Here is a 55,543-nt window from a genome sequence, read left to right as displayed (position 1 = left end):
CGCGCCCGGCCCAGGGCGGTGAGCTGCTGCGGCAGGTCGGGCGACTCGGCGCCGACCACCGCCACGTTCGTCACGTGCACCGGCCGGCGGGCGGCCTCGGAGATGGCGATCGCGATCTGCGCGGCGGGGGTGTCCCGGTCGCGGTAGACGCCGTAGCCGGCCGCGGTCGAGTCGCCGAGCATCGCCATCCGGATCGGCGGGCGGCTGCGACTCACGCCGGCGGCGGCCCAGGTGGTGTCGTGGGAGACGGGCGGCGGGTCGGTGGCGACCGGGATGCGGCGCTTGGCGAGGCGCGTCTCGGCCCACATGACGGTGGCGAGCGCGCCGGTGCTCGCGATCGTGGCCGCACCCAGGCCGCCGCTCACGTAGAGCGCGACCCTCCGGAGTCGGTCGTCAGGCCTCACGTCGACCGAGGCTAGCGTGTCGCCCATGCGCTACAGCGAATCTCTGGTCGAGCTGATCGGCAACACCCCGCTGGTCCGACTCCGACATGTCACCGGCCTCGGCGACGACGGCCCCCTCGTGCTCGCCAAGGTCGAGTACTTCAACCCCGGAGGGTCGGTGAAGGACCGCATCGCGGTCAACATGATCGACGCCGCCGAGAAGTCCGGCGAACTCGAGCCGGGCGGGACGATCGTCGAGCCCACCTCGGGCAACACCGGCGTCGGCCTCGCCATCGTCGCCCAGCAACGCGGCTACCACTGCGTCTTCGTCTGCCCGGACAAGGTGAGCAAGGACAAGATCGACACCCTGCGGGCGTACGGCGCCGAGGTCGTCGTCTGCCCGACGGCCGTCGCGCCCGAGGACCCGCGCTCCTACTACTCGGTCTCCGACCGGCTCGCCCGCGAGCGACCGGGTGGCTGGAAGCCCAACCAGTACGCCAACGTGAACAACCCGCGCTCGCACTACGAGACCACCGGCCCGGAGATCTGGGCGCAGACCGACGGGCGCATCACCCACTTCGTCGCCGGCGTCGGCACCGGCGGTACCATCAGCGGCACCGGCCGCTACCTCAAGGAGCACGGCCCGGTGCAGGTCATCGGCGCCGACCCGGAGGGTTCGGTCTACTCCGGCGGCACCGGGCGGCCCTACCTCGTCGAGGGTGTCGGTGAGGACTTCTGGCCCGCAACCTACGACCGGACGGTCTGCGACGAGATCATCGCCGTCTCCGACGCCGCGTCCTTCGCGATGACCCGCCGCCTGGCCCGCGAGGAGGGCCTGCTCGTCGGCGGCTCGTGCGGCATGGCCGTCGTCGCCGCGGTGGAGGTGGCGCAGCGGTGCGGTCCGGACGACGTCATCGTGGTGCTGCTGCCCGACGGCGGCCGGGGCTACCTGTCCAAGATCTTCAACGACGACTGGCTCAGCGACTACGGTTTCGCCGAGGCGAGCGGCGAGGAGACCGTCGGCGAGGTGCTGCGGGCCAAGTCGGGCGACACGCCCTCGCTCGTGCACGGCCACCCGAACGAGACGGTGCGCGAGGCGATCGACATCCTGCGCGAGTACGGCGTCTCGCAGATGCCGATCGTGAAGGCCGAGCCGCCGGTGACGGCGGGCGAGGTCGTCGGGTCGGTGTCCGAGCGGGCCCTGCTCGACGCCCTGTTCGCCGGGTCGGCCTCGCTGGCCGACGCCGTCGAGCCGCACATGTCGGCGCCGCTGCCGATCATCGGGTCGGGCGAACCGGTCGCGGCCGCGGTCGAGGCCCTCACCGACGCCGACGCGCTGCTCGTGCACATCGACGGCAAGCCGGCCGGGGTCATCACCCGCCAGGACCTGCTCGGCCACCTCGCTGCGGGTTAGCCGCTCGCCAGGGTCGGCGCCGCCCCCGCGCACACGTGGTGGTCGTGGGCGGCGTCGAGGTCGACCGGCACCAGCAGGCACAGCCCCGCGGCCGCGGTGGCGGCGTCGAGCGCGCGCTCGCACATGGCCCGCAACGGGCCGATATCGCGGACCGGCCACAGCACCTCGGCGTCGCGCCAGGCCGCGGCCCGCGCGTTCGAGATCGTCCAGTCGCCCAGGCGGTCGGTCAGCCGTCCGAACCCCGGCGCCGACGCGAGGACGGAGTCGCCCTCGACCGAGAGCCGGATCTGCGGCTCCAGACGGTCGAGCACGGCGTTGACCCGGGTGAAGTCGGCGTGGCGGGCGGCGTCGTGCGGCGAGCCGCCGAGCTCCTGCAACGTCTCGACGACCGCGAGCGGCAGGTCGTGGTTGATGTGGGCGTTCATGCCGGCGAGCGCGAACTGCAGCGGCACGACGCGGGTGTCGGCGCGGCGGCTCCAGAGGACGTCCCAGCACCGGGGGACCGCTCCACCGGACTGCGCCGCCCGCAGCGCCGCGAAGTAGTGGTTGACGAAGACGACGTCGAGGCGGCTCATGAACGCCGGGTCACCGAAGTCGGTGGCCGCGATGTCCTGACTCACCGCCTCGGTGACCGCCAGGTACATCGTATTGAACGCCGCCACCCCGTCGCCCGGCGCGAGGGCCGCCGAGATGGCGGTGAGCTGGGCGACGGCCTGCTCGACCGAGGTCACGTCGTCGCAGGGCAGCACCGGGATCGCCTCCGACGTCATCACCGACCTCCGTCCGCCGGTGGTGACGATAGCGCCGATCGGGCTCGGTAGCGTCAGGGCCATGACTGGCTTCAACACCCGCGCCATCCACGCCGGGCAGGAACCCGACCCCCGTACCGGTGCCGTCGCGGTGCCGATCTACGCCACCTCGACCTACAAGCAGGACGGTGTCGGCGGCCTGCGCGAGGGCTACGAGTACAGCCGCAGCGCCAACCCGACCCGGACCGCGCTGGAGGAGGCGCTCGCCGCGCTGGAGAACGGCGTGCGCGGGCTCGCCTTCGCCAGCGGGCTGGCGGCCGAGGACACGCTGCTGCGGACGGTCTGCCGCCCGGGCGACCACGTGATCCTGCCGGGCGACGCGTACGGCGGCACGTTCCGGCTCGTCGCGCGGGTGCTCACGAACTGGGGGGTGGAGTACACGCCGGTGCCGCTGGCCGACCTGGACGCGGTGCGGGCGGCGATCCGGCCGAGCACGAAGGTCATCTGGTGCGAGACGCCGACCAACCCGCTGCTCGGCATCGCCGACATCGAGGCGCTGGCCGGCATCGCCCACGAGGCGGGGGCGCGGCTCGTCGTCGACAACACCTTCGCCTCGCCGTACCTGCAGCAGCCGATCGCGCTCGGCGCCGACGTCGTCGTGCACTCCACGACGAAGTACCTCGGCGGGCACTCCGACGTCGTCGGCGGGGCGCTGATCGCCGCCGACGCGACGCTCGGCGACGAGCTCGCGTTCCACCAGAACGCGATGGGCGCGATCGCCGGCCCGTTCGACTCGTGGCTGGTGCTGCGTGGCATCAAGACGCTGGGTGTGCGGATGGACCGGCACTGCACCAACGCCGGGGCGGTGGTCGACTTCCTGACCGCGCACCCGGCGGTGTCGTCGGTGCTCTACCCCGGCCTGCCGTCGCACCCGAACCACGACGTCGCGGCCCGGCAGATGAGCGGCTTCGGTGGCATGGTGTCGTTCACCCTGAAGGGCGGGGAGGAGACCGCGCTGAAGGTCTGCGGGCTGGTGTCGCTGTTCACCCTCGGCGAGTCGCTCGGCGGGGTCGAGTCGCTGATCGAGCACCCCGGCCGCATGACGCACGCCAGCGTGGCCGGCTCGCCGCTCGAGGTGCCGAACGACCTGGTGCGCCTCTCGGTCGGCATCGAGGACATCGGCGACCTGATCGACGACCTCACGTCGGCCCTGGCGTAGCGCTCAGCCCGCCCGCCACTCGTCGGCGAGGATCGCGAAGACGACCTCGTCGCCCCACTCGCCCTTGAACCACTCGTTCTCGCGCAGGTGGGCCTCCTGGCGCATCCCGACGCGACGCAGCACGGCGGCCGACGCGGCGTTGCGGGCGTCGATGCGGCCGACGACGCGGTGCAGGTCGAGCCCGTCGAAGGCCAGGGTGAGCAGCGCTCGGGTGACCTCGGTGGCGTAGCCGTTGCCCTGGAACCGGGGGTTGATGACGTAGCCGACCTCGCCGCTGCGGTGCTCGGCGCTGTGGAAGAACAGGACGACGTCGCCGATGAGCTCGCCGGTGTCGGCGAGCACCACCGCCAGGTTGAAGACCTGGCCCGGCTCGTCGATGACCGACACGGCCCGCTCCAACCGCTCGATCACCTGCTCGCGGTTGCTCGGCGTGTAGGGGATGTAACGGCAGACCTCCTCGTCGGACTGGTACTCGAGGCAGGCGTCGACGTCGGCGGCCGGGTCGAGCGGGCGCAGCAACAGCCGCTCGGTGCGGATCGGGTACTCCGGATGCAGCATGGCGCCACCCTCTCACCCGGGTGCGACAGCTACGCGTCCCTCGCTGAACGACGACACCCACACCCGACCGCCGGCGACGGCGAGGTCGACGTTGGCCTGGTCGCGCAGGGCGTACGCGCGGCCGAGGGGCTGCCGCCGCAGGATCCTCGGCGCGGCCGGGTCCGCGCTCATCTCGTAGACCGTCGGCCCCTCCGTCGCCGCCACGAACAGCCGCCCGGACACCACCCGCACGGCGTCCGGCTCGCCGCTGAGGGGCAGCCGCGCCGTGATGTGCAGCGTGCCCTCGTCGACCGCGAGCAGCCGCCCGTCGGTGGTGCAGGCGACCCACACGGTCGTCCCGGCCGCGGCCAGTCCTTGCGGCCCGTCGCACAAGCGAGCCGACACGACCCGCCGTCCGGACGCCGGGTCGATGCGGTTCAGCGTGCCGTCCCGGAAGTCGCTCACGAGCACGGATCGGGTCGAGGTGGTGACGAGCCGCGGTTCGGAACCGAGGGGCTGACTCTGCATGACGCGGCCGGCGGGCGAGATGCGGGTGAGGAGCCGGGCCGCCTGCCGCACGACCCAGATCGAGCCGAAGCCGGCCGCCAGACCTTCGGGTTGCCCGGGCACCGCGACGTCGCGGACCACGCGACCGGACTCCGGATCGACGGCCCGCACGCGTCCCGCCCCGAACACGCTGACCCAGACCAGGCCGCCCGCAGCCAGCACCCGCAGTGGCGTCGGCCCCACCTGCACCGTGTGCGTGAGCCGACCGGTCGCCACGTCCCGACCGACGATCGTGCCGGTGTCGGACGATGCGGCCCACACCTGTCCGGCGGCCACGGCGAGGCCCACCGGCGCACCGACGCGGAACGAGGCAACCGCCGTCGGGGTGGGATGCGGCGGTGCGGTGCCCGACGAGCCCGCGCAGGCGGCCAGCAGCAGGATCAGCCCGGCCGCCGCGGTTCGCACCCGAGAGACGATCACACCGGCAGGTCGCGGGGTGGTGACATCGGGGCACCGGGGTTGTCACGATGCCGACGGGCGGCGGGCGCACGAGCAGGGGCGCTTCAGTACCGTCGGTACATGGAGTGCAACGCAGGAGCGATCTGGGACGAGCAGTACCTCGCCTACGACTTCGGCGACCATCCGCTCAACCCAGTGCGGCTCGATCTCACCGTGCGCATGTCGCGCGAGCTCGGGGTGCTCGAGCGCCTCGCCATCACGCCACCGGTCGCCGCCGACGAGTCGCAGCTGCTGACCATCCACACCGCCGACTACATCGCCGCGGTGCGGCGGGCGAGCGTCGACCAGACCTACGAGGGCTTCGGCCTCGGCACCACCGACGACCCGGTCTTCGCCGGCATGTACGACGCGGCCGCGCTCGTGGCCGGCGGCTCGGTGGCGGCGGCGCTGCGCATGTGGAACGGCGAGGTCGAGCACGGCGTGAACATCGCCGGTGGCCTGCACCACGCGATGCGCGACCACGCGTCGGGGTTCTGCATCTTCAACGACGCCGTGCTGGCGATCCGCGCCCTGCTCGATGCCGGGGCGGCGAAGGTGGCCTACGTCGACATCGACGTGCACCACGGCGACGGTGTGCAGGCCGCGTTCTACGACGACCCGCGGGTGATGACGATCAGCCTGCACCAGGATCCGCGCACGCTGTTCCCGGGCACCGGGATGCCGACCGAGATCGGCGCCGGCGACGCGACCGGCACGTCGATCAACGTGGCCCTGCCGCCGGGCACGGACGACGCCGGCTGGCTGCGCGCGTTCCACGCCGTCGTGCCCGGCGCGGTGCGGGCGTTCGCCCCCGACGTGCTCGTCAGCCAGTGCGGCTGCGACACCCACCACGAGGACCCGCTCGCCAACCTGGAGCTGACGATCGACGGGCAGCGCGCCGCGATCGCGGCGATGCACCAGCTCGCGCACGACGTGTGCGGCGGCAAGTGGGTGGCGTTCGGCGGGGGCGGCTACGGGCTGATCCGCTGCGTGCCCCGTACCTGGACCCATCTTCTGGCCGAGGCGAGCGGGCTCGAGATCGCCTCCGACACCCCCGTGCCCGAGGCCTGGACGACCTACCTGCGCGGCCGCGGCGTGAAGAGCGAGCTGCCGTCCCGGATGGGCGAGGGCCCGCTGCGCGAGGTGATCCCGTGGGCGCCCGGCGGCGAGGGCTGGCTCGACGGCGCCATCGGCGCGACCCGCCGGGCGGTCTTCCCGCTGCTGGGCCTCGACCCCGACGACCCGCGGGACTAGGCGCAGCGATGAGCGAAGTGCAGCCCGACGTGGTCGATCCCGAGCCGCCGAGACACTGGGAGGCCGACGTCGTCATCGCCGACGGTGGGACGGTGCACCTGCGCCCGATCCGTCCGGGCGACGCCGAGGCCCTCGTCGCCTTCCACGCCGGTCTGTCGCAGCGCACCCGCTACCTGCGCTACTTCTCGGCCTACCCGCGCATCCCGGAGAAGGACCTCGTCCGCTTCACCAACGTCGACCACCACAACCGGGTCGCGCTCGTCGCCGAGCTGGCCGGCGAGATCATCGCGGTCGGACGCTACGAGAGCGTCGAGGGCAGCGACGAGGCCGAGGTCGCCTTCGTCGTCGCCGACGCCCATCAGGGCCGCGGCATCGGGTCGGTGCTGCTCGAACACCTGGCCGCCGCGGCCCGCGAGCGGGGGCTGCGCCGCTTCACCGCCGTCGTGCTCGCCGAGAACACCGGCATGATCCGCGTCTTCCGCGATGCCGGCTACGAGACGACCCGCCACATCGAGTACGGCGAGGTGACGCTCGAGTTCGCCATCGACGAGACGTCGGTGACCGAGGCCGTCATGCGCGAGCGCGAGCAGCGCGCCGAGGCCCGCTCGATCGGCCGGCTGCTGCACCCGCGCTCCGTCGCGGTCGTCGGCGCCAGCAACGACGAGGGCAAGATCGGCAACGCGGTCTTCGTGAACCTGCTGCGCTCGAGCTTCGACGGGCCGCTCTACCCGGTGAACCCCGACGCCCGGCACGTCCACGGCGTGCGGGCTTACGCCACCGTCCACGACATCCCCGACGACATCGATCTCGTCGTCATCGCCGTGCCCGCCGCGTCGGTGCCCGAGGTCGTCGAGCAGTGCGCCGAGCGCGGCGTGCGCGGCCTCGTCGTGATCACCGGCGGCTTCGGCGAGCGGGGCAGCGCCACCGAGCGCGAGGCCGGCCAGGCGGCGCAGCGTGATCTCGTCGCCGCGGCGCGGGTGCACGGCATGCGGGTCGTGGGTCCGAACTGTCTGGGCATCGTCAACACCGACCCGGCGGTGCAGCTGAACGCCTCGCTCGCGCCGCTGCCGCCACTGGCCGGACGGGCCGGCTTCTTCTGCCAGTCCGGCGCGCTCGGCGTGGCCGTGCTCGGCGAGGCGTCACGGCGCGGGCTCGGGGTGTCGTCGTTCGTGTCGGCCGGCAACCGGGCCGACGTGTCGGGCAACGACCTGCTGCAGTTCTGGGAGACCGACCCGAACACCGATGTCGTGCTCATGTACCTGGAGAGCTTCGGCAACCCGCGCAAGTTCGCCCGGCTCGCCCGCCGGCTCGGTCGCAGCAAGCCGATCATCGCGGTCAAGAGCGGCGGCGCCGGGCCGGTCGTGCCGGGGCTCGCCTACACGTCGGTCGAGCTGCCCGAGGTGAGCGTGCGGGCGCTGTTCGAGGCGTCCGGGGTCATCCGGGTCGACACCCTGGGTGACCTGTTCGACGTCGCTCTGCTGCTCACCTCGCAACCGCTGCCGCTCGGTTCCCGGGTGGCGGTCGTCGGCAACTCCACCGCGCTCGGCGTGCTCGTCACGAACGCGCTCGATGCCGAGGGGCTGCGGCTCGCCCGCATGGACGACGTCGGGGTCGAGGGCACGCCGGCCGTGTTCGAGGCGGCCCTGCGCGAGGCGCTGGCCGACCCCGACGTGGACGCGGCGGTGGTCGTCTTCGTGCCGCCGCTGCAGCGGGAGTCGTCGGAGCTCGTCGCGGCCGCGCTGCGTACCGTCGCGGCGACGAGTGACAAGCCGGTGGTCTCGACGTTCCTCGGCTTCGAGGGCGTGCCGGCGAGCCTGGCTGCCACCGGTGACTCGGCGCCACCGCGGGGCTCGGTCCCGTCGTACGCCTCACCCGAGCGCGCGGTGCGGGCGCTCAGCCGGGCGGTGCGCTACTCGACCTGGCGCCGGCGCGCGCCGGGCGTCGTGCCGGCGCTCGACGGTGTTTCGCTGAACGGGCCCCGCGAGCTGGTCCACGACCTGCTGACCACGTCCATCGTCGGCCGCGAACTGACGTGGGAGGAGTGCCGGGTGCTGCTCGACGGTGCGGGCATCACCCTGGCCGCGACGCTGCCGCCCGAGGGCGTCGACGTCGTGCTGAGCCTGCACAGCGACCGCTCGTTCGGCGCGCTGGTCTCGTTCGGGCTGCGCGGCGTAGCGACCGAGTTGCTCGGCGACCGGGCCTACGCCGCGGTGCCGCTGACGACCGCCGACGCGACCGACCTCATCGCCGCCCCGCGCGCCGCCCCGCTGCTCGACGGCTACGGCGGCGGTGCGACGGCCGACCGCGATGCGCTGGCCGAGCTCGCGCTGCGGCTGTCGTTGCTGGCCGACGCGCTGCCCGAGATCACCGAGGCGACGCTCGGTGTGACCGGCGGCCCCGACGGCGCGGTCGTCACCTCGGCGCAGGTGTGGATCGGCCCGTCGACGGCACGCCCCGACACCGGCCCACGCCGGTTGCGGGGGATGTAGGTCAGCCGAAGAGCGGGAAGCGGTCGGCGCGGGAGCCGACCGCGGCGCGCTCGTCGTCGGTCAGCGCGGCGCGGCCCGTGCCGACGCGGGCGTAGCGGACCGCGTCCCAGTGCGCGGGCGCGGGCTCGCCGAGCAGGGCATCGAGGGTGCGACGCACCTCGTCGAGCACGGCCGGCGCGGGCGGTTCGGGCAGCGCCGGTTCGAGGTCGAGGTGGTGGATCGCCGCCTCGACGGCGAGCGTGCGCAGCAGCGCGTCGACCGTCAGCGCGTGACCCTGCGTGCACACCACGGTGTCCGGGTCGGCCCGGCCGGCGGCGACGAGCACGGCCCGCGCGGTCTCGAGGTACTGCTCGGCCGGGCCGCGCACCGACGACCAGGCGCTGGCCATGATGCGGGTGCCGCGCAGGCCCGACTGCGCGCCCGGCGTGCCGGGCTGCCACGCGCTCCAGTAGCTGACCGCGTCGGTATCGGCCGGCCCCTCCGCCGGGGTCGACAGCGCGACGAGGGCGCGCTGGCCGTCCGAGGTCAGGTGGAAGATCAGGTCACGGACGGTCCAGCCCGGCAGCCGCGTCGGCGTCCACCCCTGCGTCTCGTCGACGGTCTCGACGAAGGCGAGGAGCGGGCGGTAGGCCGCGGCGAGGAGTTCGACGGTGCGCATGCCACCGTCCTACCGCACGGGCGAACCCTGGTTACCCGACGGCCCGGGGACGAGCGAGGCCGGCCCGGTCGGGTTGGCGCTGAGTTCGGCGAGCCCCTGCAGCAGCTCCGGTGGCGGTTTCCAGTCGTAGCGCACGGCGAGCCCGTTGGTCGCCTGCAGGTTGCAGGCGGCGCCGTCGACCGTTGTGGTCACGGCCGGGAGGGGCCGACCGGCGGCGGTGACCCCGATGATCACCAGTGCGGTCCGCTGCGCGTCGGTCACCGACGGGCAGGGCAACGCCCTCGGCGTGCGGGACGCGTTCTCCAACCGGTCGGCCAGATCGGTGGCCCGCAGGCCGACGAGCGCCAGCCGGACCGGAGGCGTCGCCGCCCGCGGTGAGCCGTAGGAGCAGACCACCATCGACGACACCGGCTCGGCGAACAGCGCCGTCCTGGTCGCCGGTCCGGTCGGGAGCAGGGTGCGCGGGTACTCGACCGGGCAGGGGACCGGCAGGGGGGCGGCGACGCGGGGCTCGGCCGCGCCGCCGGCCGCGGAGGACCCGAGCGAGTCGGCCTTGGGGGCGGTGAAGGAGCTCGCGGCCTTGCCGGCCGCACTGCCGCCGGAATCGCCCCCGCCGCCGCGGAACGCGAACGCCCCGCCGGTGCCCAACGCGCCGACCACGACGACGGCGGCGGCGGCGGTCAGGATGCGCGAGCGCCGCTCGGCCCGCCGGGCCGAACCCAGCGCGACCACCCGGTCGACGTCGACACCGTCGCCCTCACCGTCGCGCAGCGCCGCCCGCAGATCGAACTCCGACGGGCTCATCGTCCTACCCCCGCTTCGACCCGCAGCCGGGCGAGCGCCCGCGAACAGGTGCTCTTGACCGTGCCCACCGGCATACCCAGGGTGCGCGCCGTGTCCTGCTCGGAGAGGTCGCAGTAGTAGCGCATCACCACCACCGCCCGCTCCCGCGGCGACAGCCCGGCGAGGATGCGGCGCAGTTCGTCCCGCAAGTCGGACTCGACGACCTCGGGGCTCGCCACCGGCGTCTCGGGCAGGGTCTCGGTCGGCCGCTCGCCCCACCACTTGCGGCGCGACTGGTCGATGTGGGCGTTGACGAGCGCCTTGCGCGCGTAGGCCAGCGGTGCGTCGATGCGTCCCCACTTGAGGTACACCTTGGTCAAAGCGGTCTGCACGAGATCCTCACCCCGATGGTGGTCACCGGTCAGCAGCCGGGCAGCGTGCAGCAGCGTGGCTCCGTTCGCCTCGACGAACGCGCGGAAGCCCGCCTCGTCACGCACTGCCGCTCCTGTCGTCCGGTCCTTGCCCCCTGGGGGACGAGGTGGGCGTCGCGCCGGGTTCCCACCGTGCCCGATCAGCGTCCCGCGCGGTCGACGCGACGGGGTCGGGCCGAACGACCCGAGCTGACCTCCGACCAGTGGGACGGCTACCAGGCCGACCGGCGCGAGCTCATGACCCACCTGGCCACGCAGCCGGCGGTGAGCGGCGACGCCGTCGGGCTCACCGGCGACATCCACGGGTCAACCCGCGGGTGGGGGCGCCACCCGCTAACCGGCCTGCTCGGTGTGGGTCGGATGCGCAGCGTGGCGCCGGCAGTGCTGCCCGGAGCACTGGGGGCAGGTGGTGCGCGCGGGGAGGGAGCAGTCGGCGGCCTCGCAGTCGCCGTACTCCGATGTCGGGCCGTACTTGGGCGCGGCATAGGTCACAGGCGGCCGCGCCGGTCGGTTGCCACTGGCCTTCATGCGTCGACTCCGGGGTTGCGCTGTGAAGCGCCACTTCTTGACGCAGGGCCAGCTTATATCGCCCGCCGGTGGCGGAACCGCCGGCGTCCCGGCTCGCCAACCCGACGGCGCGGGGGGGTGATGCGTACGGAGGGGACGCCGACCGCCCGGGCGGGTTGCCGGCGCGATCACGCCGAGGGCGTGACCTTGATGCCGCACGTGCTCGTCAGGTAACCCTCGATGGTCTGCATGGACTTCGTGAACTCGGGCGTGTTCAGGCTGGTCAGAGCCGTCGGGTCGACCTTGCGCATGTCGAAGTTGGCGGCCTGCAGGGCGGAGTAGAGCTTCTCGTCGGCGGCGACGAGGGAGGCCAGGCTGCTCTTGATCTGCGACGGTGCCGTGGCGGTGAGAGCGCGCAGTTCGGTGAGGCCCTGCTGCTCGATCTTCTGCAGCGAGCCGGGCGAGCCCACGGTGAAGGCGTTCGCCGCCTTCGTCTGGGCCGCCTGGGCGAGCGTGGCCTCCCGGCAGAAGCCGGTGCCGGCGACGGGCTGACCGCCGCCCGCGTGCACCGGGGCGGCGGAGCTGCCGGGCTTCGGCTGCGCGCCACCGGAGGAGGAGGTGCCCGACGACGCGGTCTTCGAGGTGCTGCTGCTGCACCCGGTCAGGACGAAGGCCGCGGCCAGGACCGTCGAGGTCACGGCGATCGCGGACGAGCGGAGGAGGGAGGGACGGGTACCGGGCACGGCGGACTCCTCGGGGGCGGTCGCCGGTCTGTCCGGCGTCACGGGTCAGGAGTCTGGCAGGTCACGCGCGATACATGCGCGGCCGAATGTCGCGCGTTCGACCGGTCGGCCGGGCCGGCGACACGATGACGCCCCCGGGCCCGTGGCCGTCGGCCTCAGGCGATCGCCGTCCCGGCGATGTGGGTGTTGAACGGGACGAACGGTGAATGGATCCGGTAGGGCCGCAGCTCGACGCCGGCGAAGCCGGCCGACCGGATCAGGCCGGCCAGATCCCGTTCGCAGGAGCAGCCCTCGAAGACCCACGCCCATGGGCGACGCAGGAGCCGCTGCGACCAGCGTGTCGGCGTACGTGGACGCGCGACGACGTGCTCGGCGAAGCTGAAGCGCCCGCCCGGTCGGAGGATCCGGCGGATCTCGGCGAGCACGGCGGCCGGGTCGTCGACCGTGCACAGGACCAGGCTCGAGATGACGGCGTCGCTGCTGGCATCGGGCAGATCGATGCCCTCGGCGACGACGCCACGGATCTCGAGGTCGACCTTGCGCCGGCGCGCGGCGCGGGTGAGCCGGGCGTGCATGTAGGGATTGGGCTCGATCGCGGTCAGGCGCGCGCCCGCCGGCAGGTAGCGCAGGTTCGCACCCACTCCGGCGCCGATCTCGACCACGTTCGCCGGGAGGCCGGCGAACGCCGTCGACTTCTGCTTGCGCATGTGCCAGTTGATGTAGCCGCCCATGCCGGCGAAGAAGAGCGAGTTGAACCGGCCACGACCGGGGTGCGGTGCGAACGGCTTCGGGGTGGTGGACGGCGTTGCTGTCGTGGTCATGGGTTCAGGGTGTCGGACGGTGGGCGTGCGGGCAGCCGTGGAAATACCGCACTTCACGCGCCCGCTGTCGGGTTGGTCGCGACGTACCAGGCGGCGATCTGGGCCCGGGACCGGAAGCCCAGCCGACCCCGAATGCGTTCGACGTGTGACTCGGCCGAGCGCTCGGTGATCACGAGTTCCTCGGCGATCTGCCGGTTCGACAGGCCGCGGGCCACGAGCGCCGCCACCTCCAACTGGCGCGGTGTGACCGTCGGTGGGGTCTCGCGCTCGAGCGGCGGGAGTCCGAGACCGCGCCGCATCGCGCTCAGCACCGAGTGCGCGTCGCCGACGAACGGGATGTGGGTGCGGCCGGGCAGCACCGTCAGGTCCGCGCCGCGGATGCCGCCGGCCAGCCGTTCCCCCTCGGCGAGCGGCACTGCCCGGTCGTCCTGCCGGTGGATGACCGTGGTCGGGGCGGTGATGCGTTCGAGGTCGTCGGCGACGTCGATGTCGTAGCAGGCGGTGAGCAGCCGCCGGGCCGACGCGGCGGACGTGGACTCGCGCTGGTAGCGCGCGAAGACGGCGCGGAATCCGGCGTCGGCATCGGGTGCGAAGACCTCGGTCAGCACGTCGGAGGCGAATCCCCAGTGCTGGTCGACCAGGCCGAGCACGTGTTCGCGCACGGCGGGCGCCGCGACGACGTCGCCGTCGACCCACCCGCCGTAGAGGACCAGACGCGACACCGACTCGGGATGCCGAGCGGCCCACCGCACCGCCAACGGTGCCCCGAAGGAGGCGCCGACGAGGTCGAACCGGTGGGCGCCGACGGCCGCCGCGACCGCCTCGAGGACCTCCAACTCGAGCGCGACGACGTCGGTGCGATCGCTCGTGCCGGACAGCCCGCACCCCGGCCGGTCGTAGCGCACGAGAGTGCGCCCGGTCGCCAGGCCCTCGTAGAACGCCCGCTCGGCCGGGAGCGCCCAGCCGAGCTCGAGATGCGACACCCAGCCCGGCACGTAGATCGCGACCGGACCCCGTCCGGCGACCGCGAACCGTACCGGCGTGCCGTCCGCGAGCTCGATCACGCCCAGGCGCTGCTCCACGAGCCACATTCTGGCCCGGCGGCCATACTGCAACGATGACCCGTCCCGATTTCGCGTCCTACCGGGAGTTCTTCCCGTACTACGTGGCGATGCACTCGAAGCCGCTGACGCGCCGCCTGCACTTCGGCGGCACGATCGTCGGGGCGGTGCTCGCGCTCGTCGGCCTGATCACCCGTCGTCCGAAGATGCTCGCGCTGTTCCCGCTCAGCGGGTACGGCACGGCGTGGCCGGCGCACTGGTTCGTCGAGAAGAACAACCCGGCCTCGTTCGGCAACCCGCTGTGGTCGCTGCGAGGCGACTTCGAGATGGTGCGGTACATGCTCACCGGGCGTGACGCCGAGCTGACCGTGATCGCCCGGGACTACCTGCGCGAGAACGAGTTCGCGCGGACGGCGGCCAACTACCCGCAGGTGGAGAGTCTCGTCGCGGTCTAGTGGCCTGACGCTCGGGTCGGGGCCGGCCTCGAAGATCACGTGCGCCGGCGCGCAGCCCAGCCGGTGAGCACACCACGCTGCCCGAGCCGAGGATCCAGACCGACGGCCGCAACCACAGGTCCGTCATCGCCGGTCACGCCGTGCGGGGGTTCCCGGTCGGCGCGTCCGCAGCAGGCGGCGGCGGTGTTGTCGATGCCGCAGCAGGTCGTGCCGGTCTCGCCGACCGCCGAGAAGGTCGGGCTGTCGGCGAGCACGGTGTAGATCTCCCACCGCTCGCCGTTCGGCGCGCCCTCGACCCAGAACTTGTCCTGCTTGGCGTAGCAGCAGGTGGTGCCGCGCTCGTCGATCGAGGCGAAGCCGGCCGCGGAGAGGCGGGTCTGTTCGGCGTCCACGGTGTCGACATCGGCGACCTCGACCCCGAGGTGGTTGATCGAGCCGCCCTGGCCCGGGTTCTGCAGCAGCACCAGCTTCAGTGGCGGCTCGGTGACGGCGAAGTTCGCGTACCCCGGCCGGACCTTGGCCGGTGCGGTGTCGAACAGCTTGGAGTAGAAGGCGATGGACTCGTCGAGATCGTCGACGTTGAGGGCGAGTTGCACGCGGGACATGGGGTCCTCCAAGACATAGACAACAATCAATGTGACTGGAACCAGATTGCCACACGACATCAATGGGTGTCAATATTGATGGATGTCGAAGTCCATCGCAGGTCCCGGCGGCCGAACGCCGCTGAAGTTGACGCCGTTGCAGGCGGTCGCGTGCTGCTCGCCGCTGCTGGCCGAGCCGATGTCGACCGAGCAGGCCGAGCAAGTGGCCGCGCTGCTGAAGGCGCTGTCGGACCCGGTGCGGCTGCGGATCGTGTCGCTGGTCGCCGCGCACGCCGACGGTGAAGCCTGCGTCTGCGACATCACCGAGGCGTTCGATCTGTCCCAGCCGACGATCAGCCACCACCTGAAGGTCCTGCACGAGCTGGGGCTGCTCGACCGGGACAAGCGCGGGGTCTGGGTGCACTACCGGGTCAACGCCGACGCGCTGCGGAGCCTCGGTGCCTGGATCGGTACGTTGCCGGACATCGAAGGGGCACGGCCCACGGTCGACGCCTGAGGAGGCGCCCTCACGTTCTCCGCCGCGAGCATCGACGTCGAGCCGGCTCCGATCAGGAGGCGAGGCGGGGGGCGAGGTCCGCGACCCGGCGACTGAGTTCCTCGAGTGCGGCGTCGAAGGCGGCCGGTGTGTCCGCGGGCACCGGGTCCGGGATCGACCAGTGCAGGTCCGGCAAAGCGCCGAGTTCCTCGCGCGCGTGATCGCAGACCGTGATGACGAGGTCGCCGCCCCGGGCGCCGGGTCCACCGCGGACGTCGTCGAGGTGTTGCGGTCGGACCCGCGTCAGGGGCAGCCCGTGACGGTGGGCCGTCTCGACGGCTCCGGTGCTGACCCGCCCGGCCGGATGGGTCCCGGCGGCCACGGCCGGGATCCGGCTGGCCCGCCGCCACAGCGCGCGGGCCAGCTGGGAGCGGGCCGAGGCCCGGGTGCACACGAAGACCACCCTCCCGACCTGACGTCGCGGCGCGGGCGACAGTGACAGCAGCGGGGTCGACGCCAAGCGCAGGTAGGTGCGGCGACGGTCCGCCTCGGACCGGTGGCGGGTGAGCAGGCCGGCGGACTCGAGAACCTTGAGGTGGTGGGCGAGCAGGTTGGACGGCATGCCCAGTGCCTCCTGCAGCTCGGACGGTGACGCGTCGCCGAGGGCGAGCGTGTCCGCGATGGCGAGCCGCGCCGGGTCGGACAGCGCCGCATGCAGAACGGCGCGACGACGCAACTCCTCATTCACCTCAATGTTCATTGCCTCAAGTTTGACTGAGTTACCTGACCCGGTCAAGATGACGGGGTGACTGCCGCGCAACCCGCCCCCCTGCTCCGCCGACTCCTCGCCGAGTTCCTCGGCACCGGTCTGCTGATGACCGCCGTCATCGGCTCCGGCATCGCCGTGACCCAGCTCTCCCCACACGGCGACCTCGGCCTGCAACTGTTGGAGAACGCGATCGCCACCGGTCTGGCCCTCACTGCGCTGATCCTCATGCTCGGTCCGATCTCCGGAGCGCACTTCAACCCACTGGTCTCAGCGGCCGACTGGCTGCTCGGCCGCAGCGCCGGGCACGGCCTGACCCTCACCGAAGTCGGGGCGTACACCGTTGCCCAGGTCGCCGGCGGCATCGGCGGCGCGCTGCTGTCCAACGTCATGTTCGACGTCCGGCAAGGCTTCTCCACCCACCGGCGCGCCACCGGCGCGCACTTCGTCAGCGAAATCGTCGCCACCGCGGTGCTGATCGCGCTGATCTTCGCTCTGGCCCGCACCCATCGCGGCGCCCTCGCTGCCCCCGCGGTCGGAGCCGTGGTCGCGGCCGGCTACTTCTTCACCTCGAGCACGTTCTTCGCCAACATCGCCGCCGACGTGCCCCGGATGTTCTCCGACACCTTCGCCGGAATCGCCCCCTCCTCCATCCCCGCGTTCGTCGGCGCCCAGCTCATCGGGCTGCTCGTCGGCGTCGGCACGATCCGCATCCTCTACCCCGACGTCGCCACCGCCGCCGACGACGTCGTCCCGCACCACGCCGGCACCACCCACGCCACCGAGAAAGGCACCAGCCGTGCCCGTTGAGCCCAGCGTCCTGTTCGTCTGTGTCCACAACGCCGGCCGCTCCCAGATGGCGCAGGGCTGGTTGCGCCACCTCGCCGGCGACCGGATCGAGGTCCGATCCGCCGGCTCCGCGCCGGGCGACGCGATCAACCCCGTCGCCGTGCAGGCGATGGCCGAGGTCGGCATCGACATCACCGCCGAACGGCCCAAGATCCTCACCGTCGAGGCCGTCCAGGACTCCGACGCCGTCATCACGATGGGCTGCGGCGACACCTGCCCGATCTTCCCCGGCAAGCGCTACGAGGACTGGGAGCTCACCGACCCGGCGGGCCAGGGGATCGACGTCGTCCGTCGGGTACGCGACGAGATCCGCGCGCGCGTCGAGACCCTGCTCGCCGAACTGCTCCCCGACACCGCGCCCACCGAGGCTTGAGCAGACTGGCCGGGCATCACCCCGAGACCTTCCCCGACCCGCCCACGGTGGTTGCCGGACCGCGCCACATGTGGACGTGGGGGAGACCGGTCTCGGGCTGGACGTACTCGTCGCCCTCGGTCGTGAACCCGTGCCGCTCGTAGAACGCGACCGCGGGGAGACGGGCACCGCACCACAGCAGCCGGCCGCCGCGGTCGGCGACCAGGGCGACGGCGGCGTCGAGCACGAGGCCGCCGATGCCCTGACTGCGCCGCGAGGGAGCGGTGGCCATGCCGCGCAGCTGCCACGCCGCCTCGACCGCCGGTCGCTCCGGATACGGCGCGGCCAGCACGAGGCCGGCGCCGACGACCTCGTCACCGTCGAGGGCGGCGAGGTGCACCGCGCCGGGCCGGTCGTCGCCGGGCATGCGGGCGTCGGCGGGCCAGGTCGGCCGCAGGACGGCGAGGCGGAGGGGACGCGTGGCCGCCGCGTCGACCACCGCGACGTGCACGGTCAGTGGCCGGGGCGGTAGACCATCAGGAAGATGATCACCGCGAACAGGATGCCGACGACGCCACCGGCGGCGGCGATGCGGCCGGTGAGCGCGACCACCGACTGCTCCTCGCCGATGTGCTTCGTGGCCTTGTCGAGGGTGGGCACGACGAGCCCGAGCACGAGCCCGATCGCGACGACCCAGAGCACGAGCGAGAGCCAGATCCAGAGCTGGCTGATCTGGCCGACCTTCACGCCCTTCTGGTCCGGGTCGTCCGCGCTCATGAGTCCCATGCCGACGATCACGACGAGCAGCGAGGCGTAGGAGTAGAGCTTGAGCATGCGGGCCGAGGCCGCGGTGGCCGCGCCGTCACCCCGGCGCACCCCGCGCCCGGCCGTGGTCGCCGCGGCGACGAGCGGGCCGACGGCGAAGACGGCGAACAGCAGGTGCAGCGCGAGCAGGATGTCGAACATGAGCCGAGGCTATCGGCCGCGCCTACGCAGCCGGCGGAGCCTCGTCGATGCGACGTTGCACGTCCGGATGCCAGTGACCGGCGTAGCGCTGCTGCAGCTGCCTGATCTGCCAGTCGTCGCCGGTCACCATCTGCCGGCAGCGCGAGGACGGGCAGTGGCAGCGCAGCACGAACTCCCGGTCGGTGATCGCGGTCGAGTAGTCGGCCGTGAGCTCCTCACCGGCGGCGACGTCGCGCAGCGCGACGAGCGTCGTCGCGCCGTCCCAGCCGAGGTCGGGGTCGCAGCTGTGGTTGAGCGAGCCGAAGTCGGTGACGGTGGACACCGGGGCGTCGAAGGTGACGACCACCGTGCCGGCCGCGATCCGGGCGGCGGCGAGCACGCCCTGCCCGGCGACGGACGAGATGTCGACGGCGACGTGCTCGTGCAGCGTGGCGCTCACCCGGCGCGGCGGCGTCCGCGCCGGCGGCTCAGGTAGTCCTCGACGACGTACTCGCCGAGCGAACCACGCTTGGGCTGGAAGACCCGACCGCCGTTGCGCTGACCGACCTCCTGCATGAAGGCCACGAGGCGCGGGTCGTCGTCGAGCATGAAGACGTTGATCGTCGCGCCGCGGCGGGTGCACCGCTCGACCTCGGCGAGCGTGGCCGCGATCGTCTCGCGGGTCGGCGGCCAGGCGAAGTCGGCGAAGCCGTCGGCGGCGAGGTGCGCGGTCGGCTCGCCGTCGGTGATCACCAGGATCATCGGGTCGCTGCCGCGGTGCTTGTCGAGGTGCCGACGCGCCAGCATCAGCCCGTGCTGCAGGTTGGTGCCCTGCACGCGGTCCCAGTCGTGTTCGACGAGCGCGTTCGGCGTCATCACCCGCGCGTAGTCGCTGAAGCCGATGATCTCGATGGCGTCCTGCGGGTACTTCGTGGTGACGAGCGAGTGCAGCGCCAGCGCGGTCGTCTTCGCCTCGCCCCACGTGCCGCGCAGCTCCATCGAGTACGACATGTCGACGAGCAGCGCGATCGCCGCCGACGCGCGTCGCTCGGTCTCGACGACCTCGAAGTCGTCGGCCTGCAGCCGGACGTCGGACGGATCGCGCATGACCGCGTTGCGCAGCGAGCGGACGACGTCGAGCGGCTGCTCGTCACCGAAGCGCCACTCGCGGCTGGCGCCGGTCACCTCGCCGGCCGCCCCCGCGTCACGGACGTCGTGCGTGCCGCGACCGCGCGACTCGACGAGGGCGAACACCCGCTTCAACGCCGTGCTGCCGAGCCGACGCAGCGCGCGCGGACTCAGCCGCAGGCCGTCCCCACCCTTCTGCACGTAACCCTGCTCGCGCAGCTCGCGCTCGATCCGTCGCAGCTGGGCCATGTCGTCGACGGCGGCGCGGCCGAGCGCGCGCTCGATGAGCTCCTCGTCGATGTCGTCGAGGCTGGCGCCGGGGTAGTCCTGGCCCAGCAGCTCGTCGAGCTGATCGAGGTCGGCCAGCTCGGCGATCGCGCCGGTGGCGTCGGAGTAGCCCAAGCCCTCCTCGCCGTCCATGCGGGTGCGGCCGCCCCAGCGAAGATCGGGCCGGGCCGACTGCAGGCCCTGGCGCAGCCGGTCCATCTGCTCCGCCAGCCCGGACTGCCCCATCGCCTGCGCCATCAGCCCGGCCAGCTCGTTGCGCTGCTCGGGGGTGAGCGAGTCCAGGAGCTGCTGCGCGGCCGCGGCCCGGCGGGCGAGGGAGTCGATCAGCTGGTCGAGGTTCTGCGGCTGCTCCGGGAAGAAGTCGCCGTACTCGCGCATGAACTGCTCGAAGTCGTCCTGCGTGTGCTCGCCGCGCGCATCGGCGTCGAGCATGTCGTTCAGCGCGTTCATCATGTCGCGGACGCGGGCGAGATCCTCCGGCGTCGCGTTCTGCATCGCCTCGCGCATGCCGGCGAACTGGGCGTCGAGCACCTCGCTGCGTAACAGGTCCTGGATCTGCTGGTACGCCGCCCGCGCCTCGGGCGAGCGCCACTGGAAGTCGGCGAGGTCGCGCACGGCGCGGGCGGTGTCGCGGGGCAGCGCGTCGAGCTCGGCCTCGGCCATCCGAGCGGTGTCGGACGGGTCGGGGAACAGCGCGCGGCGCTCCTCCTCGAGCGCGGTGTCGAGCAGTGCGCGCACCTGGTCGAGAGTGCCGTCGAGGCGTCCACCCCGGCGCAGCTCGCGGGCCCGTTCGCGGGCCTGGCGGCGCAGCGAGTCGAGCCCGTCGCGGCCGGTGCTGCCCCGGCGCAGCAGCCGGTTCAACGCCGAGCGGGGTGACATGCCCGAGAGCACGTCGTCACCGATCTCGTCGAGGGCCTGCCGGATGTCGTACGGCGGCTCGAGCGGATCGGGGCCGCCGTGCCAGGCGCCGTAACGAACACTCATACAAAAGCACGGTAGTCCGAAATCGCGACGAGGCGGCCGGTCAGGCCTGCCGGCTGACGAGCCGGTGCGAGACCATGTCGTCGAGGAACGCGGTGACGTCCGGCCGGCACGCGTCGGCCGCGATGTCGTGCGGGCCCACGACGCGTCGGCCGCCTGGATGTCGATTGTGACCGAGGAGGCGCGCCGGGCCCGCGAGATCCGCCGCTCCTTCGTGCAGCCGTCGGCCGAGCTGTCGTTCGCCGCCATCGCCTCGGCTCGGGCGCCACAGGCCTGGCCGGCGTCCACTGCGATCCTGTCGGTGCGCGGGCTCACCGTCCGCCCCGGCGGTCTCGACGCCGACCTGCACGAGAACGTAGAGCTCTCCGGAGGCGAGCAGCAACGGCTGAGCATCGCGCGGGCCCTGCTGCGCTCGCCCGAACTGCTGCTGCTCGACGAGGCCACGAGCGCGCTCGATCCGGACACCGAGGAGCGGGTGCTGGGCCGCCTGCTCGACGGCAGCCGGGCGGTCGTGCTGGTGACGCACCGCGTCTCGCAGTTCGCGCGGCGCCGCACCGACCTCGCGGTCCGCATCGAGGCCGGTCTGCTCCGGTCGGCCTGACCCGCGCCGTAGGGTCCGCGGCATGGGACTGGAGATCAGGTCGCTGCGCGAATCGGAACGCGACGCGGGGTGGGAGCTGCGCCGGCACGCCTTCGGGTTCCCGGCGAGCGTGACCCCGCCGGCGACGCCACCACCGGGAGTGGTGCGCATCGGCGCGTTCGACGGCGACCGGCTCGTCGGCACCCTCGCCGACCTGGCCGACGACCAGTGGTGGGACGGCGAGGTCGTCGCGTCGTCCGACATCGGCGGCGTGGCGGTGCTGCCCGAGTACCGCCGCGGGGGAGTCGGCCGGGCCATGCTGCGGCACGTGCTCGCCTCGGCCCGCGAGCGCGGCGCGGCGATCAGCACGTTGTTCCCGACCGTGGCCGCGGCCTACCGCGCGAGCGGCTGGGTGACGGTCGGCCGGCTGCGCACCGTCGACCTGCCGACCCACGCGCTGCGCGTCACGCCGGGCGACGCCGGCCTCACCCTGCGCCCGGGCACGGTGGCCGACCTGCCCGCCATCGCCGACCTCTACACCGCCGTGGCGCGCGCCCGGTGCGGACTGCTGACCCGGCAAGGCGGCCGGTTCGGCGAGCGCACCGAACTGCCCGACGACGGCCTGTCCCTCGTGTGCGACGGCGACGACGTCGTTGGCTACGCCTCGTGGGAGCACACCGGCGGCTACCACGCCGGCTCGGTGCTCACGGTGCCCGACCTGTTGGCCACCACCGACGCGGCCGCCCGCGAGCTCGCCGCGATGCTGGCCGGCTGGGCCAGCGTGGCGCCGACGCTGCGGCTGCGCCCGCTCGCGTTCGACGCGTTCAGCCGGCTGCTGCCGTGGGAGATCGGCACCGAGCACAGCGCCGAGACGCTGATGCTTCGCCCGGTCGACGTGGTCGCCGCCGTGGCGCAGCGCGGCTGGGTGACCGGACGCGAGGGCCGCGTCGTCTTCGCGCTGCACGACCCGCTCGCGCCCTGGAACACGGGAACCTGGAGCCTCGAGGTGTCCGGGGGCGGGGCGACACTCACCCCCTCGTCCGCGTCGCCGTCGCTGGAGCTCACCGTCGCCGGGTTCGGGCTGCTGTACGCCGGGGCGGCCTCGGCCGCGCTGTTGCTCCAGAGCGGCGACCTGCGGGCGCCGACGCCGGCGGACGCCCGGGCGCTGGACCTGCTGCTGCCGTCGTCGCCGGCCCAGGTGCTCGACTACTTCTGAGCCAGCCGGGCCGCCATCGCGTCCTTCAGTGCGGTCAGTCCCGAGAACGGCCGCACGAACACGGTCAACTCGACGACGCGTCCGGCGTCGTCGTAGCGCAGCACGTCGATGCCGTCGACCGCGCGGTCGCCGATGCGGGCCGCGAAGCGCAGCATCTCCTCGTCGCCCTCGACGATCTGGCCGACGTAGCGGAAGTCCTCGAACACCTCGAAGACGGTGCGCAGCAGCAGCATCGTCGCCTGGAGGCCCTCGTAGGGCTTGTGCACGGCCGGGCTGCGGAACACGACGTCGGGGTGCAGCACCGCCTCGACCGCCGCCATGTCGTGCGTTTCGACCGCTCCTCGGAATGCGCCCATGGCCGGAACCTATCGGGTGTCACGTTCTCGCGGGCTACGCCGTCCCAGCGGTAGAACGTTCACGAGAGGGGATTCGCATGCGCGTGGCAGTGGTAGGTGGGACGGGTGTCGTCGGGCGGTACGTGGTGCCGGCGCTCAGGGCGGCGGGGCACGAGCCGGTGGTGGTGGCCCGCAGTCTCGGGGTCGACGTCACCACCGGTGCCGGGCTCGACGCGGCCCTCGAGCGGGCCGATGGCGTCGTCAACGTCAGCAACGTGACCACCGCCAGCCGCAAGGCCGCCGTGGCGTTCTTCGAGGCGGCCACCACCAGCCTGCTCGACGCCGGGTTCCGGGCCGGTGTGCGGCACCACGTGATCCTCTCGATCGTCGGCATCGACCGGGTCGACCTGGGCTACTACGCGGGCAAGCGGCGCCAGGAGCAGCTGGCGCTCGACAGCGGCCGGCCGGTGACCATCCTGCGGGCCACCCAGTTCCACGAATTCGCCGAGCAGACGCTCGACCGATTCGCCAAGGGGCCGCTGGCCGTCGTCCCCCGGATGCGGACCCAGCCGGTCGCCGCGCGGGAGGTCGCCGGCGCGCTGGCGGCGCTCGTCGCCGCCGAACCGGTCGGGCTCGCGCCCGAGCTCGCCGGCCCGGAGGTGCGCGAACTGCCCGATCTGGTGCGCGCGGTGCTACAGGCCCGCGCGCGGCCCGAGCGGGTGCTCGCGTTCCGGCTGCCCGGCCGGGCGGGCCGGGCGATGGTCGATGGCGGCCTGCTGCCGAGCGGCGACGGCCCCCGCGGCACGCAGACCTTCGACCAGTGGCTGCGGGCCACTGCGCCGGCATGAGCGTGGCCCGCACCGACGAGCTCGCCCGGGCCTACGCGGCCGCCCGGCCCCGGCTGAACCGGGTCGCCTACGCCGTCCTGGGCAGCACCGGCGACGCCGAGGACGTCGTGTCCGACGGCTGGCTGCGACTCGTGCGGGCCGATGCCCGCGAGCCGATCGAGGACGTCGAGGCCTGGGCGACGGTCGCGGTGGCCCGGCTCGCGCTCGACGTGCTGCGCTCGGCCCGCGTGCGCCGCGAGACCTATGTCGGCCCGTGGCTGCCCGAGCCGGTCGTCGCCACCGGATCGGACGACCCGGCCGACCGCGTCACGCTCGACGAGTCCGTCAGCTTCGCCCTCATGGTGGTGCTCGAGACGCTGTCGCCGGCCGAGCGGACGACGTGGGTGCTGCACGACCTGTTCGGCGTCCCGTTCGCCGAGGTCGGCGAGATCGTCGGACGCTCCCCGGCGGCGGTGCGGCAGTTGGCCTCGCGGGCCCGGGCCCACGTCGCCGAGCGCTCACCCCGCCTCGACGTCGCGCCGTCGGAGCACGACGCCGCGGTCGCGGCGTTCGCCCGCGCCACTGCGACGGGGGACCTGTCGGCGTTGCTGGGCGTGCTCGACCCCGACGTCGTGTTGACGAGCGACGGCGGCGGCCACGTGACGGCGGCGCGGCGGCCGGTCGTCGGGGCCGACAAGGTGGGACGTTTCGTCCTCGGCATCGCGGCCAAGGCCGAGGAGGGCCAGCACATCGCGCCGGTCGTCGTGAACGGTCGCACCGGCCTCGGTCTGTTCGCGGGCGAGCGGCTCGCCGGCGTCGTGGCGATCACCGTTCAGCGGGCGAAGATCGTCCGGCTCGACTTCGTCGTCGCGCCCGACAAACTGCCGCGCTGAGCGCCATTGACGACACCGACCTGTGCTGTCAGCATCCGAACCAACACCGCGTTCACGTGACAGCGAGGATTCCCATGAAGCGTCGTCCCCTCATCGTGCTCGCCGGAGCGGCGGTGCTCGCCGTCACCGTGCCGATCGCCTCCTCCTCGGCTGCACGGCCGACCGTCGTCGCCGACCCGGTGGCGCACGGTCAGATCCACGCCAAGGACGCCCGGTTCGCCAAGGCGGCGCGGCCGTCCAGAACCCCGAACATGACCTATCACGGCGGCGTCATCATGCCGACCGCGACCAGCACGGCGATCTTCTGGGGCCCGAGCTGGAGCAACAGCACCTTCGTCGGCGACAAGATCACCGGACTGGACAGCTGGTACACCGGGCAGAGCGGCTCCAACTACGCCAGGACATCCGACGAGTACACCGGCAGCAACGGTCAGGTCGGCGCGACCCTCTCCCACACCGGCCACATCATCGACGCGTCGACGGCGTCGGGCGGTGGCAGCACCTCAGTGATCCTGAACGAGGTCGCTCGCGCGCTGGCGGCCAACAACCAGAAGCCGGACCCGAGCGGCAACGGCTACTACCCGGTCTACACCGACGTGAAGCGCGGCAGCGCCCAGTACTGCGCGTGGCACTCGTCCGGCACGGTCAGCGGTGTTCGCGTCGAGTTCGCCTTCTTCTTCAACCTCGACGGCGACGCCGGCTGCGACCCGCAGGACTCGAGCGGCCTGCACAGCCAGGGCCTCGCGGCGCTGGCCAACGTGACCGCGCACGAGCTCTCCGAGGCGCGGTCCGACCCGGCCAGCCCGGGTGCCTGGTACGACGGCAGCGGCGCCGAGAACGGCGACAAGTGCGCCTGGACCTTCGGCGCCCCGCTCGTTACGTTCTCGAACGGCAGCCGATGGAAACTGCAGGGCGAGTGGAGCAACGCGGCCTACACCGGCGGCACCGGCTACCCGAACTCGTCGGGCCAGAAGGGCTGCCTCAGCGGGCTCTGATCACGCCCCGTACACCGTCCGGGCGCCGTCGGTGTCCTTCGCGAGCCGGCGGTTGAGGTAGAGCCCTTCGAGGGCGAACTCGACCACCGACGCGGCGACGCCGATGGCCGCCGGCCCCTCCCCGACACCGTCGGGCTCGAGGCGGTCGAGCAGCGCCGACAGCACCGGCACCGGGCCGAGCTGGGTCAGCAGCTCCTGGGCGCCGACGGTGTCGCCGGTCGTCACGGTCAGGCCGCCGTCGAAGCGCTCCTGCAGCACCCGCAGGTCGAGCCCGGCCAAGCGGGCGCGGAACGTCTCGACGATCGCGCGGCGCAGCAGGTGCTCGAGCACCTCGAACTCGCGGCCCTCGTCGGCGTCGTCGAACTCGACCTTGCCGCGCGAGGCCGGGACGATCGCCGGCAGGTCGCAGACCCGCGCGACGGCCGCGCCCTCCCCGACGATCGCCGCGCGACGCACCGCGGCCGCGGCCACCGTCTCGACCGCGGCGATCGCGAAGCGGGCCGAGACACCGGAGCGCTGGTCGACCTGCGGCGCATCGCGCACGGCCCGGGCGAAGCGACCGATCACCTCGAGCAGGTGCGAGGGCACGAGCGGCGCCGCGAAGTCGGTGTCGTCCCAGAGGACCGCCGCCTCCTGCGCGATGAGGGCCAGCTCGTCGGTCAGCTCGAGCGGGTAGTGGGTGCGCACCTCGGCACCGAAGCGGTCCTTGAGCGGGGTGATGATGCGACCCCGGTTCGTGTAGTCCTCGGGGTTCGCGCTCGCCACGACGAGCAGGTCGAGCGGCAGCCGCAGCTGGTAGCCGCGCACCTGGATGTCGCGCTCCTCGAGCACGTTCAGCAGCGCCACCTGGATGCGCTCGGCGAGGTCGGGCAGCTCGTTGATCGCGAAGATGCCCCGGTTCGTGCGCGGCACCAGCCCGTAGTGCACCGTCTCGGGATCGCCCAGGGTGCGGCCCTGCGCCACCTTGATCGGGTCGATGTCGCCGATGAGGTCGCCGACGCTCGTGTCGGGGGTCGCCAGCTTCTCGCCGAACCGCTCGCTGCGGTGCTTCCACGCGACCGGGGTCAGCTCGCCGTCCTCGGCGACGAGGTTCTGGCAGCGCACGCAGATCGGCGAGTACGGGTGGTCGTTGATCTCGCAGCCGGCGACGACCGGGGTCCACTCGTCGAGCAGGCCGAGCAGGGTGCGGATCAGCCGGGTCTTGCCCTGCCCGCGCTCGCCGAGCAGCACGAGGTCGTGCCCGGCCAGCAGCGCCCGCTCGACCTCGGGCACGACCGTGTCGTCGAAGCCGACGATGCCGGGCAGCGACGGCTGCCCCGCGGCCAGTCGGGTGATGAGGTTCTGCCGGATCTCGGTCTTCACCGAGCGGTGGACGTGCCCGGAGGTACGGAGTTCGCCGAGGGTCGCGATCGTTGGTGCGTTCACCCCATGACGCTACGTCGGTGGCACGCCCCCCCGCCACCGGTCGCGACGGCCCGCCGTCAGAACTGCAGGTACAGGTCGGTGATGACCTGCAGCAGCGCCTTGTCCTGCGACTGCGTCGGACCGTCGAGGTACCAGACATCCCAGACGGCGACGCCGTTGTCCTGGCCGATGACGCCGAAGGCCTCGCCGGGCGGGATGGACGTCGGGCCGCGGGGCAGCCGGTAGCCCTCGCTGAGCAGGTCGTTGATGCTGCCGGTGTTGTCGGCGAGTTCGAGCCGCTTGAACTCGGCGGCGTTGGCGTAGAGGTTGCCCGTGGTGCTCCGGAAGCCGGTGGACGACTCGGCGTACCCAACCGGGCGCCCGCCGACCGTGGTGGTCGCGAGGACGCGTTCGAGCCCGAGGCACGGGTGCTGCCGCAGGAAGTCGAGGAGCGGCTTGCCGTGCGCGTGCGTGATGCACTCGGTGTCGCGCTTGCGGACCCAGACCTGCACGACGTAGGTGCGGTTGTCCGAGGTGACGGTGTGGGTCTCGATCGGGGTCGCGGGCGCCGGGATGACCGGGCTGCTCGCCGGCGGCGAGGCCGGGCCGCTGCTCGGGGGGCTCGACCCGGCCCCGCCGGACGAGGCGGGGAAGTCGGCGGTCGACCCGCCCGAGGAGCCGGTCGGGGACGCTGCCACCCCGCTGCCGCGGGTTGTCGAGCTCGCGCAGGCGGCGAGGGTCGCCGCGACGACCAGCGTGACGGCGAGCCGCAGGCGCGCGTTGGGCATGGCCGTCATGCCGATCATGATGTCGTCCCCGCGCCGCGTGCGGAAGTGGCGAACGGCCGTGCCACGCTGTATCGGTGCCCGGCCCCGACGGCGATCGTCGCCGCATCGACGACCTCGACGCCCGCCTGCTGCGCGAGCTCGACGAGGCGCCCCGCGTCGGGGTGCTCGAGCTGTCGCGCCGCCTCGGCGTGGCCCGGGCGACGGTGCAGGCCCGGCTCGACCGGCTGGTGGAGCGCGGCGTGATCGCGACGTTCGCACCGACGCTCGACCCGGTGGCCCTCGGCTACGCGGTGACGGCGTTCGCCACCCTCGAGATCCGGCAGGGTCGCGGTCAGGAGGTGTTGGGTCACCTGCGTTCGATCCCGGAGGTGCTCGAGGTGCACACGATCACCGGCCAGGGCGACATGCTGTGCCGGCTGGTGGCCCGCTCGAACGACGACCTGCAGCAGGTGCTGGACCGGGTGACGGAGTTCCCGCAGATCGTGCGGACGTCGACGGTGATCGCGCTGTCGAACCCGGTGTCGCACCGGGTCCTGCCGCTGGTCTGACCGCCGGTCCGAGCCCGGCCGGCTCAGCCCTGGAAGGGCTTGGCCGTGACGAGGGTGACCTTGACGACCTTGCCGTTCGGCGTCTCGTACTCGACGGTGTCGCCCTCGCGGGCGCCGGTGAGGGCCTTGCCGAGGGGCGAAGCGGACGAGTAGACCTCGACGCCGGCGGTCTCGGCCTCCTCGCGGGAGCCGATGAGGAAGCTCTCCTCGTCGTCGTCACCGTCGAAGCGCACCGTGACGAGCATGCCGGGGCCGGCGACGCCGTCGCTGACCGGTGCCTCACCGACCTTGGCGCTGCGCAGCAGGGTCTGCAGCTGCAGGATGCGGCCCTCCTGCTTGCCCTGCTCCTCGCGCGCCGCGTGGTAGCCGCCGTTCTCCTTGAGGTCGCCCTCCTCGCGGCGGTCGTTGATCTCCTTGGCCATCGCGGGGCGGTTGGCGATCAGGTCGTCCAGCTCGTGCGACAGGCGGTCGTGGGCGTCCTGGGTGAGCCAGGTGACGTTGGCGGCGTCGGGCGTGGACACAGCAGAACTCCAAGGGGTTGCGCGGTGAAGCGGACGTGACGAAACCACGAAGGTAACACCGCTACGGCGCGGACGGGCAACCCGAACCGGCCGCGCGGCGGCCCGCGACCGGGGTGTGACGAGCCTGCGGCAGCGCGTTGTCGCGGCGTCGGGGACAATGGAGGCCGTGCCCATCCGACCCATCCCGACGAACGAGCCGCGCCGTGCCTGAGCCGCTGCGGTTGATGGCCGTTCACGCGCACCCCGACGACGAGTCCAGCAAGGGCGCGGCCATGATGGCCCGCTATGTCGACGAGGGCGTCGACGTCCTCGTCGTCACCTGCACCGGCGGCGAGCGCGGCAGCATCCTCAACCCCGCGCTGCAGCACCGCAAGGACATCGAGGACAACATCAGCGAGATCCGGCGCGCCGAGATGGACCGCGCCCGGGCGATCCTCGGGGTCCGCCAGCACTGGCTCGGCTTCGTCGACTCCGGCCTGCCCGAGGGCGACCCGCTCCCGCCGCTGCCCGAGGGCTGCTTCGCGCTCGTTCCGCTCGAAGAGGCGACCGAGACGCTGGTGAAGGAGGTGCGCAGCTTCCGTCCGCACGTCATCACCACCTACGACGAGTTCGGCGGCTACCCGCACCCCGACCACATCCGCACCCACGAGATCTCGGTCGCCGCCTTCGACGCGGCGGCCGACCCGGACAAGTTCCCCGACGCCGGCGAGCCGTGGCAGCCGCTGAAGCTCTACTACGACGTCGGCTTCAGCGTCGAGCGCACCGAGGCGCTGCACGAGGCGATGCTGCGCCTGGGCCTCGAGTCGCCGTTCGCCGAGTGGCGCGAGCGCCGGGCCAAGTGGGGCGAGCGGCGCCAGCCCAACCTCACCACCCGCGTCCCGGTGGGCGACTGGTTCGAGCGCCGCGACGCCGCGCTGCTGGCCCACGCCACCCAGGTCGACCCGAACGGATGGTTCTTCTCGATCCCGCTCGACATCCAGCGCGAGGTCTGGCCGACCGACGACTTCGAACGCGTCCGCTCGCTCGTCGACTCCCCGCTGCCCGAGGACGACCTGTTCGCCGGCATCCGAGACCGGGTGACATCATGATCCGCGGCCTGCTGCTGGCGGCCGCGACGGCCACCCCGTCACCGTCGTCGAGCACGCCGTCGGGCGAGGGCGCCAAGGCCGGCCCGATCGGGCTGGCGGTCATCCTGCTGCTTTGCATCGCCTGCTACTTCCTGTTCAAGTCGATGTCGAAGCACCTGCGCACCGTCCGCGAGAAGTTCCCCTCGGGCGAGCACGCCGACGCGTCCACGTCGCCGCTCACGGGCCGGCCCGCACCTCCGGCGGGCGACGCCCCGCCGGCGAACCCGGCGGCTCAGCCGCCGCCGGGCGCGGCGTAGAGCGCACCCACGCGGGCCGCGGTGCGCGCGATCGCCTCGCGCAGCTCCGCCGGTTCCAGCACCTCGACGTGCTCGACGAGCTGCAACAGCGCGTGCTGGGCGTGCCGCACCGACTCGATCGGCACGGTGGCCTCGACCCAGTCGTCGGCGTCCGGGGCCGACATCGTGGCCCGGGCCCGCCGGGCCGGCACCGTCCCGATCAGGAACAGCAGTTGCCGGCCGGTCCCGGAAAGCCGCACGCGGGCGGCCTCGCGGTAGACCCGCTGCGCGTAGCCGCGCTGGTACTCGGCCCAGAACTCCTCGAGGACGAACCCGCCGGGCCGGGTGAAGGTGTCGTCGCGGACGGCCGCCGCCAGCACCCGCGACACCCGGTAGGTGCGCCGACCGGTGTCGCCGGCGGCCACGAGGTACCAGGTGCCGGCCTTGAGGACCAGGCCGAGCGGGTCGAGCACGCGCTCGTCGACGGCCCGGTTCGAGCGCTCGTACCGCACGTCGATGCGGCGCTGCGTCCACACCGCTTCGGCGACGGCGGCGAGGAACGGCGGCGCGTCGGCCTCGCGGAGCCAGCCGGGCGCGTCGAGGAAGAACCGGTCGCGGATGGTCGCCGCCCGCTCGCGCAGCTCGGGCGGCAACGCGGCCAGCAGCTTGAGCTGGGTCGCGGCCAGCACGCTGCCCAGCCCGAGATCGGCGGCGGCGCCGGGGATGCCGGACAGGAACAGTGCTTCGGCCTCGTCGGCGGTCATGCCGGTCAGCCGGGTGCGGTAGCCGTCGAGCAGCTGAACCCCGCCGGCCCGCCCGCGGGTCGTGTACAGGGGCACGCCCGCCGCGCTCAGAGCCTCGATGTCGCGGTGGACGGTGCGGACGGACACCTCGAGCTCCTCGGCCAGCTGGGCCGCGCTCACCCGTCCGCGCACGGAGAGGGTCAGCAGGATCGACAGCAGCCGGCTCGCTCGCACGGTGCCATTCTCGTCCAGAAACATGACATTCGATGTCAGGTTTTGCCGCGAGGCTGATCTCGGCAGGATGACCTTCTACGAACGGTTGGGGATGACATGGCGGTCGGCACGCTCTGGTCGGTGACGTTGGACTGCGACGAACCGGAGGCGCTCGGTGCCTTCTGGGCGGCGATGCTCGACGGCGAGGTGCGGTTCAGCAGCGAGAACTTCGTCGGGGTGGCGCTGCCCGGCGGCACCTGGATCGGTGCCTACAACGTGCCCGACTATCAGCGGCCGACGTGGCCCGAGGGCGACACCGGCAAGCAGTACCACCTCGACATCTCGGTCACCGATCTCGACGAGGCGGTCGACGCCGCGGTGGCGCTCGGCGCGACCCCGGCCGGGCACCAGCCCGAGCCCGAGCGGTGGCGCGTGCTGCTCGACCCGGCCGGGCACCCGTTCTGCGTGACGAACCAGGCGCCGGTCTGATGGTGCTCGAGGTCGGCCGCGAGCAGGTGATCGCGTACCGGATCGCGGCGCAGGGGTTGCACCGCGACGGGCGGTCGCTCGCGCGCCTGGCCGTGCTCGACATCGGCGTGCAGGAGGCGATGGGCCAGCCGGCCGGGCTCGCCTTCGCGGCCCGCCTCCCGCCGGGCACGGAGTCCCCCGAGATCGGGCCCGGCACCGACCTCGCGCTCACGTGGTCGCTGCGCGGCGCCCCGCACGTGCACCGGCGCGGCGATCTCGACGGCCTGGCCGCCGCACTGTGGCCGCTGTCCGAGGCCGACGCCGCCGGGCGGTTGAACGAGACCGGCCCGAGCGTGGCGAAGGCGGGCATCGCCGCCCTGGACCAGTTCACGACCGCGGTGAAGGAGCTGCGGGCCGTCGTCACCAAGGCGACGGCGAAGGGGGTGGCGAGCACCGAGGTGTCGAAGCGGCTCCCGGCCGCCATGCTGCGCGACTGCCGGCCGTGCCGGGCCAAGCACATCAGCGATTCGGCGATGCGGACCGCGACCCTGGCCGCCGGGCTGGAGCTCGAACCCGGCACGGCGCCGCCCGTGCTGCTGAGGCGTGCGGGCGCGAAGCTGCCGAAGCAGGTCGACCCCGAGGCGCTGGCGAAGCTGGCCCGCGGCTACCTCGAGCTGCTCGGTCCGGCCACCGACGCCGAGTTCGCCGGCTACCTCGAGGCGCGCCGGGCCGACGTCAGGGAGGTCTGGCCCGACGACCTGGAGGAGGTGTCGGTCGACGGCCGGCAGGCCTGGCTGCCGGGCGACTGCGTGGCCGCGCTGCGCCGCGCGCCCGAGCCCGATCTCGTCCGACTGCTCGGCCCGTTCGACCCGTACCTGCAGGCCCGCGACCGCGCGCTCATCGTCCCGGACAGGTCCGTCCACAAGACGCTGTGGCCGGTGCTCGGGCGCCCGGGCGTGCTGCTCGTCGAGGGCGAGGTCGCCGGGGCGTGGCGCACCCGGGCCAGCGCCAAGAAGCTGACGATCACGGTCGAGACCTTCGGCTCCGTCCCGGCCGCGGTGTGGAAACAGGTCGACGCCGAGGCCGAGCGGGTGGCCGCCGTCCGCGGCGCCGCCGACGTCGTCGTCATCGGCAGGACGTAGCCCGGGCCGGCGGACAAGTCGCGAACGTCGGTGGCGGGTCAGAAGGGGGCGCGGACGAGCAGCTCCACGTTGCGGTCGGCGAGCGAGCCGCGCTTGCCGTCGGTGGTGGTCGTCTCGGGGTCGCGTTGCGGGTCGTTGACGGCGAGCTCGCGGGAGAGCGCGGCCAGTTCGAGCGGGGCCGACGGGTTGCTCGGCCAGGTGGTCGGGGCCGCATGGTCGACGATCGTGCCGAAGATCGACAGGGTGCCGTCGCCGTTGTTCACCAGCTCGACGACGCGCGACTGCTCGGGCCAGTCGACGTGGGAGGCGGTGTTGACCTCCCAGAACCCGCCGCCGACGGCCGCACCGGTCGGCCGGGCGTGCGGCGTCACCGAGTTCACGTGCGTGTGCCCGTTGACCCAGGCGATGACGTTGGGGAAGCGCAGCAGCAGCGTGGCCACGGTGTTGCCGTCCACCCGTCCGACGCCGATGGTGTTGCCCATCGTCGCGACCGTGTGGTGGCTGAAGATCACGATCAGCTTGTCCTGACCCGAGCCGGCCACCCAGTTGCCCGACGCGTCGAGCGAGCGCGAGCTGTTGGTCGCCAGCTCCTGGGTCAGCCAGGCGAACTGCGCGGCGTCGAGCGAGCCGTCGGAGTAGCCGTTCGGGTTGACGGTGTCGAGCGAGATGCAGTGCACGCCCGCCTTCTCGAACGAGTAGTAGGCGGTGCCGGCGCTGACGTTCGCGCTCGTGTAGCCGTGCCCGACCGGGGCGCCGGTGGTGGTGAAGTGCTCCGACACGGTCTGGGTGCGGTTGAGCAGGCGGCGCCTCGCGTCGGGGGTCACCAGCTTGACCGGGGCGAGGGAGAGCAGCTGGGTCAGGGCGGCGGGGTCGCCCGCGGCGACGGCCTGCACGAGAGCGGTGACGTCGATGCCGAGCGGCAGTCCGGTCGGCTTGAGCCCCCCGGTGGCGATCGCGTTGAGGGCGGCGTTGCCCGGGACGTTGCCCTCGACGAGGCCGTCGTGGTTGCCGAAGACGCTGTACCACTCGGTACCCAGCCCGGTGGCGGTGAACGGGGCACGGCAGCGGTCGAGCAGGCCGGGCACGGTCGGGTACCCGTACTTGGCGCGGTAGTTGTCGGGCGTGCTCAGCAACGACGTGCCGTCGGGGTGCCAGTAGGCGGTGTCGAGGTCGCTCCTGCCGCCGACCCCCTCCCACGCCGAGGTGCTGCCCGAGTCGGGCCGGATCGACGCGTGGCCGTCGAGCAGGTCGATGTGCCAGCGCAGCTCGTTGTACTGGGTGTTGTCGGCGTTGTCGCCGGTGCTGATGGTGAAGTCGATCGGACGCCCGGTGACCGGGGCTCCGGACAGCGCGTTCAGGGCCTGCACCATCGCCTCGGCGACGTGCGCGGTCAGCATCTCCCACGGCCGGTAGGCCGACGAGAACGGCGCGGTGCTCGCGAGCGGGTTGCCGGGGTCGTTGAAACGGTCGAGGAACTCGACGCGGGCCGGTGACTGCGCGTCGACGATGTGCATGTCGGTCAGGTGGCTGAACGCGACGAGCGGCGTGCGGGTGCCCGAGCCGCGCGCGGCGCCGCCGAGCAGGTCGCCGCGCACGAGCGTCGGCTCGCCCGGGCCGGTGACGATCGGGCGGTAGCCACCTGCCTCGGGCGCGCCGTGCAGCAGCGTGCGGGCCAGCGTCGTGCCGCCGGGCGCGACGGGGTACGTGACGCTCGCGGCCTCGGCGGCCGGGGACCCGAGCACCGAGCCGGCGGCGGCCACGCCGGCGGCGGCCGCGGCGCCGAGCCCGAGCAGGCGGCGGCGGCTGATGCTGCCCGATTCGGTCGAACGGGGCGTCCGGTCGTCGGTCATCCGCGGGGGCCTGCTTTCGCGTCGGGGTCGGCCCGAGCGTGGCACGGGGGCCGGACCCCCGCCATTCGAAACGGGATCAGTCCTCCGCGGGCCGGCGCCGGGCCGCCTTGATCTCCCCGCGGTGCCGTTTCGCGTCGAGCCGGCGCGCGCGGGCTCGACGCGACGGCCGGCTCGCCCGCCGGGTCGGCGACGGCGGCTCGAGCGCCTCCGTGACGTAGTTCGCCAGCCGGGCGCGGGCGGCGGTGCGGTTCTGCAGCTGGGAGCGGTGCTCGGAGGCCGCGATCGACAGCACGCCGTCGACCAGGCGGTGCCCGAGGTGGTCGAGCAGGCGGGCGCGCTGCTCGTCGCTGACCGCCGTCGACGCCGCGACGTCCCAGCGCAGCTCGACCCGGCTGTCGGTGGTGTTCACGCCCTGCCCGCCCGGGCCGGACGAGCGGCTGAACCGCTCGACGAGTTCCGCGTCCGGGATCACCAGCCCGCGGGGCAGGCCGCGGGCGGGACGCAGGACGACATCGGCCACCGTCAGGGGGCGGCCGGTGAGCCCTGCGCGTCGCGCATCCAGGCGACGATCTCGTCCGGGTCGCGGGGCAGGTCACCCGACAGGTTGATCGGCGCGCCGTCGGTGACGACGATGTCGTCCTCGATGCGCACCCCGATACCGCGGAGCTCGGCCGGGACCGAGCGGTCGTTCGGCTGGAAGTACAGGCCGGGCTCGACGGTGAGCACGTGGCCCGCCGCGAGCGTGCCCTCGCGGTAGTTCTCCTGGCGGGCGAGGGCGCAGTCGTGCACGTCGATGCCGAGCATGTGCGACGTGCCGTGCAGGGTCCACCGGCGGTGCAGCCCGGCGCCGGGCGCCTCGACGTCCTCGGCGCACGAGACCTCGGCCGTGACCGGCAGGACGCCCCACGAGTGCAGGTGATCGGCCAGCACGAACATGGCCGCCTTGTGCGCGGCGAGGAAGTCGGCGCCGGCCTTCACCTCGGCGATGCCGGTGGCCTGGGCCTCCTGCACCGCGCGGTAGACCTTGAGCTGCGCCGGCGACCAGACGCCGTCGACCGGCATCGTGCGGGTGACGTCGGCGGTGTAGAGCTCGTCGGTCTCGACGCCCATGTCGGCGAGCAGCAGCGTGCCCGGCTCGATGACGCCGTGGTTGCGCCACCAGTGCAGCGTCGTGGCGTGCGCGCCCGAGCCGACGATCGAGGTGTAGCCGACCTCGTTGCCCTCGAGCCGGGCCCGACGCCAGAACGTGCCTTCGAGCCAGCGCTCGCCGCGCAGGTCGCCCCGCCCGATGACGTGCGGGATCTCGCGGGCGACGTCGGCGAAGCCGCGGGCGGTGATCTCGCAGGCGTGGCGCAGCCGGTCGAGCTCCCAGTCGTCCTTCACCAGGCGCAGCTCGTCGAGCGTCCGGGCGAGATCGGTGTCGTCGGCCTTGGGCAGCAGCGCGTCGACGGCCGGGTCGAGGCCGCGCAGCAGCTTGCCGGCGTCGTCGCGGAAGGCGGCGAGATCACCAGCGAGCGCGGCGAGCGGGCGTGTGCTGATCGCGAGCACGTCGGCGGTGTCGCCCAGGCTGGGCACGTTGCCGACCCAGATCGCCGCGTGCAGGCGGCTGGTGAAGTAGGAGACCTCGCCCGGCTGCGCGTACTCGCGGACGTAGAGCGTGGCGTCGTGGCCGGTGTCCGTCGGCGTCATGACCAGCACGGCGTCCTCGACCGTCTCGCCGGTCAGCCAGGTGAACGAGCTGGACGCGCGGAACGCGAAGTCGGTGTCGTTGGCCCGCGGCCGCAGCCCGCCTGCCGGGATCACGATGAGCTGGCGCGGGTACTTCGCCGACAGCGCGGCGCGGCGGGGCGCGGCGTGCGGCGCGACGTCGGGACGAGCGGGGTGGGGCATGACCGGGGCCGGGTCCCAATCGGCCGCGACCGCCTGGCGCAGATGCTCCGGGAACGGGATGTCGTGCGACTCGGTCTCGTCGGGCTGCGTCTGATCTTCGGCCATGCGCCGATTCTAGGCCCGCCGGGGGCACCCGGGCGCCCGAATCGGCCCGGCCGATGCCCTACCTTGGCGTCATGCATCCCGGTGAGCGCGAGCAGACAGGCGGCGTCCCCGCTGCGACCGACCGGCCCGGCCAGGCGCCGGCCGGGCAGCCGGGGCCGTCGTGGAACGCGCCGGCCGGCGGTTACCCGACCCCGGTCGCAACCCCCCTGCCGCCCGGCCCGGCGGTGCGGCGCGCCCGCACCGGCCAGGTGATCGTGGTGGCGTTCGTGGTCGAGCTGGTGATCACCGCGCTGGTCGGCAACACCGCGATCGCGAAGCACCTGCAGCACTACGTCGAGTCCCACACGAGCACGTTCCCCGGCCGGTTCGTCTACGCGGTACTGAACCTGTCCTGGCGGTTCACGCCGCTCGACAGCGACACCCAGCACATCCTGCTGAGCCAGCTGGCCGGCCTGGCCACGCTGTTCGTCGTCACCGCGCTGATCGTGCTGATCACCGCCCGCGGGCCGGTGCGCTTCGGCCGGGTGTTCGTCACGATCTGGATGGCGGTGCTCACGGCGACCGTGTTCGCCGGCGTCGTGCGTCGCGTCGTCGTCGACGGCTTCGGCCAGCGTGGTGTCGGACGTTTCACCGATGCCGTGTTCAGTCCGTTGAGCAGCTTCGACATCGTGCTCGGCCTGGCGCTCGGACTGGTCGTCGGCGCCGTCGCCGGCGCGGTCGCGACCTCGACGCAGCGGGTGAGCGGCACGGCCATCAACCCGGCCGTGGCCGGCGGGCCGATCCCGAGCTACGGCTCCTTCGACGGTCCGGGCAACCCGCCCGCCCCCGACGCTCCCGCAGCCGAGCCGGACCGGACGACGGTGCTGCCCCGGCACTCCCGCGGCAGCGACGACGACGGGCCTCCCGCCGGCACGGCGAGCGATCAGACGACCCAGCTGCCGCGCCCGCCCGACGAGCGCGGCTGATCCGGGTCAGCCCGCCAGCACCTCGAAGCCCATGCCGGCCTTGCGCAGCCGGTCGAGCAACGCGTCACCCATCGCCGCCGCCGTGGTCACCTGGCCGGCCGTGGCGGGCAGGTCGTCGAAGGCCAGGCTGAGGGCGGATTCGGCCAGCATCTTGGCCGTCTCGTCGTAGCCGGGATCGCCGCCCGAGACGCGGGTGACGACGCGTTCACCGCCGCCCTCGCCGACGAAGGTGACGGTGAACCAGCTCTGCGCCCGCTTCTCGGCCGAGGGCCCGTCGCCTGGCGAGATGCGTCGCAGCAGGGCCCGTTTCGCCGGCGGGATCTGGGCCAGCCCGGCCACCGCGCCGATGCCGAGCGCGGCGCCGGCGGCGGTGTAGAGGTGCGGCAGCGAGGCGAAGTGGGAGTACCGGAAGTCGGGTCCGTACCGCTCGAGGGCGCGGGCCGACCGGGTGACGATCTGCGGGTCGAGGGTGGGCAGCGGCAACGCCCAGCCGCCATCGATCGGGTCGCGGTGCGGGCGGCCGGTCACGGCGGTCGCGCGGCGGTTCGGCGGCCGGGTCTCGGCCGCCTTGCGGTCGCGCGCGGCCGAGAGGTTCTGCCGCGGCCGGGACATCGCGGTGATGGCCGAGTGGAACGTGCCGCCGGAGAACGCGGCCGCGGCCCGCACGTAGCCCGACACCGTCAGCGGCACGCCCTCGGGCAGCTGCTTCACGGTGAAGTACACGCCGAGGTCGTGGGGGATCGAGTCGAACCCGGCGGCGTGGATCAGCCGGGCGCCGGAGTCGAGCGCGGTGCGGTGGTGGCGCACGAAGCTGGTGTTGACGAATTCGGGCTCGCCGGTGAGGTCGAGGTAGTCGGTGCCGGCGGCGGCGCACGCGGCCACCAGCGCGTCGCCGTAGAGGGCGTAGGGACCGACGGTCGTGATGACCACGCGGGCGCGCCGGGCGACCTCCTGCAGCGATGCCGGATCGGTGACGTCGGCGGTGAGCAGGGGGAGGTCGGCCAGCGCCGGGTCGACGGTGGCGAGGTCGGACCGCACGGCGGCGAGCTTGGCCGGGTTGCGCCCGGCCAGGGCCCAGCGGCAGCCGGCCGGGGCGTTACGGGCCAGGTACTCGGCGGTGAGCTTTCCGGCGAAGCCGGTCGCACCGAACACGACGATGTCGAAGTCCCGCTTCGAGCGGGGCGTGGAGCGCGCGGGTCGGGGAGCACGGGGGACCATGCTCAGCGAATCTAGTGGCCGCGGCGGCGCCCGTCCGGTCGAGGTCGCCCGCGTCACGCCGCGGGGGCGCGCTCACGCCGGTTACACGGTCCGAGGGCGCGGGTATCCCGTTGGCGCCGCAAGTTGCGGTCGCTCGGTCCACGTCCGAAAGGGGCCCGTCGTCATGCGCATCGGAGCCAGTCTCTTCCTCATCGCCCTCGGCGCCATCCTCAAGTTCGCCGTGACCGACTCGGTCAACGGCATCAACCTCGGCGTCGTCGGAGTGATCCTCATGATCGTCGGCGTCATCGGCCTGTTGTTCGAGGTCTTCATGTGGGCGCCGCGCCGCCGCACCACCGTCGTGCACCGCGCGCCGGTCGCCCCGGCCAACACCGTCACCTACGTCTCGGACCCGGCCGACCCGGTCAACCGCGCGTACTGAGTCGTTCCGCGGCTCACCGAGCCGTCCCACGCAGGTCCGGTCCTGGTGCCCCCCTACCGGACCTCGGACGTGGGTCGCGAAGGCCGTCCGGCACCCGCCGGGCGGCCTTTGCGCGTTTCCTGGGCCGGTTGCCGAACCTGAGTGTCAGCGCAGGGTCGTGTAGGTGAAGTGCAGCTGGGCGTACTTGACGTCGAAGTCGTTGCGCCCGCGGTAGAGGCTGTCCAGCACGAGCGCGATGAACATCTGCCGCTGCGGGGTGACGTGGCCCGCGGCCGGGATCGTCGCGATCGTGTACCAGCGGTCGAGTCCGCTCGAGATCGTGATGTAGCGCGGCACCTCGAGACCACCGTCGCTGCGCTGGACCGACGCGGTGAGCTCCGACGGGTGCATTCGTGAGTGGCCGTAGGCGCGGATCGCGACGTTGCCGAAGCGGACGGCCGACGGCAGCGTGAACACGTAGTCGGCGAAGGCCAGGTCGTAGCCGTTGTCGGCGCACGCGTTGCTGAGCAGCACGCCGTGCGGGAACGCCGAGCGGGCCGTGCGGGCCGACGCGCAGGCCGGGTCGGTGCCGCCCGCCTCGAGCGCGGCCGCGCCGTTGAGGGTGAGGTCCTGCGCGACCGTCACGAGCCGCCGGGCCGAGACGGTGACGAGGAACTGGGGGGTGTGCACGCTGTTGCCGCCGCTGTCGGTGGCGCGGAACTCCCAGAGGTACCGGCCGGCGGGGACGAAGTGGCCGTGTCGGTCGATGCCGTTCCACGAGATGTAGGTCGGTCCGGCGCCGCGCGAGACGGAGATCGTGCGCACCCAGCTGCCGGCGGGCGTCCGGATGGTCAGCGAGAGCCGGGCCCGGCCGTCGAGGGTGACGTGGGGCGAGAAGAGGTCGCGGAAGCGATCCGGGCGTGGGTAGAACAGCGTCCGGTTCCCGGTGATCGACGTCAGCCGCGGGGCCCGGGTGTCGACGATGCCGACGCGCGACGCCCAGCCACGCAGTTCCGCGCCGTCGACCGAGCGCCGCGACGTGACCGCCAGCGAGTAGCGCCCGTCGGGCAGCGTCCGGCCGCCCGCCGCGCGGGCCCGCCAGACGAAGGTGCGCCGCCCGCTCGTCAGATACCCCAACGGGTTGCGGGCCACAACGCGCCCGTAGCGGTCGATCGTGTCGATGGTGACGTTCTCGGCGTCGGGCAGCGTGAACGTCAGCGTCGCGGCGTCCTGACGGCCGTCGGCGTTCGGGCTGACGGTGATCGGCGACAGCCCGGCGATGCTCGGGTGCAGCGCGACGACCGACACCGGCTGGACCGGCGACGACGGGCTCGCGCACCGGGTGCGCGTCGTGTCGCACAGGCGCAGCTGCAACGAGTGCGCCCCCCGGGTGAGGACGCTGCCGTTGACCGCGAACCCGTAGGGGGCGCGGCTGTCGAAGCCGGCCAGCCGGCCGTCGACGAGCAGCGCGACGCCTCCGCCGCCGGGGTGCGCGCCGCTGACGAGGAAGCGGCCGGTGACGGTGCGGCCGGGCGCCGGCGAGGTCACGACCGGCGCCGAGTTCTCGACCGGGAACGGGGACGCGGCGCTGGTGGCCGCGCACTCGCCGAACTCCGTGCAGTCCAGTGCCTGCAGCGTGTGCGGGCCGTTCGCGTAGCCGAAGGACGGCCAGGTGGCGGTGGCGGTGCCGCCGATCGCGGCAGCCGTGGCGACGAGGTGGCCGTCGACGCGGAACGCCACGCGCGGCGCGGTGGTCCGGGCCGTGAGCCGGATCGCGCCGGCCGTGCCGACGGCGGCGATCGCGGTGGGGCGACTGGTCGGCGGCACGTGGCGCAGCGCGAGTGCGAAGTCGACCTGGCCCGCGCCCAGCCCGAGACCGGTGTACCCGTGCGCCGACGCGACGAGCGCGTGGCGCAGTGCGGCCAGCGACATCGTCGGGTTCTCGGCCCGCAGCAGCGCCGCCTCGCCGGCGACGAGGGGCGACGCGAAGGAGGTGCCGTCGCCCTGGCCGTAGCCGGTCGTGGAGGAGAAGAAGTCCGAGCCGGCCAGCGGCGTCGTCGAGACCAGGTTGACGCCGGGCGCGGCGAGCGTGACCCAGGACCCGTAGGTCGAGAAGTCGGCCCGGGACCGGGCGGTCGTGTCGATCGCGCCGACGGACACGACGCCGGGGTAGGCGCCCGGGTACTGCAGCGTGGAGTCGGCATCGTTGCCCGCCGCCGCGACGACGAGCACGCCCTTGCTCTGTGCGTAGGCGACGGCACTGCGCTCGGCTGCGCTCGCGACCGGGCCGCCGAGGCTGAGGTTGATGACGGAGGCGCCGTGCGCGACCGCCCAACGGATGCCGGCGACCTCGTCGTCGATGGTGATCGAGCCGTCCGGGGCGGCGATCTTGGCGCCGAGGAGGGTGGTGTCGTAACCCGCGCCCGCGATGCCCACGCCGTTGTCCGTCGCGGCGGCGGCCACGCCGGCCACGAAGGTGCCGTGCCCGAGGGTGTCGGTGATGTCGGTGCCGCCGGTGCGGGCGTCGTAGGTCGCGACGACCTTGCCGGCGAGATCGGGGTGGCCGACGTCGATGCCGCTGTCGACGACGGCGATGCGCACCGACGCCGAACCGTGCTGGCGGGACCACGCCGCCGGGGCGGCGATCGCGTCGAGGTACGCGCTCTGGCTGCCGAACCGCGGATCGTCCGGGGTGCCGGAGAAGAAGCGGGGCGCCGACGTCTCGACGCTGGCGACGCCGGGCAGGGCGGCGAGGCGGGCGCGGGTCGCCGCCGCGGCCGAGCGGGTGACCTCGACGGAGAACAGGTGCTGGGCCGGGAAGCGGTGCCGCACCGCGAGGTGCGCGCTGCCGGCGCCGGCGATGGCCGACCGCAGACCGCTGTGGGTGTCCGTGGTGTGCACGAGGAACACGACGTGCGAGCTCTGGGCGACGGCGCGCTGCAGCCGATCAGCGGACACCGGCCCGACCGGGGCGGGCGTGGCCGGGTCGGCCGAGGCGGTGGTCGGGACGAGCAGCGCGCCGACCGACAACGCGGCCACGACAAGCGAACGGACCCGGGCCGGGGGTGTCATGAGGTGAGAACTCCAAGCTCGGACGAACTGTGGCCGCGTCCATGGCACGAAGGCGGACGTGCCCGCCGATCCTGAAACACTGTGATTGGCAAATGTACCGGTTGTCAATCGCCCGTCATGATCATGGAGTGGTCGGCCACCGGCGTCAGAGGGCGGCTCCGGCGAGCACGAGACTGCCGCCGCCCGTCTCGGGGGCGAGCGCGATCGCGACGCCGACGACGAGCACCACGGCCGCCGCCGCGGCGAGTTCGCCGGCGTGCACCTCGAACCAGCTCGGCTCGTCGACCAGCTCCGGGTCGGGCGTCGCGTTCGGCGTGACGGTGACGACCAGTTGATAGCCCGGCTGGCCGGTCACCTTGGCCGGCCCCTGCGCGGTGTCGGCCGGGTAGTCGATGTTGACCTGGCCGGCGAACGTCATCGTGTTCGGCGCGGTGAACTGGACGCTCGTCTGACCGAACTGGTTGCCCCACTGCGAGGCGATGGACGGCTGGCCGCTGACGAACCCGCTGACCTCGACACCCTCCTGCACGCCGTGCAAGGTGCTCTGCGCCGCGACCTTCCACTCGCCGTCGTTGAGGTTGAGCGTGTAGCCCTGCACCGACTGCTGGAACGTCACCTGCACGGTGCCGCTCAGGAAGAGCTGCATGTGCACGACCGCGTTCGGCGTCGCGACCGTCGCCTCGGCCAGCGTGATGTTGGGCAGCGTGTAGGTGAAGGACGGCACGCCGACCCCGGCCGCGGGGTTGGCCGAGCCGCCGGTCGAGGCCGGCTCGGCCGGCGTGTGGTGCTCGCCCTGCCCGTACCCCTGGTTGTCGGTGGCCGACAGCCCGTGCAGCGAGTCCCAGGTCGCGGCCCGCACCACGCCGTCGGCCGGCGAGATCGCGGCCGACTGCTGCAGCGCGATCACGGCCGTGGTCAGCTCCGGCGTGAACGTGCCGTCGTCCTGGCCGTTCCAGAACAGGTGGTGGCGCATGAGCTGCTGCAGGTACAGGACCCACTCGCCGCTCTCGCCCTCCTGGATCTCCGGTTCGCCCGACATGCTCGCGAACCTAGCCGCGGCGACCGGCCCGGCACGCGACCGAGAGGGCAGCCGAAGGGGCAACGCCGCGGGCGGCTGGCAGGGTGGGGTTCATGAACCGGCTCGGCTCCTCGACCTCGCCCTACCTGCGCCAGCACGCCGACAACCCGGTCGACTGGTGGGAGTGGTCGGACGAGGCGTTCGCGTCGGCCCGCGAGCGCGACGTCCCGATCCTGCTGTCGGTCGGCTACGCGGCGTGCCACTGGTACCGGGCACACAACGCCAGCATTGTGAGTGGCTACCTCGAGAACCAGCGGCTCGCCGAAGCAGAGAGCGCACCGGAGCGCTTCTTCATGAACGTTACGTTGGCGCGGGTCCTGTACACGCATGCGCTCGTTGCTGCGCCACGCCTCGCGCTAGGGCGATTCGCCGCCCTCGGCCGCATCCTCGGCGACCCGCGCCTGGGCATGGCCGCGGTATTCCTGTCCCTCGGCCGCGTGCTGCCAGACCGCTATCCGCTCGACAACCAGGTTGAGGCCTATATCGGCGACGAGCACCGTTTCGGCCGCCTGATCGACTACGCCGTAATCTTGCCGCGCCTGCAACGCCTGTACGAGTGGTCGGCCGATGAGCTCGGTGAACCGCGCTTGCGTGGGCTCATTCGTGACGGCAGCCCGATATACGTCTGGCATTTCGAGCAACGACAGGTGTGGCGCTCTGCGCACCTGAGCGTCATCGGACAGATGATCCGGCTTCTTACCGAGGCTCGGTGACCGGCCACGCTGTGAACCCGGCCGAGAGCGTCGATCAACCGTGGCCAAGTGCCCCGGCTTTCAGCTAGGGACCGCTGAACAATCCGCGCGGCTGACCCTGTTGATCTTCGGGTGTCGGGATGATTTTCCGGTGCAGGGGAAATCGCAGCGGCAGCGTGAGTTGCTGGATGTTGAGTCGGTCGCGGGTCATCTGTTGAAGCCGGGCAGTGTGTTCGCTTTCCTGGCCGGGCATCGGCGGCAGTTGTTCCCGGACGTGTTGTTCGAGGATCTGTTCCCGACCGGTCGTGGGCGGCCTTCGGTGCCGGCGGACGTGATGGCCGCGGTGATCACGCTGCAGGCGCTGCACGGTCTGTCGGACAGCGAGACCGTTGAGGCGGTGACCTTCGATCTGCGGTGGAAGGCGGCGTGCGGGTTGCCGGTCACGGCGGCGGCGTTCCACCCGACGACGTTGACGTATTGGCGTCGTCGCCTGGCAGCCAGCGAGCGGCCGAACCGGATTTTCGAGGCGGTCAAGCAGGTCGTGGCCGAAACCGGGGTGCTGGCCGGTAAGACCCGTCGGGCGTTGGACTCCACGGTCCTCGATGATGCGGTCGCCACCCAGGACACCGTGACGCAGCTGATCGCGGCGATCCGCCGGGTCCGCCGCGAGGTCCCCGGGGCGGGCGAAGTGATTGCGGCGCAGTGCCGCGCGCACGACTGCGACGACCCCGGCAAGCCGAAGATCGCGTGGAATGACGAGGCAGCCCGGGCCGACCTGGTCGACGCCCTGGTCGGCGACGCGCACCGGCTGCTCGGGCATCTGCCCGAGCAGGAACTCGACGCGAAAGCCGCCGACGCAGTGGCGCTGCTGGCGCTGATCGCCGGTCAGGACGTCGAGCCGGTCGAGGGATCAGACGGCACCGACGGGCAGTGGCGCATCGCCCAGCGCGTCGCTCCGGACCGGGTGATCTCCACCGTCGATCCCGAGGCGCGGCATGCGCACAAGACGGTGTCGCGGCGCCAAGACGGGTTCAAGGCCCATATCGCGATCGAGCCCGACAGCGGCATCATCACCGACTGCGTCCTGACCAAAGCCAGCGGCCTGGACAGCCACGACGCGGTCGTCGGCCTGGGGCTGCTCGACGGCGAGGACGAACCGCTCGAGGTGCTGGCCGACTCGGCCTACGGCACCGGCGATGCCCGCGCCGCGCTGGCCGAGGCCGGACACAGCGCGGTGATCAAACCCTGGCCGCTGCGCACCCCGGTGCCCGGCGGGTTCAGCATCGACGACTTCACCCTCGAAGACGCCGCGCAGACGATCACCTGCCCGGCCGGGCACACGAAGAAGATCACACCCAGCCGCAGCTTCGGCTTCGGAGTGCTGTGTCGCGGCTGCCCACTGCGCTCGCGCTGCACCACCAGCGCCACCGGCCGCAGCCTGAGCCTGCACGAGCACGAGACGCTGCTACGCGCCGCCCGACGACAAGCCGAGACATCGCAGTTCCAGAGCGTCTATCGACAACACCGGCCCATGGTCGAACGCTCGATCGCCTGGCTCACCCGCGGCAACCGCAAAGTCCGCTACCGCGGCACCGCCAAGAACGACCACTGGCTCCACCACCGCGCCGCCGCCATCAACCTGCGCCGCATGATCACCCTCGGCCTGGGCATCGACCACAACGGCTGGGTTATGGCCTGACCGGCGCCTGCCAGAACCAAAACCAGTCCCGCCACCACGCCTGGGACCAGCCCACCCCGAGCCAGATCCAGACCTGCAACAACAGCCGCACCCGAACCCGATGCACCACTCCGCCCGGCCACACCCACCGAACGCGACTAATTCAGCGGTCTCCTAGCTGACCTCGCCGCGGAAACGGGAGTAGAGCGCTGGGTACTCGATGACGGCTGGTTCGGTTCTCGCCGCGACGAGCGGGCGGGGCTCGGGGACTGGGTGGTGTCCGACGACGTCTGGCCCGACGGACTGGAGCCGATCGTCGACTACGTGAAGTCCAAAGGCATGGAATTCGGTCTTTGGTTCGAGCCGGAGATGGTCAACCCGAACTCCGACCTCTTCCGAAGCCGTCCCCAGTGGACCTTGAGTGTCGGGCAGCGGGCACCGCTGGAATCACGAAACCAACTCGTGCTCGACCTCGGCCGTCCCGAAGTCGTCGACTACCTCTTCGGGCAGATGTCCGCGGTGCTGTCGACCTACCGGATCGATTTCGTCAAGTGGGACCACAATCGCCCGCTCGCCGACGCGGGGTCAGGGCTGCGGAGTGGGGCACCAGGAGTGCATCCCGCGACAGTCGGGTTCTGCCAACTCCTCGATCGGCTGCGGGCGGAGCATCCCTCGGTCCAGTGGAAGAGCTGCGCATCCGGTGGCGGACGGATCGACCTCGGCGTCATCGAGCGAGCGGACCGGTTCTGGACCTCGGACTGTACGGATGCTCTGTCGCGCCAGCGGATACAACGTTGGACGAGCCAACTCGTGCCGTTCGAGTACCTCGGCGCGCACGTGGCGGCGCCGATCAATCATCAGACCGGACGTCGGCTCTCACTGGACTTCCGTTGCGCGACAGCGTTCTTCGGTAGCTTCGGCGTCGAGTGGGACCTCACTCAAGCAAGCGAAGAGGAACGGAACCGGCTGGCCGAATGGATACATGCCTTCAAGAGATACCGCGCCTTGTTGCACTCCGGACAGGCCTTTCGCAACGACGTGCCGGATGAGTCCGCGTACCTCTACGGTGTCGTCTCGGCCGATGGCACGGAGGCAATCACCGCACACGCGCAGCTCGACGAGACGGTGCGGGACATGGTGCCGTGGACAGTCCCTGGGCTCGAGCCAAGACGGCGATACCTAGTGCGGCAGGTCATGCCAACCCTGCGCGCGGGAAATGGTGAAGTCTGGTCATGGCGCGGGGACGGCATCACCCTGTCGGGTGAGACCCTAGCCACCGTCGGGTTGTCCATCCCGCGGCGAGCGCCCCAGACATGCATGATCGCGCACGTCGTGGAGTGGAGTAGCACGCTCCCTCGCGCGGCGCGCTCCTCGAGCACAGATCTGCGTGCCGTCGTCTTGCTCTCGACGAGCACACGTTCGCCATGGCGGGCCATGGCACTCCGCATCCGCCGCCGACGTTCTGGTCGCAGGTACAAATCGAAACTGGTCAACTCGTGTTCCCGTCTACAGCGGCATTGAATTCACCGACTGCGATCAATCCCGGTAGGTAGGCGAGACCGTCGACCGGCAGCGGCGCTTCGAAGCGGAAAGGCGACTCGCGCAAGCGCTAGGCGGGACCCGTCCTGTCTGCAGGTCGCAGGGTGACGAGCAGCCCGATGCGTCCTTCCTGAATCACTTGGTCGCGTTGGTCCAGGAGGGTGAAGCGCCGCGACACGACGCCGGTGTCGCCGCGGCTTGTCAGCCGTGTCGCGAGTATCTCCACGCGGCACCGCACCGTGTCGCCCGCGCATAGGGGACGGACAAAGGTCCAGCTTTCGACTTCGAGTAGCGCGACCGAACACGATTCGAATACCCCGAGCCGAGAGGTCAAGCCCATCGCGACTGAGAGGCCAAGAACGCCGTGGGCGATCCGCTGTCCGAACCGGCCGAGGTGGGCGGACTCGGCATCCGTATGCACGGGATTGGTGTCCCAGCTCCACGCTGCGAAGGTGACGATGTCGGTCTCGGTGACGGTCCGGCCTTGGGACAGGAAGACTTGTCCGGGGAAGAAGTCCTCGAAGTAGTACGGGTCCACTGTCACATCCCACCACGAGCGGCGCGACTCTTGCCCACCCCGCCGGCGTCCAGGCACGGGGCGGCCCGACCGTGACACCGGCGCCGCAAGGTTGCCTCGCAAGATTGGTGTCAACGCCGCTCGAAGTTTGATCCCTATCGATCCGGGTCAGTTTAAGCGGCGCCGACAATTGTGATACCAATGTGACGGTCAGCCTCAGTTCATCGATGTGAGTTTCTATTTGTGGTTAGGGCCGACTCTCCGAGGGCGTCGACTAGGTATCCGCCAATGCCAATCGGCCCACCGACGTCGTCGGGCTCGTGCACAGCATCGGACTGTCCTCGTTCCGGCTTGCGGGTGAACGACCGCAGCACTCACCCAGGAATCGACCGACGGCGCGGAGGGTGATCCTGCCGTCGGAATTTGCATGTAGACGATCGCCCTCGCCGTGCTGACAAGGCCTGACGACACGCCGGAGGAGATCGTCGCGGCGCTGATCGTCATCCCGGACCCGAAGTGGATGACGTACCGCGGCGGCGAACGAGACGTCGCAGACTGGCCGCACACCTCGTTGAGGCGGAATTGGTCCGGCGCAACACGGAAGCGAACAGATGGTTCGGTCTTCCTTGTCTGCAGGAAGGGCTTCTCGAGTCGCCCTGGGGTAGCGTCAACCGCGCGCGCTCGCATGTAGCAGCCGCAGGATTCACGAAGTTGTTCGCAGCCCGAGCAGCTGGCTCCTTCGGCGGTCGACCTCCTGTTGTAGCGCACCGAGGTACAACTGTGCCGCTCGCCGCCGCCGTGCTCGAGGGGCCAGCAAGGCGACGTAATGCAGAGGCACCGAAACCTCGTCCGGCAACAGCCGCGTCAGACAAGCCTCGCGGTCGGCGAGGTAGGCGGGCAGCAGTCCGATTCCGCTGCCAGCCTTGGTTGCCGCGAAATGGGCGAAGACGTTCGTCGAGGCAAAGCCGAGCGTACAGTCGGCAAACTCGCGCTGGATCACCTGCAGAGGGCCCACAGACATAAGCGGCTCGATATAAAAGATCATGCGATGTGCCGGCAGTTCAGCGCGAGAGGCCGGCCGGCCGTGACGGGTGAGGTACTCGTCCGATGCATAGATGCCAAGGCGGTATTCGCCAAGGCAGACCGTGCCCTCGGGTGGCGGCCCAGGGGCGATCACGCTTATTTCGACGTCGGCGCCGGTCGTTCCCAGGAGTGGGCGGGTGGCTGTCACGAACTCGACCGCGAGCTCGGGATGCTGACTCTGCATCTGTGCAAGGACGGGAGCCGCGATGTCGACGCCGAAGGCGTCGACCGAACTCACCTGCAGCAGGCCGCGAAGCTGCGCCGAGCCAGTCGAGCGGACGCTGCGGTCACGTACGTCGGCCAAGGCTTGCTCAATGCGCTCCGCAGCTTCGAGGATTTCACGGCCCAGATCCGTGAGCCGGCACCCATGTGCCGAGCGGATGACCACCGCGCCACCCAGCTCCTGCTCCAGTGCATTTAGCCGGCGAGACACCGTCGAATGATCGACTCCGAGCGCGCTCGCCGCCCCCAAGAGGGTTCCGCAGCGACTGACCTCTAGCAGCACCACAGTGTCATCGGCCCGCAAGACCATGATCGCCCTCCCGGCCCTTCGACGCAGATGCGAGTTGTGCACTTCTGCAGAATGAGCATGCCGAAGTGAGCCTGGTCACCGCACACCCACCTGACCAAGATGTTACTCAGGATGGTTTGCCGGTGACAGAGACGACGCTGAGCATGCCTGGCGACCCGCTCTCACTGCAAAGGAAGATTATGCAAATCGCGTGGATTGGCCTCGGGAACATGGGCGGCCCAATGGCCGTCAACCTGGTGCTGGCGGGACACGTCGTTCGTGGCGTTGACTTGGATGCTGCGCTGGCTCAGAAGGCCGCATCCCGGGGAGTCGCGGCCGTCGACACAATCGAGCAGGCCGTTGTCGACGCGGACGTCGTATTCACGATGCTGCCGCGTGGCGAGCATGTGAAGGCGGTGCTCACTGGCCCGGATGGTGTTCTTGCCCATGCGACCGCCGATGCGCTCATTGTGGACAGCTCCACGATTTCCACGCACCTGGCCCGTGAACTTCACGAGGCTGTCCGGGAGACGGGACGCCGCTTTCTCGACGCCCCGGTGTCTGGCGGGGTGAGTGGGGCGGTCGCCGGCACACTGACATATATGGTCGGCGGCCGAGCCGACGACCTTCAGTCCGCGCGCCCCTACTTGGACATCCTCGCAGCCCGCGTCGTACACGCCGGCAAACCGGGTAGCGGTCAGGCAGCCAAGGTTGTCAACAACATGATGGCAGGCGTCAATCTCGTCGGGATGTGCGAAGGAGCGGTCCTGGCCCAGCGTCTCGGTCTGGACCCGAACGTGTTTCACTCAATCGCCACTATGTCGTCCGCGGACTCGTGGATGGTGCGCAACTGGTACCCGATCAAAAGTGTCGTCGAAACTGCGGGCGTCAACCGCGACTTCGTCGGAGGGTTCTCAGTTGCGCTAATGCACAAGGACCTGGGGCTGGCTGTCGACGCCGGGTCTGAGACCGGCACTCCGTTGGAGTTCGCGATGCGCGCGCGCGATGCGATGGCCGCGCTCATTGACGCCGGTCTAGCCGACCGCGATTGCACGGTTTTCGTCAAAGTCATCGACGGTAGCCTCCCCCCACCGATCGCCGACCTCGCCAGCACGAGTCATTGAGACCGCGAGGTCGGCCGGGGGGCACGGATCGCGAGCCGACTGCGGTCGCCATCGTTGGCCGCTGGGCAATTCCGACGGGGAGCATCGACGTCTCATCCGGTGCGGGGACCGGACCGGGGTATACCGGCGAAGGACTCGGCATGATCATCGTCCACAGGATCGCGGGCTTGACGGCCCTGCACCTCAGGCCGGCGGTTATCCGGCGGCGCCAACGAGGTCACCCCTGCTCTGCCGCAGGAACGCCAGGCGTTCGGCGCGAGATGAAGTGATCATGCGAGGCCTTCCCGGTCGCCGCATGGCCGCAAAGTTGAACACAACGCAGGATCTCGAGGAGGACCGGTGAACATTCCATTCCCCGATGACGAGCGCGTCGTCGAACTATCGTCGCACTACGGCTTCGGGGTGAGCGCCGCCGACGTCACGGAATATGCGGCAGCTATCGCCGTTTCCCTATCTTCTTTCGACCACGTTGAGCGCCTTCACCAGCGCATCGCACCAACACCTCCTAGCCGGGCCTACCAGCTCCCAGACGATCGGAGCAGGGGTTGGGCAGTCACTACCGACATAACAGAAATAGCCGAAGGCCAGCTACACGGGCGGACGACAGCTGTCAAGGACAACGTCGCCGTTGCGGGCGTCCCCATGGAGAACGGGTCTGCCGCCGTCGCCGGGTTCATTCCTAGCCGCGATGCGACGGTCGTTCGGCGGCTCCTGAATGCCGGTGCGACGATCACCGGCAAGTCCGTTTGCGAGGACCTGTGCTTTTCGGGCGCAAGCTTCACCTCCTGGCGGGAGCCGGTCTGCAATCCGTGGGATCGGACGCGCGACGCGGGCGGGTCCTCGAGCGGCTCTGCGGCGCTGGTTGCGGGCGGCGAGGTCGACCTGGCCGTCGGTGGCGATCAGGGCGGCTCGATCCGCATACCCGCGTCCTTCTGCGGAATCGTTGGCCACAAGCCCACGCACGGCCTGGTCCCCTACACAGGTGCCTTTCCGATCGAGTCGACCATCGACCACCTCGGACCGATGACCCGTACAGTTGCCGACACCGCGCTCATGCTCGGTGTCCTTGCCGGACCGGACGGATTCGATCCCCGCCAACCCAGCCACCTGCAGCCGGTGGACTACGTGGCGGAGCTATCAAAGCCGGTAGCGGGACTGCGCATCGGGGTGCTCCGCGAAGGCTTCGCGAGCCCGGGCTCGATGGTCGGGGTGGACAACATCGTTCGGGCCGTGGTCGAGCGCCTCGCTAGCCGTGGCCTCCCGACGGAGGAGGTATCGGTCCCATGGCACCTCGACGCCAAGCATGTCTGGGACGTCATCGCCACCGAGGGAACGACCTTCCAGATGCTCGACGGGAACGGCTACGGCATGAACAGCTGGGGTCTCTACGACGATGAGCTGATCGCGCATTTCGCTCGAGAGCGGCTCGAACGCGCCGCCTCACTATCCACCACCGTAAAGGTCACCGCGATGACGGGACGCTACAGCTTCGAGACCGGGTGCGGCACCTATTACGCCAAGGCGCGGAACCTTGCCTATGAGGTGCGTGCCGCCTACGACGCGGCCCTGGTGAATCACGACGTACTGGTCATGCCGACCACCCCATTCACCGCGCGGGAGTTGCCTGTCGTCGCCGACCTGTCGGTCGCTGAGTACCTCGAATGCGCTTTGAGCATGCTGACCAATACCGCCGCGTTCGACGTCACGGGTCATCCGGCCATCAGCGTGCCGGCTGGGTTGCTTGACGGTCTGCCGGTCGGCATGATGATCGTGGGCAGACGGTTCGATGACGCAACGGTCCTGCGCGTCGCGCACGCCGTCGAGCAGTTGGCGGGGGAATTTCCGCGGCCGACAGTGGACCTGAACGTAGCCGCATGGTCGGCCAGCAGTGATCGTTGAGATACCGGCCGGACGTAGATGCCCGGTACTGCGGAGGTGTCCGAAATCTCCGAGCGACACGAGTTGCTAACTGTCCGTCGACGCAGTCGCCGAGCATCGCTTACGGCATGCGCGGCATCCTCAGCGGCAGGGTACGGCGCGAATGCCGCTCGCCGGCGCAGTTCATAGTGGCGGGATGGGTCAGAGGCTGACGGAACGCGAGCGCGTCGCCGTCATCCTGGTGAGAGTGGTGCCTGCGCCGATGTGCTGGGTGCGGGTCCACTCCGTGCGGCGGCGGAGGGTTCGGCTCGACGTGGTGCGTGCGCGGCACAACTGGCAGTCGCGCTCGAGCAGGTTGTCGCCGAGGGGCGGGGCGTCGTTTACCTGCCGGATGGTGAGCCGTCGGCGCATGAGTCTGCTCGCCAAGATCGCGGCGTACGGCCTGGAGAACTGGTGTTAACGGTCGCGGCGCGCACCGGCAGGTAGCGCTGGCGCCCGATCCGCCCCAGGCCGTGATTTGGCCCGCAGATTCTCACCGGTGTGGGGCGGTTACCGGGCCATAAATGGTCTCGCGTGCCAACGGCGGTCGGTGCGCGGCGGGGTTCGAGGCCGTATCGGCTGGGCTCGTAGATGTGCCTGCCGAATTCGACCGCTCGTGCGAGCTCGCCGTACGTGGAGCGTTGAGTAGTTATCACCGCCAGGATTGGCCTTGCGAGCGCTCTGCATCGCTCGCAGTGGCTGACCGGCGCGCCGATCACTTCACGGCCAATTGCAAGGTTCCGCCCGCGCGACGAAGTCGGTGGTGCCGGCCGACGGCGTAGAGCGAGCGCTCGTCGAAGGTCCACGAGATGAGCGGCAGGAGGTTGGTCATGACCGCGATGTGGAACTCACAGGCCGAGCGGAGTCAGCCGAGCCGGCACACCGAGCTCGGAGCGCATGTGATCGGCGATCGACCAGCCCACGATCCGGCGGCTGAACACGTCGAGCACGGCGGCGCAGTAGACCTTGCCCTCCCGCGTGGGGTGTTCGGTGATGTCGGTGCACCAAAATCGGTCCGGGGCGTCGGCGACGAAGCGGCGCTGCACGAGGTCGTCGTGCACCGCCGGCGCCGGCCGGTGCCGGCGGTGCGGGCCGCGCAGACGCCGGTGATGCTGAGTAGGCGCATCAGGCGGGCGATCCGCTTGCCGCCGACCCGCAGCCCGCGGTCGAGCCGAAGCTCGAACCCGACCCGCGGCGCGTCGTAGGTCTGGCGGGAAGCTGCGTGGATGTCGCGGATCTCGTTGGCCAGATACGCGTCCTCGAGATCACGCTGCGACGGACCTCGATCTTGCCACTCGTAATAGCCCGAGCGGGAGACGTTCAGGACCCGGCAGGTCACCGCGACGTCGAAGCCGTCGGCGGCACGCTCCTGGACCGCGGCCGGAACCCTATTTTGGGAGCACGTTCTCCCGCGTGAAATAGGCCGACGCCCGCTTGAGGATCTCGTTCTCCATCTCCAAGACCCGGGTGCGGCGACGCAGCTCGACCAGCTCCTTGCGCTCGTCGCTGGTCAGAGCGTCCTTGCGCCCGGCATCGACATCATCGCGACGCACCCAACTGCGCAGACACGACTCCCTGATCCCGAGATCCCGCGCGATCTGCGGCAGCGTCTGCTCACCGCGACGGACCAACTCCACAGCACGAAGCCGGAACTCCGGCGGCTTGGGAGCATGCATCTGACGGACTCCTCTCCAAGGCGATCATCGCCTCAGAACAGCTGTCCGGCAAAGCGGGTCAGGCTCCTTCACTCGTCTACGTCGATTCACGATGCCTCGCGCGGTAGACGCACCTAGTTTGCGCAGAGGAGGACCTCTTCGGTGATCAGGAAGCCGGTGCCGTTTGACCAGCAGTCCGTGCTATCGCGATGCAGCCGCCCGGACGGCTGCGGCGAAGGCGGCCGGCTCCTTAACATGGGCGAAGTGATCCATGCCGTCCAAGTAGGTGATCGATGCCGTCGGGAGGACGTCGACGAGTGCCTGAGCTGACGCGTAGAGGAACGGCGTCGTCTCGGTGCCCGCGATCAGGTGAGCCGCGGCGTTGATTGACGCGTAGTGCGTCAGGTCAGCGCCGAGGTTGTCGATCTGCTCCAGTTCGCGAGTCCATGTGGGGCTGAGCTCTACCAGGGTGGCCCACAGCGGCGCCTCTCGAAGCGCGGGGATTTGGTCGGGAGGTACCCGCACAATATTGATTACTGCGTATTCGATAGCGGCATCGTATTCGCCCGCCGCAATTAGTTCGCGGTAGGTATGAAGCCCTTCGCCCGCGACCGGGCCATCGACCGCGAGCGGAGGCTCGAAGAGCAGGAGCGTGCCCTCGACACGGCCGGTCTCCGCGTACGCGAGCGCACACAAGGCGCCATAAGAGTGACCCATGAGGTGGGCGCCAGGACCCGCAACTGCCATCACGGCGGCAATATCGGCGGCCTCGGTCGACAGGTCGTACTCGATAGCGTCACCGCTGCGGCCGTGGCCACGCCTATCCATTACTAGGCATGTGAAGTATGGCGCCAAGTGTTCGGTTGCCGGAATCCAGTCGTCTGACAAGGCGACGCTGCCGTGCGTGATGACAAGCGCGGGGCCGACGCCGCGACGGAAGTAGGCGATCTCCGTGCCGTCGGCGGAGGTTGTGGACTCCAGGGAGATGTCTTGCAGCATGGCGAAAGCTCCTGTGTTCGCTGGGACGGATGGGGCTTAGGACGAACGCACCTGACGCGCTACGGGATGAACTGCTCATTGGTGGTTGGGTTCTTCAAGAGGTTGCACTTCTCCATTTCGAACGCCGGCTTCACATCCGGGATGGTCTCGATAACCTTGAAACCATTCTTCCCGTTGGTCTGAGCGATGCTGACCGACTGTACGGCGTGGTGACTGCCGGGGTCGATCGTGACCGAACCGCCGGGGCCGTCGAATGAGACGCCGCCTGCTTCAAGCACCTTCGTAACTGCCGCGCGGTCAGTAGTCCCTGCCTTCT

The 55,543-nt window shown here is 71.6% G+C and carries 55 protein-coding genes and 4 pseudogenes (1 of these 59 cut by a window edge); 25 read left to right on the top strand and 34 right to left on the bottom strand.

Translation table 11 applies throughout. The annotated features are described in order from the left end of the window. On the bottom strand, window positions 1-404 hold the 5' portion of the coding sequence (locus VGN18_RS17685; protein WP_327541039.1) for an SGNH/GDSL hydrolase family protein. Its footprint begins 613 nt before the window's first position; the window shows 404 of its 1,017 coding nt (coding positions 1-404); its start codon is at window positions 402-404; the stop codon falls past the left edge of the window. A 25-nt stretch (window positions 405-429) separates the two neighbouring features. On the opposite strand from VGN18_RS17685, the gene VGN18_RS17680 reads away from it, so the two are divergent. Beyond that, a complete protein-coding gene (locus VGN18_RS17680; RefSeq protein WP_327541038.1) occupies window positions 430-1,797 on the top strand; it encodes a cystathionine beta-synthase in 1,368 nt (455 codons plus the stop codon). On the opposite strand, the gene VGN18_RS17675 is transcribed toward VGN18_RS17680, so the two are convergent. Then, window positions 1,794-2,567 (bottom strand): DUF5995 family protein, encoded by a 774-nt coding sequence (locus tag VGN18_RS17675; RefSeq protein WP_327541037.1) that lies wholly within the window; start codon window positions 2,565-2,567, stop codon window positions 1,794-1,796. The two genes, VGN18_RS17680 and VGN18_RS17675, sit on opposite strands and share 4 nt — an antisense overlap. A 61-nt stretch (window positions 2,568-2,628) precedes the next feature. Here VGN18_RS17675 and VGN18_RS17670 point away from each other — a divergent pair, with 61 nt between their 5' ends. After that, complete coding sequence (locus VGN18_RS17670; RefSeq protein ID WP_327541036.1) at window positions 2,629-3,765, top strand: cystathionine gamma-synthase; 1,137 nt, start codon at window positions 2,629-2,631, stop codon at window positions 3,763-3,765. Window positions 3,766-3,768: 3 nt separating this feature from the next. Here the strand turns inward: VGN18_RS17670 and VGN18_RS17665 are convergent, their stop codons facing one another. Both VGN18_RS17665 and VGN18_RS17660 read right to left on the bottom strand, forming a co-directional pair. Then, window positions 3,769-4,323 (bottom strand): GNAT family protein, encoded by a 555-nt coding sequence (locus tag VGN18_RS17665; protein WP_327541035.1) that lies wholly within the window; start codon window positions 4,321-4,323, stop codon window positions 3,769-3,771. A 12-nt stretch (window positions 4,324-4,335) separates the two neighbouring features. After that, window positions 4,336-5,274, bottom strand: a complete 939-nt coding sequence (locus VGN18_RS17660; RefSeq protein ID WP_327541034.1) for a PQQ-binding-like beta-propeller repeat protein — start codon at window positions 5,272-5,274, stop codon at window positions 4,336-4,338. Between the two features lie 114 nt (window positions 5,275-5,388). Between VGN18_RS17660 and VGN18_RS17655 the strand changes: the two genes are divergently transcribed. Then, window positions 5,389-6,561 carry an acetoin utilization protein AcuC gene (locus tag VGN18_RS17655; protein WP_327541033.1) on the top strand — a complete coding sequence of 391 codons (1,173 nt, stop codon included), beginning with the start codon at window positions 5,389-5,391 and terminating at the stop codon, window positions 6,559-6,561. 8 nt (window positions 6,562-6,569) lie between these two features. Beyond that, entirely contained in the window at window positions 6,570-9,050 is a 2,481-nt protein-coding gene (locus VGN18_RS17650) for a GNAT family N-acetyltransferase (protein ID WP_327541032.1), read from the top strand. Between the two features lies 1 nt (window position 9,051). Here the strand turns inward: VGN18_RS17650 and VGN18_RS17645 are convergent, their stop codons facing one another. From VGN18_RS17645 to VGN18_RS17620, 6 genes are all read right to left on the bottom strand, one after another. Then, on the bottom strand, window positions 9,052-9,708 hold the full coding sequence (locus VGN18_RS17645) for a maleylpyruvate isomerase N-terminal domain-containing protein (RefSeq protein WP_327541031.1): 657 nt from the start codon (window positions 9,706-9,708) through the stop codon (window positions 9,052-9,054). Between the two features lie 9 nt (window positions 9,709-9,717). Continuing rightward, on the bottom strand, window positions 9,718-10,512 hold the full coding sequence (locus tag VGN18_RS17640; RefSeq protein WP_327541030.1) for a hypothetical protein: 795 nt from the start codon (window positions 10,510-10,512) through the stop codon (window positions 9,718-9,720). Next, entirely contained in the window at window positions 10,509-10,988 is a 480-nt protein-coding gene (locus tag VGN18_RS17635; protein ID WP_327541029.1) for a SigE family RNA polymerase sigma factor, read from the bottom strand. Before VGN18_RS17635 ends, VGN18_RS17640 begins: the two co-directional genes overlap by 4 nt. 629 nt (window positions 10,989-11,617) lie before the next feature. Continuing rightward, window positions 11,618-12,214, bottom strand: coding sequence for a hypothetical protein (locus VGN18_RS17630; RefSeq protein ID WP_327541028.1), 597 nt, complete (start codon window positions 12,212-12,214; stop codon window positions 11,618-11,620). Between the two features lie 113 nt (window positions 12,215-12,327). Further along, a complete protein-coding gene (locus tag VGN18_RS17625; RefSeq protein WP_327541027.1) occupies window positions 12,328-12,993 on the bottom strand; it encodes a class I SAM-dependent methyltransferase in 666 nt (221 codons plus the stop codon). 53 nt (window positions 12,994-13,046) lie between these two features. Next, entirely contained in the window at window positions 13,047-14,084 is a 1,038-nt protein-coding gene (locus VGN18_RS17620; protein ID WP_349259961.1) for an alpha/beta fold hydrolase, read from the bottom strand. 26 nt (window positions 14,085-14,110) lie between these two features. Between VGN18_RS17620 and VGN18_RS17615 the strand changes: the two genes are divergently transcribed. After that, on the top strand, window positions 14,111-14,509 hold the full coding sequence (locus tag VGN18_RS17615) for a DUF962 domain-containing protein (protein WP_327541025.1): 399 nt from the start codon (window positions 14,111-14,113) through the stop codon (window positions 14,507-14,509). A gap of 35 nt (window positions 14,510-14,544) precedes the next feature. On the opposite strand, the gene VGN18_RS17610 is transcribed toward VGN18_RS17615, so the two are convergent. Further along, window positions 14,545-15,114 (bottom strand): ArsI/CadI family heavy metal resistance metalloenzyme, encoded by a 570-nt coding sequence (locus VGN18_RS17610; RefSeq protein ID WP_327541024.1) that lies wholly within the window; start codon window positions 15,112-15,114, stop codon window positions 14,545-14,547. Window positions 15,115-15,196: 82 nt separating this feature from the next. Here VGN18_RS17610 and VGN18_RS17605 point away from each other — a divergent pair, with 82 nt between their 5' ends. Then, window positions 15,197-15,610, top strand: a complete 414-nt coding sequence (locus VGN18_RS17605) for a metalloregulator ArsR/SmtB family transcription factor (RefSeq protein WP_327541023.1) — start codon at window positions 15,197-15,199, stop codon at window positions 15,608-15,610. A gap of 52 nt (window positions 15,611-15,662) precedes the next feature. On the opposite strand, the gene VGN18_RS17600 is transcribed toward VGN18_RS17605, so the two are convergent. Then, complete coding sequence (locus tag VGN18_RS17600; RefSeq protein WP_327541022.1) at window positions 15,663-16,349, bottom strand: helix-turn-helix domain-containing protein; 687 nt, start codon at window positions 16,347-16,349, stop codon at window positions 15,663-15,665. A gap of 45 nt (window positions 16,350-16,394) precedes the next feature. Here VGN18_RS17600 and VGN18_RS17595 point away from each other — a divergent pair, with 45 nt between their 5' ends. Together VGN18_RS17595 and VGN18_RS17590 are read left to right on the top strand one after the other, a co-directional pair. Further along, complete coding sequence (locus VGN18_RS17595; protein WP_327541021.1) at window positions 16,395-17,165, top strand: aquaporin; 771 nt, start codon at window positions 16,395-16,397, stop codon at window positions 17,163-17,165. Between the two features lie 46 nt (window positions 17,166-17,211). After that, entirely contained in the window at window positions 17,212-17,577 is a 366-nt protein-coding gene (locus tag VGN18_RS17590; protein WP_349259960.1) for an arsenate reductase ArsC, read from the top strand. 16 nt (window positions 17,578-17,593) lie between these two features. Here VGN18_RS17590 and VGN18_RS17585 read toward each other — a convergent pair whose 3' ends face one another. From VGN18_RS17585 to VGN18_RS17570, 4 genes are read right to left on the bottom strand one after another with little or no spacing between them, the layout of a single operon-like run. Further along, window positions 17,594-18,055: a GNAT family N-acetyltransferase gene (locus tag VGN18_RS17585; RefSeq protein WP_327541019.1), complete on the bottom strand. Its 462-nt coding sequence runs from the start codon at window positions 18,053-18,055 to the stop codon at window positions 17,594-17,596. A gap of 14 nt (window positions 18,056-18,069) precedes the next feature. Beyond that, window positions 18,070-18,522, bottom strand: coding sequence for a hypothetical protein (locus tag VGN18_RS17580; protein ID WP_327541018.1), 453 nt, complete (start codon window positions 18,520-18,522; stop codon window positions 18,070-18,072). Between the two features lie 22 nt (window positions 18,523-18,544). Next, the gene (locus VGN18_RS17575) at window positions 18,545-18,961 is read right to left on the bottom strand and encodes an SET domain-containing protein (RefSeq protein ID WP_327541017.1); all 417 of its coding nucleotides are present in this window, start codon (window positions 18,959-18,961) and stop codon (window positions 18,545-18,547) included. Beyond that, window positions 18,958-20,901, bottom strand: coding sequence for a vWA domain-containing protein (locus tag VGN18_RS17570; protein WP_327541016.1), 1,944 nt, complete (start codon window positions 20,899-20,901; stop codon window positions 18,958-18,960). The genes VGN18_RS17575 and VGN18_RS17570 overlap by 4 nt, the downstream gene beginning before the upstream one ends. Window positions 20,902-21,067: 166 nt before the next feature. Here VGN18_RS17570 and VGN18_RS17565 point away from each other — a divergent pair, with 166 nt between their 5' ends. Then, window positions 21,068-21,499, top strand: a complete 432-nt coding sequence (locus VGN18_RS17565; protein ID WP_327541015.1) for an ATP-binding cassette domain-containing protein — start codon at window positions 21,068-21,070, stop codon at window positions 21,497-21,499. A 22-nt stretch (window positions 21,500-21,521) separates the two neighbouring features. Continuing rightward, a complete protein-coding gene (locus tag VGN18_RS17560) occupies window positions 21,522-22,694 on the top strand; it encodes a GNAT family N-acetyltransferase (RefSeq protein ID WP_327541014.1) in 1,173 nt (390 codons plus the stop codon). On the opposite strand, the gene VGN18_RS17555 is transcribed toward VGN18_RS17560, so the two are convergent. Beyond that, a complete protein-coding gene (locus VGN18_RS17555; protein ID WP_327541013.1) occupies window positions 22,685-23,050 on the bottom strand; it encodes a nuclear transport factor 2 family protein in 366 nt (121 codons plus the stop codon). The two genes, VGN18_RS17560 and VGN18_RS17555, sit on opposite strands and share 10 nt — an antisense overlap. A gap of 77 nt (window positions 23,051-23,127) precedes the next feature. On the opposite strand from VGN18_RS17555, the gene VGN18_RS17550 reads away from it, so the two are divergent. The 3 genes from VGN18_RS17550 to VGN18_RS17540 all read left to right on the top strand — a co-directional run bounded on the left by VGN18_RS17550 (window position 23,128) and on the right by VGN18_RS17540 (window position 25,744). Beyond that, the gene (locus tag VGN18_RS17550; protein ID WP_327541012.1) at window positions 23,128-23,877 is read left to right on the top strand and encodes an SDR family oxidoreductase; all 750 of its coding nucleotides are present in this window, start codon (window positions 23,128-23,130) and stop codon (window positions 23,875-23,877) included. Next, window positions 23,850-24,749 (top strand): RNA polymerase sigma factor SigJ, encoded by a 900-nt coding sequence (gene sigJ, locus VGN18_RS17545; RefSeq protein WP_327541011.1) that lies wholly within the window; start codon window positions 23,850-23,852, stop codon window positions 24,747-24,749. The genes VGN18_RS17550 and sigJ overlap by 28 nt, the downstream gene beginning before the upstream one ends. Window positions 24,750-24,823: 74 nt before the next feature. Beyond that, entirely contained in the window at window positions 24,824-25,744 is a 921-nt protein-coding gene (locus VGN18_RS17540; RefSeq protein ID WP_327541010.1) for a hypothetical protein, read from the top strand. On the opposite strand, the gene VGN18_RS17535 is transcribed toward VGN18_RS17540, so the two are convergent. Both VGN18_RS17535 and VGN18_RS17530 read right to left on the bottom strand, forming a co-directional pair. Next, window positions 25,745-27,169, bottom strand: a complete 1,425-nt coding sequence (locus tag VGN18_RS17535) for a sigma 54-interacting transcriptional regulator (protein ID WP_327541009.1) — start codon at window positions 27,167-27,169, stop codon at window positions 25,745-25,747. A gap of 56 nt (window positions 27,170-27,225) precedes the next feature. Beyond that, entirely contained in the window at window positions 27,226-27,945 is a 720-nt protein-coding gene (locus tag VGN18_RS17530; RefSeq protein WP_327541008.1) for a hypothetical protein, read from the bottom strand. A 65-nt stretch (window positions 27,946-28,010) separates the two neighbouring features. Here VGN18_RS17530 and VGN18_RS17525 point away from each other — a divergent pair, with 65 nt between their 5' ends. Beyond that, window positions 28,011-28,484, top strand: a complete 474-nt coding sequence (locus VGN18_RS17525; protein WP_327541007.1) for an Lrp/AsnC family transcriptional regulator — start codon at window positions 28,011-28,013, stop codon at window positions 28,482-28,484. Between the two features lie 23 nt (window positions 28,485-28,507). On the opposite strand, the gene greA is transcribed toward VGN18_RS17525, so the two are convergent. After that, the gene (gene greA, locus VGN18_RS17520) at window positions 28,508-29,005 is read right to left on the bottom strand and encodes a transcription elongation factor GreA (RefSeq protein ID WP_327541006.1); all 498 of its coding nucleotides are present in this window, start codon (window positions 29,003-29,005) and stop codon (window positions 28,508-28,510) included. A 203-nt stretch (window positions 29,006-29,208) separates the two neighbouring features. Here greA and mca point away from each other — a divergent pair, with 203 nt between their 5' ends. Together mca and VGN18_RS17510 are read left to right on the top strand one after the other, a co-directional pair. Then, entirely contained in the window at window positions 29,209-30,093 is an 885-nt protein-coding gene (gene mca / locus VGN18_RS17515; protein WP_327541005.1) for a mycothiol conjugate amidase Mca, read from the top strand. Then, window positions 30,090-30,389, top strand: coding sequence for a hypothetical protein (locus tag VGN18_RS17510; RefSeq protein ID WP_327541004.1), 300 nt, complete (start codon window positions 30,090-30,092; stop codon window positions 30,387-30,389). The genes mca and VGN18_RS17510 overlap by 4 nt, the downstream gene beginning before the upstream one ends. On the opposite strand, the gene VGN18_RS17505 is transcribed toward VGN18_RS17510, so the two are convergent. Next, entirely contained in the window at window positions 30,365-31,345 is a 981-nt protein-coding gene (locus VGN18_RS17505; RefSeq protein WP_327541003.1) for a YafY family protein, read from the bottom strand. The genes VGN18_RS17510 and VGN18_RS17505 overlap by 25 nt on opposite strands. Before the next feature lie 120 nt (window positions 31,346-31,465). Here VGN18_RS17505 and VGN18_RS17500 point away from each other — a divergent pair, with 120 nt between their 5' ends. Then, complete coding sequence (locus tag VGN18_RS17500) at window positions 31,466-31,813, top strand: VOC family protein (RefSeq protein WP_327541002.1); 348 nt, start codon at window positions 31,466-31,468, stop codon at window positions 31,811-31,813. Beyond that, complete coding sequence (locus VGN18_RS17495) at window positions 31,813-32,934, top strand: DNA glycosylase AlkZ-like family protein (RefSeq protein ID WP_327541001.1); 1,122 nt, start codon at window positions 31,813-31,815, stop codon at window positions 32,932-32,934. The genes VGN18_RS17500 and VGN18_RS17495 overlap by 1 nt, the downstream gene beginning before the upstream one ends. 38 nt (window positions 32,935-32,972) lie before the next feature. On the opposite strand, the gene VGN18_RS17490 is transcribed toward VGN18_RS17495, so the two are convergent. The 3 genes from VGN18_RS17490 to VGN18_RS17480 form a co-directional block, all read right to left on the bottom strand. Beyond that, window positions 32,973-34,784, bottom strand: a complete 1,812-nt coding sequence (locus tag VGN18_RS17490; RefSeq protein WP_327541000.1) for a TIGR03767 family metallophosphoesterase — start codon at window positions 34,782-34,784, stop codon at window positions 32,973-32,975. A 76-nt stretch (window positions 34,785-34,860) separates the two neighbouring features. Next, window positions 34,861-35,304, bottom strand: a complete 444-nt coding sequence (gene arfB / locus VGN18_RS17485; RefSeq protein WP_327540999.1) for an alternative ribosome rescue aminoacyl-tRNA hydrolase ArfB — start codon at window positions 35,302-35,304, stop codon at window positions 34,861-34,863. 2 nt (window positions 35,305-35,306) lie between these two features. After that, on the bottom strand, window positions 35,307-36,779 hold the full coding sequence (locus VGN18_RS17480; protein ID WP_327540998.1) for an aminopeptidase P N-terminal domain-containing protein: 1,473 nt from the start codon (window positions 36,777-36,779) through the stop codon (window positions 35,307-35,309). A 71-nt stretch (window positions 36,780-36,850) separates the two neighbouring features. Here VGN18_RS17480 and VGN18_RS17475 point away from each other — a divergent pair, with 71 nt between their 5' ends. Continuing rightward, complete coding sequence (locus VGN18_RS17475; protein ID WP_327540997.1) at window positions 36,851-37,744, top strand: hypothetical protein; 894 nt, start codon at window positions 36,851-36,853, stop codon at window positions 37,742-37,744. A gap of 6 nt (window positions 37,745-37,750) precedes the next feature. Here the strand turns inward: VGN18_RS17475 and VGN18_RS17470 are convergent, their stop codons facing one another. After that, on the bottom strand, window positions 37,751-38,962 hold the full coding sequence (locus VGN18_RS17470; protein WP_327540996.1) for a saccharopine dehydrogenase family protein: 1,212 nt from the start codon (window positions 38,960-38,962) through the stop codon (window positions 37,751-37,753). Window positions 38,963-39,125: 163 nt separating this feature from the next. Here VGN18_RS17470 and VGN18_RS17465 point away from each other — a divergent pair, with 163 nt between their 5' ends. After that, window positions 39,126-39,383 (top strand): DUF6458 family protein, encoded by a 258-nt coding sequence (locus VGN18_RS17465; RefSeq protein WP_327540995.1) that lies wholly within the window; start codon window positions 39,126-39,128, stop codon window positions 39,381-39,383. 144 nt (window positions 39,384-39,527) lie between these two features. On the opposite strand, the gene VGN18_RS17460 is transcribed toward VGN18_RS17465, so the two are convergent. Continuing rightward, on the bottom strand, window positions 39,528-42,401 hold the full coding sequence (locus VGN18_RS17460) for a S8 family serine peptidase (RefSeq protein ID WP_327540994.1): 2,874 nt from the start codon (window positions 42,399-42,401) through the stop codon (window positions 39,528-39,530). Between the two features lie 178 nt (window positions 42,402-42,579). Next, the gene (locus VGN18_RS17455) at window positions 42,580-43,473 is read right to left on the bottom strand and encodes a peptidoglycan-binding domain-containing protein (protein ID WP_327540993.1); all 894 of its coding nucleotides are present in this window, start codon (window positions 43,471-43,473) and stop codon (window positions 42,580-42,582) included. Window positions 43,474-43,565: 92 nt separating this feature from the next. Between VGN18_RS17455 and VGN18_RS21135 the strand changes: the two are divergent. The 3 genes and pseudogenes from VGN18_RS21135 to VGN18_RS17440 all read left to right on the top strand — a co-directional run. After that, a pseudogene (locus VGN18_RS21135) lies at window positions 43,566-43,718 on the top strand (DUF255 domain-containing protein); the annotation flags it as partial. Between the two features lie 637 nt (window positions 43,719-44,355). Further along, entirely contained in the window at window positions 44,356-45,903 is a 1,548-nt protein-coding gene (locus VGN18_RS17445) for an IS1182 family transposase (protein ID WP_327540991.1), read from the top strand. 165 nt (window positions 45,904-46,068) lie between these two features. Then, window positions 46,069-47,403: pseudogene (locus VGN18_RS17440) on the top strand (alpha-galactosidase); the annotation flags it as partial. Between the two features lie 88 nt (window positions 47,404-47,491). On the opposite strand, the gene VGN18_RS17435 reads toward VGN18_RS17440, so the two are convergent. Beyond that, a complete protein-coding gene (locus VGN18_RS17435; RefSeq protein ID WP_327540990.1) occupies window positions 47,492-47,959 on the bottom strand; it encodes a MaoC/PaaZ C-terminal domain-containing protein in 468 nt (155 codons plus the stop codon). Between the two features lie 682 nt (window positions 47,960-48,641). Continuing rightward, window positions 48,642-49,553, bottom strand: coding sequence for a LysR family transcriptional regulator (locus VGN18_RS17430; RefSeq protein ID WP_327540989.1), 912 nt, complete (start codon window positions 49,551-49,553; stop codon window positions 48,642-48,644). 122 nt (window positions 49,554-49,675) lie between these two features. Here VGN18_RS17430 and mmsB point away from each other — a divergent pair, with 122 nt between their 5' ends. Beyond that, window positions 49,676-50,656 (top strand): 3-hydroxyisobutyrate dehydrogenase, encoded by a 981-nt coding sequence (mmsB, locus tag VGN18_RS17425; RefSeq protein WP_327540988.1) that lies wholly within the window; start codon window positions 49,676-49,678, stop codon window positions 50,654-50,656. 339 nt (window positions 50,657-50,995) lie between these two features. Further along, window positions 50,996-52,555 (top strand): amidase, encoded by a 1,560-nt coding sequence (locus VGN18_RS17420; protein ID WP_327540987.1) that lies wholly within the window; start codon window positions 50,996-50,998, stop codon window positions 52,553-52,555. An 866-nt stretch (window positions 52,556-53,421) separates the two neighbouring features. Here the strand turns inward: VGN18_RS17420 and VGN18_RS17415 are convergent. The 5 genes and pseudogenes from VGN18_RS17415 to VGN18_RS17400 all read right to left on the bottom strand — a co-directional run. Beyond that, window positions 53,422-53,634 carry a DDE-type integrase/transposase/recombinase gene (locus VGN18_RS17415; protein ID WP_327540986.1) on the bottom strand — a complete coding sequence of 71 codons (213 nt, stop codon included), beginning with the start codon at window positions 53,632-53,634 and terminating at the stop codon, window positions 53,422-53,424. Window positions 53,635-53,678: 44 nt separating this feature from the next. Then, window positions 53,679-53,912, bottom strand: a pseudogene (locus tag VGN18_RS21225) (IS3 family transposase); the annotation flags it as partial. Between the two features lie 49 nt (window positions 53,913-53,961). Beyond that, on the bottom strand, window positions 53,962-54,249 hold the full coding sequence (locus tag VGN18_RS17410) for a transposase (RefSeq protein ID WP_327540985.1): 288 nt from the start codon (window positions 54,247-54,249) through the stop codon (window positions 53,962-53,964). 180 nt (window positions 54,250-54,429) lie between these two features. Beyond that, window positions 54,430-55,227, bottom strand: a complete 798-nt coding sequence (locus tag VGN18_RS17405; protein ID WP_327540984.1) for an alpha/beta hydrolase — start codon at window positions 55,225-55,227, stop codon at window positions 54,430-54,432. Between the two features lie 59 nt (window positions 55,228-55,286). Beyond that, window positions 55,287-55,543: pseudogene (locus VGN18_RS17400) on the bottom strand (ABC transporter substrate-binding protein); the annotation flags it as partial.

The organism is Jatrophihabitans sp. (assembly GCF_036000465.1).
In the GTDB taxonomy this organism is placed as follows: domain Bacteria; phylum Actinomycetota; class Actinomycetes; order Mycobacteriales; family Jatrophihabitantaceae; genus Jatrophihabitans.
This window is presented reverse-complemented; position numbering and strand designations above follow the sequence as displayed.

Bases quoted from the DNA above. Each gene is read 5' to 3' on its own strand.
- VGN18_RS17680 (WP_327541038.1), top strand. From the start codon at position 430: ATGCGCTACAGCGAATCTCTGGTCGAGCTGATCGGCAACACCCCGCTG.
- VGN18_RS17675 (WP_327541037.1), bottom strand. From the start codon at position 2,567: ATGACGTCGGAGGCGATCCCGGTGCTGCCCTGCGACGACGTGACCTCG.
- VGN18_RS17670 (WP_327541036.1), top strand. From the start codon at position 2,629: ATGACTGGCTTCAACACCCGCGCCATCCACGCCGGGCAGGAACCCGAC.
- VGN18_RS17665 (WP_327541035.1), bottom strand. From the start codon at position 4,323: ATGCTGCATCCGGAGTACCCGATCCGCACCGAGCGGCTGTTGCTGCGC.
- VGN18_RS17655 (WP_327541033.1), top strand. From the start codon at position 5,389: ATGGAGTGCAACGCAGGAGCGATCTGGGACGAGCAGTACCTCGCCTAC.
- VGN18_RS17650 (WP_327541032.1), top strand. From the start codon at position 6,570: ATGAGCGAAGTGCAGCCCGACGTGGTCGATCCCGAGCCGCCGAGACAC.
- VGN18_RS17645 (WP_327541031.1), bottom strand. From the start codon at position 9,708: ATGCGCACCGTCGAACTCCTCGCCGCGGCCTACCGCCCGCTCCTCGCC.
- VGN18_RS17640 (WP_327541030.1), bottom strand. From the start codon at position 10,512: ATGAGCCCGTCGGAGTTCGATCTGCGGGCGGCGCTGCGCGACGGTGAG.
- VGN18_RS17625 (WP_327541027.1), bottom strand. From the start codon at position 12,993: ATGACCACGACAGCAACGCCGTCCACCACCCCGAAGCCGTTCGCACCG.
- VGN18_RS17620 (WP_349259961.1), bottom strand. From the start codon at position 14,084: ATGTGGCTCGTGGAGCAGCGCCTGGGCGTGATCGAGCTCGCGGACGGC.
- VGN18_RS17615 (WP_327541025.1), top strand. From the start codon at position 14,111: ATGACCCGTCCCGATTTCGCGTCCTACCGGGAGTTCTTCCCGTACTAC.
- VGN18_RS17610 (WP_327541024.1), bottom strand. From the start codon at position 15,114: ATGTCCCGCGTGCAACTCGCCCTCAACGTCGACGATCTCGACGAGTCC.
- VGN18_RS17605 (WP_327541023.1), top strand. From the start codon at position 15,197: ATGTCGAAGTCCATCGCAGGTCCCGGCGGCCGAACGCCGCTGAAGTTG.
- VGN18_RS17600 (WP_327541022.1), bottom strand. From the start codon at position 16,349: ATGAACATTGAGGTGAATGAGGAGTTGCGTCGTCGCGCCGTTCTGCAT.
- VGN18_RS17590 (WP_349259960.1), top strand. From the start codon at position 17,212: ATGGCGCAGGGCTGGTTGCGCCACCTCGCCGGCGACCGGATCGAGGTC.
- VGN18_RS17580 (WP_327541018.1), bottom strand. From the start codon at position 18,522: ATGTTCGACATCCTGCTCGCGCTGCACCTGCTGTTCGCCGTCTTCGCC.
- VGN18_RS17570 (WP_327541016.1), bottom strand. From the start codon at position 20,901: ATGAGTGTTCGTTACGGCGCCTGGCACGGCGGCCCCGATCCGCTCGAG.
- VGN18_RS17560 (WP_327541014.1), top strand. From the start codon at position 21,522: ATGGGACTGGAGATCAGGTCGCTGCGCGAATCGGAACGCGACGCGGGG.
- VGN18_RS17555 (WP_327541013.1), bottom strand. From the start codon at position 23,050: ATGGGCGCATTCCGAGGAGCGGTCGAAACGCACGACATGGCGGCGGTC.
- VGN18_RS17550 (WP_327541012.1), top strand. From the start codon at position 23,128: ATGCGCGTGGCAGTGGTAGGTGGGACGGGTGTCGTCGGGCGGTACGTG.
- VGN18_RS17540 (WP_327541010.1), top strand. From the start codon at position 24,824: ATGAAGCGTCGTCCCCTCATCGTGCTCGCCGGAGCGGCGGTGCTCGCC.
- VGN18_RS17530 (WP_327541008.1), bottom strand. From the start codon at position 27,945: ATGACGGCCATGCCCAACGCGCGCCTGCGGCTCGCCGTCACGCTGGTC.
- VGN18_RS17510 (WP_327541004.1), top strand. From the start codon at position 30,090: ATGATCCGCGGCCTGCTGCTGGCGGCCGCGACGGCCACCCCGTCACCG.
- VGN18_RS17495 (WP_327541001.1), top strand. From the start codon at position 31,813: ATGGTGCTCGAGGTCGGCCGCGAGCAGGTGATCGCGTACCGGATCGCG.
- VGN18_RS17490 (WP_327541000.1), bottom strand. From the start codon at position 34,784: ATGACCGACGACCGGACGCCCCGTTCGACCGAATCGGGCAGCATCAGC.
- VGN18_RS17480 (WP_327540998.1), bottom strand. From the start codon at position 36,779: ATGGCCGAAGATCAGACGCAGCCCGACGAGACCGAGTCGCACGACATC.
- VGN18_RS17475 (WP_327540997.1), top strand. From the start codon at position 36,851: ATGCATCCCGGTGAGCGCGAGCAGACAGGCGGCGTCCCCGCTGCGACC.
- VGN18_RS17470 (WP_327540996.1), bottom strand. From the start codon at position 38,962: ATGGTCCCCCGTGCTCCCCGACCCGCGCGCTCCACGCCCCGCTCGAAG.
- VGN18_RS17465 (WP_327540995.1), top strand. From the start codon at position 39,126: ATGCGCATCGGAGCCAGTCTCTTCCTCATCGCCCTCGGCGCCATCCTC.
- VGN18_RS17455 (WP_327540993.1), bottom strand. From the start codon at position 43,473: ATGTCGGGCGAACCGGAGATCCAGGAGGGCGAGAGCGGCGAGTGGGTC.
- VGN18_RS17430 (WP_327540989.1), bottom strand. From the start codon at position 49,553: ATGGTCTTGCGGGCCGATGACACTGTGGTGCTGCTAGAGGTCAGTCGC.
- VGN18_RS17410 (WP_327540985.1), bottom strand. From the start codon at position 54,249: ATGCATGCTCCCAAGCCGCCGGAGTTCCGGCTTCGTGCTGTGGAGTTG.
- VGN18_RS17405 (WP_327540984.1), bottom strand. From the start codon at position 55,227: ATGCTGCAAGACATCTCCCTGGAGTCCACAACCTCCGCCGACGGCACG.